This window comes from Bowmanella denitrificans (assembly GCF_039522935.1).
Taxonomy (GTDB): Bacteria; Pseudomonadota; Gammaproteobacteria; order Enterobacterales; family Alteromonadaceae; genus Bowmanella; species Bowmanella denitrificans.
This window is the reverse complement of record NZ_BAAAEI010000033.1, coordinates 1-47,101: the sequence shown is the minus strand read 5'-3', so window position 1 is coordinate 47,101 and position 47,101 is coordinate 1. Positions and strand designations below refer to the sequence as shown.

Genomic DNA, 47,101 nt, shown 5'->3' with positions numbered 1-47,101 from the left:
ATGCGGGGCTGCCACCAGTGAAAGCAGAACAACCTAAACTGGTGTCTGGAAATACTTGACCACTACAACACATCCCGTTTCTTATCTAGGGAGCGCTTTACGTTTTTGTGCGCAACCTGATAGTTGGAAAGTGTTCCATCTAACAGAAACGACTGCCTTCTGGTAAACGCCTTATCGAGCGTTCGTTCAACGGTGAGCGAAACAGCACTCTGAAATAGAAACGAATTGCTGCCATCATATTGATCAAAGTACGCCCGGAGATCATCGGGATCTAACCGAATAATGTGCTCGGCTTGCAGTTCCTCAAGGAACGCTTTTGATGTTTCAGTTTTACCTGCCCCTGGAGAACCAGCCATAAAAACTGAAACCGGATGGGGCTCGGGCAGATAGATATCGGTATCCGTCAACTCATTGGCGATACGAGTACGATGCGTCTTTGCAAAATCAATAGCTGCTCGCTCAAGCTGCTTATCCTGTTCTGTCACCCTGTTACCTTATCTTCCTGAGTCAAAAACCGTTTTCGCCAGACCTTATCCCTACTGTTTAAATAGTAGCATCATCAGTAATGGTAAATTAAAGGGACGTCCCTGAAACCTAAGTCTAGCAAGCCATTGGGGGCAGTTTCAGCAAATCGATGGTATGCCTGTCACTGTGTGGCGGGAATGCGCCGTATAGGGAGCTGATGGGCTGTGGTGATGCTGTCCCTGCTGCTGTATTCAATGCCTACTTACTTTTATTACTCACATGATTTGCGTAAATATTCAGAAGGCCTTCGAGAGGCTGAGGTTCGATGATTTCACGTGTTCTGACCCGTTTATCACAGCAGTCCATTTAGACTAATCCTGCTGCAACGCTTTGCATTAAGCCGTTGAGTGAGGGTGTTTATAATGGCGGGTTTGGTACGGAAGCAGTTCTTTAACCTGTTTCTTAAGGCTCTCGTGCACCCCCCAGCGTAGTGCTAATGCATCTGTGTTGGTTTGCGTTTTTGTTACGGCTTCAACACTTAACATTGGGTGTTGCTGTGCAACCTTTAATTCGAGTTGCGCAACTTTTTCTTTCAATTTTTGCCGCACATCAGGGGTGACACAGTTAAAGGCCATGAGTCTCTCGAGCAGGTAGCCTGCTTTAGCAACTTCATTTTGGCTTCTCAGTTTTGAAAGGTCTGGAACAAAATTCTCGTACCACATGGGCAGGGCAAAGTCTCGTACCGTCTCAAATGGGACAGCCGATAAATCTTTCCTAACCAGTGTTGTGAAAGCTCTTTGCGCCTTACTAGTTGCCATCTTTGTTCACAAATTACACGCCTCTAAAATTCTTATAGCATGAGCAATATTCCGGTTCAAGCTATCCGGAGTGGCGGAGTAGTCCAACGCCTCTTGGGCCAGCACTTTGAATTCTTCCAGGGTAAATTTTCTGCTTTTTTGAACTCGCCAGGGCATGGTGTTTAAAGGATAAATATACCATGGTTTAAGTGGCCAGCTTGCCATTGAATGGGCTGCTCCCGCTAATGCTACTTCGCTAGTTGCTTAAAGCGAGTCAATACCGCTGCCAAGCACGTAAAGATAGATAACCGTTAGATAAAACAGCGAGGCCAGAAATACCGTTCCAAGCAATGATCCAATTGCTGTTCCCTTAGGTTGGCCGCGCCAGCCGCGAAGCAGAATGACGAGTGAGAACAGTGCCAGGATCCAGTGCGAGATAAACCACAGCGTCTCTCCCAGTCCCAAACGGTAGAAATCATCCGAGTTAAGTCTTAGCAGATAATCTATTGCCACTATGGCTAGTAGGCCGCCAATCCATAATTGCAAAGCCTTTCGAATTGAATCTTTAGGAAAGGTCTTCATCTAGTTCACCCTGGGCCTTGGTTTCACGGTACAAACCGGTTCGAAGTAAGTACGGGGAATTTTCCTGGCATGGGCGTAGTCAAGCCCCCTAAAGTTCCCTGTTACCTTACCCGATGAGTATGCTATTACGGATTGCGCCCAGCTATTGCTGTTAAAGCCTAATCCCAAGGTTGGGTATGCAATTTTGTCCAATGACTGGTTAATCATGAAGGCATTGATGCGGAATAACACCAGGTCTGTTGCGACTTTTTCGGGGGTATTGCCAAAGTCAACCGTATGGAATTCTGCATCGAAATCAGACGAATACCATTTCACTTTTTTGCCGCCGAAATGTTCCAATGCAGCTTCGTGATCTGCCTCTTCGAAGAACTTAACGGCAAGGTGTCCTCTGTTATGAGCGCCAACGACCAAACCAAATGTGCCGCCGCCTAAAGACTTGGCCTTTACAGATATAGTTCCTACAGTTCTCTCTTCCAACAAGTGCTGCCCGGTTAATACAATAAACTGATGTGTACCAATTGGAACACCGCTTAGATCTCTTGCACCAACGAATACAGCCATAACACCTCCTTATGTTTGGGAATTGCACGATAAAGTCTAATAGCAATTGGCTATTAACTGTTGCAACAATTCGAAGAGTAGTTGAAGAGCGATACCATGGCAAAGTTGGTTTGATGGGAGTTGGTGACGAAGCTAAAAGGCGTAGCCCACCTGGGCCGTGAGATTATTACCCGCATTCACCGCTGGCGGATGGAGTGGACCTCCCCGGTCCAATCGCCTTTACTTGGAGTTCTGTAAATAACTGTACTTGGAGGAGATTAAAGAATTTTAGGTAACTGAATAGCGAAAAACGCTAGAAAAAAATGGATCGCTCCGATAATGACATATGTTGTCTCAAAATGTCGCTCGGCTTCTATTGTTAATTTGCCTTTTATTGTATTTATTTCTTCTTTTGAAATATGATTTCTTAAACGATTTGACCAGTCGTCAAACAGCTGGTTTTTTTGTTTTAATACGCTTTTTGAATGCCAGATCCTAAAGATGAAGCTGACAATTAAATAAATTGAAATGGCTAGGAATAGCAAAGAGGCATCTTCACTTTTAAAAATTTTTTCTCCGTAGGCAGTTGCCTTTGCAAAGGCTCCAATTGTCAATACAAACCCAATCGATAAGACATCAGTCATAAGACCTTTTGTTAGTTCTATGGCTTTATCTGAAAAAGTCTCAGAATAAACCTTGATATCATCATAAACTTCTTTTAGCTCCTTTCTGTAACTATCATTCCTTTCGGCGATAACATATTTATATTTACTTTTTGATTGCTGAAGAGTATCACTTAAAATTTTTTCAGGAATTTCAAGAATCGATGAATCTCTTTTAATCTCAAGAGATAATCTATCTGCAATTAGTGTTTTTCTTGTTTCAAAATCTTCTTCTGCATAGCACCAATTGACTAGCTCGGTTAATGCTTTTGCCAAATTAACTGTTAAGTTAGCTTTTCCTTCGTCATCAGATAAAGAAACCCTTATTTGTTTAACGCCTTCTAAAACAATTTCTGACATCGAAAAGTAATGAGTTGCCAAACATATATAAAGAGACTGAATGTATGCTCTTATAAAAGGGGTAGCGAGTTCAGAACCAGTGACACCCCAAGAAACTTCATAAGATTTTGGGTGGACAATTAAATTGTCAGAAGTTACAAAGTGAATGGATTTTTTAATGAGTTCGTTCGAAGGTAAGTGTAAAATTTCTTCTTTACTCTCGAAAGGGGAATCTTCTAGAGGAAACTCTAAAGGTATAATTGCCAAGTTAGTTCCCCCAAAAGCGTCCTCCAATCCGAATACTTGAATTCTTGTCTGACGACTGGGAGATAATTCCGTTTCCTTGAAAGGGTGAGAAAGGCCAAGTGTTGAATTGCAAGCCTGGGTAAATTCTTCTTTAGAAAAGAAGATAATCTCATTTTTTAGAGTTTTCTCACTGCTATATCCAAAAAAAATCTAAAAGCTTGCTTTTCTTGACTGTTAAAGAAAAACAAGCCCAATTTCCATTTATTTCTTCTAAGGCTGAACTTTTCTCTTCAGTATCTACTTTTGCATCATCTATATTAAGGATAAATGACTCTTGATATGTTTCAGAGAGAAATAAAAAAAGTAGAGACTCTAATATTTTTTTTGTTTTGGCAGAATTGTTGCCCTGTATAAAAAGGGCATTATTGTTTTCTTTGTGGCTCTGCCCTTCTGAACGCAAATGAGAAATAAGCTCACAGCAATCTTTAATCGTTAGTTTCGACATGATCGGCTAGAATCTCTATTTTCATTTGACCACTTTCTAGTTTTACGCGGTTTACTTTAGCTTCTTTTTCAGAGCCTTCAAAGCTAATTGTAACACCATAGTTCGTCTTTAATGTGGTGACCTCGTCTTTCTTAGCTAGTGAGTTTGAACGAGCAACAAATTGAGCACCTTTCAACTGGTACTCTTCTTTATCCATAAATGAATCAAACGAATTTTTTAATTTCTTGTATTCGGCTTGTGACTTTCTTGCGCAAACTTTATCTCTGATATCGTCTACCATTATAGACTGGCCGTCGCTGGCCTTAATCATAGCAACTACTATCGCCTTTGCTTCTATAGCGTCTACCAGTTCTTCCGTTTTCGCCCATCGGCTTACCGCGCTGGGTAGTCTCCTGCTACACGTAGAACCATTGACTTTAAGTGATACATCCAAAAATTGTCTGAAATATTTACTAATTGCATCCTCAGTATCAATTTTCTGTCCCACTTTGTTTCTTTCAACAGCAATAACATCCCATTCAAAACTGTCGTCTATATCGATAAGTGCGCGTTTTTGTATAGCTTTTTTATCTTCTGATAAGGAATGAACAATTTCATGAAAGCTAACAACTCCTGGTTTCTTCTTGTCCCGAATTTGCTCCAACACTTTTGTGTAATCGATTTTGAGAAGAGCAATAAAATTTTTGGTCTCCGTATTGACCTCCATTGTTATTCTTGAAATAACAATGATGCCATCCAAAGCATTGGTTGGATGAGTGTAGAGAAAATGTTCAGTTAATGTCTTAGAGCTAGATACAAAGTTGTTAGATGGATCTTTCGTGATTTTTGAACACTCAGTAACTACAAAGGAGTTCTTATTATCTCTGAAGGAATATTGAGTTCCTCTAGCTGCTTCAAGAATGATATCCCTAAAAAATTCTCTTTGGTTTTTTGTAAGAATGACTTCGTCTAAGTATTCTGGCCGAGTCTCACCTTTCCAAATTATGTGATAAATGAAGTCATGAATAGTGAATGTTTTTATTGCTGATTCAGTTAGAGATATCAGGCGCTTCTGGGCCATGCCACATTCCTTCGCGAATTGTTGAAGGTAATAACATAAAGCAATGTCACTAGCAGAACAATATGCTGTACATAAATACAGTAATCTAGTGTATATCTGATGTTAGATCAATCAATGGTTTGAAAAATATGTAGGGAAATCTTAAAAAGATATCCAAGCTACATACTTGCTACACAAACGAAGATTTGGAGTGTTTGTTAGTAAAGACTATCGCCTTAAAGCCTTTAAAAATGGTGGCCCCAGCTGGACTTGAACCAGCGACCTACCGATTATGAGTCGGGTGCTCTAACCAACTGAGCTATAGGGCCATTTTGAGAAGCGTTTTACGCCATTGCGGTGTAAAAGCGACGCGCAGTATAAGCAGTTTTGTCTGCGCTGTCATTAGTTTGCAAGGCTTAACAGGCACAAGCGGCGAATATTTGCTCAGGTGCTGGGTCTGCCGACATTCGGGTTGGGATTAGTTGATGTAACCACGGAGGCACAGAGGGCACAGAGAGGTTTGGGGCTTATGAGATGCTTCTCGCGGAGACGCTGTGGCGCGGAGGTGCACGGTGTTGGTTGTTGTCTCTGTTTTTGATGGTGGGTTCGTTTGTGGTTGTCGTTTTGATGCTATCAATATGTGTTTCACTAAGGCTGCGAGGCATCTGAGTCATTCTTCCTCAGCGCCCTTTGCCCTTTGCGTCTCGGCGAGAGTGAATTATTTGGTGTAACCACGGAGACACCGAGGGCAAATTGGCAATCACTAACAGAGCGCCAGGCTCTGTTAGTGATTTGGCAGGATTAAAGCGGCAGGGGCACGGGTTCGCCGTTAAGCAGGCCTTCGCCGTCTTTGAGGGTAAAGGTACTTTGTAAGCCTTCCTGGGTTTCCACCATCAAGCCTTGCTGCATCAGCATATCCAGCATTTGCGGGGCTTGCTGCTGGGCCATTTGCTTGGCCTGAGCCTCATCCAACTGTCCTGCAGCAATGGCCGGTTGCATTTGCTTGAGCATATGCTGCTCAGCGATAAACAGCAGTGCTTCGCGATCAGCATCGATTTTGGCATCCACCGCCACATGCGCCAGCCAGAATTCCTTATACGTCCATTCGCTGCCGTCCATATCTTCAACATTTACCACCTGACTATTGATATAGCCGTTGATTTTACCCTTGGGCAGGGTGACGCTGATTTTCGACAGGTTCAGGGCAGGGTTGTCCTGCAATAGAATTGGCAGGATTTCCTCTACATAATCCAGCATGGCCTCGGGGTCAGCGAAACTGCCGGATTTCGCCATTTGCTGATATTCAATCAGCACATCTTCATTCAGGTTTTGCAGTTGTACTTCCAGCGCCAGCTCGCTGGCCTGATACTCGCCAACATCCACTGCGTCGGCCAGATAGGCTACCAGCATTTCACCTGTGCCCTTCTCTGCGTTACGTTTGGTGGTCATGTTAATTGCCAGCCCTTTCAGTTCAGCCTGTTTGCTGGCGGTGCCGGGAATGGTTAACTGCATTTCGCCCACGCCCACATGTGCCTGGCTGTCATAGAAACCGCCTTCCATCATGGTGGCCATATCCACATCGGCGTCCATTTGAATACGCAGGTCTTTAACGGTTAAACGTCTTTCATCACCCTTATTACCACTTAAACTGGCAGCGTGTCCGGCGTATTGAATATGGCTTTGGCCAATCTCACCACTGCCCTGATAGCCACTGAATGTAAAGGTGGTGCCAGGTTGTGGCGCTGCGCTGAAGGCCGGGATCTGGTCGGTAAAGCGGTGGCCGCCAAACAGGCCAGTCAGGCCGCTTAGCCGATAAAGGGGCAGGTCGTCGGTCCAGGTCAGGTTTTTGCGCAGCGCCTCGCCGCTAATATCAGCCTGCCAACTGGCCAGGCCCAACAGGCCCTGGGACGACAACAGCACCGGGCCATGTTGAATATCAAGCTGAATATTCAGCGGCGGAAATTCGGGCAGCTCCTGGGCTGAAGTCGGGTCCAGTTCAGCCATATCAAAGTGCACATCAATTTGTGCTTGAGTGCTGAACCAGCCTTGCTGCCACTGCTTAATACTGGCCTGATAACCGGCCTGTTCATTCAGTTTGGCCACTTGTTCCTGTACCTGCTGATGCACATTCTGGCCGATAAATTTGGGCGCGATCAGGGCACCGGCCACCACCACGGCAACGGCGCCGAGCATGAGTCCTTTTTTCACAAAGATTCCTTGTGTGAGATAAATAGCGGACGCGCAAGCTACTAGATTCCGCGTCGCTTATCCAGCCCAATCATGCCACTGAAAGCCAAAAGCAGCAGTATGCCCAGTGCGCCGCCGCCAGAGCCACCACTGTTATTGCTGGCAGGTGGCGGGGCAGGAGCCACCACCTGAATATCAAGACTGTCTGAGCCACTGGCACCAAAGGGGTCGGTGACGGTCAGGGTCAGGGTGATCAGTGCGGCCTCGCCGGGGGCCACAAAACGGGTGATTGTGCCGTCGCTGGTCAGCTCAACCTGTGGTCCTGCGGTTTGTTGCCAGACGAGATGCAGGTCGGCCTGGTCATCCAGGGCGCTGGCCGATTGCACATTTACCACCGCGCGGGTATTGACCTGCATATCGGCGCCAGCATTCACAATTGGGGCGCGATTGCTGTCATCGTCCAGCAGGCTGATGAGTAAGCGGCTGGGTTCGGCCAGGCGGGTATCTGCCAGGGCGGTTAATACCAGCTCCAGACTTTCCGTGCTTTCGCTCAGATTGTCGTTGACGGGGGTTAGCACTATGCTGCGCGGCGTATTGTCACCGTCTTGCCAGTGCAACGTGCCAGAGGCGGCCACTATATCTTCCCCGGTCTGCGCGCTTTGACTGTTAAGCTGATAGCTAACCGACAGGGCGCCAGCGCTGCCACCGCTTCGCACTACTGCAACACTCACGGGTTGCTGGGTTTCCAGTAAACTCAACTCGGTCTGTGTAAAGGCAATCAGGCCGCTGGGCGCTTTACCACTGATATCAATACGGACCAGGCTTTGCCCCAATGTGGCGCCGTTACGCGGGTCGAATAAACGCACAAAAAAGCTTTCCTGTGGTTCATCATCCAGGCTATCCGCCAGGATTTGCAGATTAAGGTGCTGACTGTCGCTGTTATTGGTATCCCAGCTAAGGCGGCCAGCCAGGGCGGAAAAGTCCTGAGAAGTGGCCGAGCCGGGCAGGGTTTCGTACCCCACCTCTACCCAACCTGGGGCGTTTCGTTGCAGTTGCACCGCTAAGGTCAGGCTTTGCCCTTCCTCGCTTTGCAACTGATCGCTGGCGAAACCGATTTGCGCCAGTGCTGCTTGTTTGCTGTTGTCGCGCAGAATATACAAACCACTGTTTACGTCGCTGACTAAAATCAGGCCGCTGGGCAGAAAGGGGTAGACTCCCCAGGCACCGTTAAAACTGGTTTGATCAGAGGCGGGAAAGGTATCGAAGAATCCCACTTCCTTCGGGCTATTGGCATCGCTGATATCCAGTATGGTCAGGCCGCGTTCGTAATTGGACATATAGTAGCGGTTACCCCGCACAAAGCCGTTGTGATCGGTGGCGCGGGTCGGGCCTGTCCAGGTCGCCGCCAGGCGCGGGTTGCTCAGATCACTGATATCAAACACGCGCAGGGTGGTGTTCAAACCCAGGCGCCGTTCATCCAGTTCATCGTGCACCAGCATATAGCGCTTATCTTCGCTCCACCAACCGGAGTGCACATATTCGGCATTGGCGTAACTGGCCTGGCTCAGCTGGCTGACGACCTTATCGGTATATTGCCAGAGGCGGAACTCGTTTTCGTTAAAATCCAGCATAACCAGGCAGCCTGAAGGGTCAGCCTGACACTGACTGTCGGCGCGCTCGTCATTAATGGTCAGAGACGCGGCATCATGGCTGTAATCGCTGCGACTGGCCGACGGCGAGGCATAATCCAGCGTTAAGTCGGTGGGGTTAGCCAGACTAAAACCGTGCAGCGCGCCGAATCGGTTGCTGGCACCACTGATATGCAGTAGCGGCGTATGTCCGCCAAGGGCGATATTCAGGCTGTAGTCCAGTTGGCTGATATACAGATTATGCGCTGCGCCATGCAGCATCTGACGTTTGACCAGACTGACCTGGGCAGGCAACTGATTTAAGTCAATAATACTCAGCCCTTCACTGGCTCCATCGGCGGTGGCGTAAGCGTAAGCGCGCCATACTCCGGCGCTGCTGTCAAAATACTGGTATACCTTAATATCCCGCCAGATAGTGGACTGGCCGCTGATGCGGCCAACAAGCACAGGGGCACTGGCATCGGCCAGGCTAACCACCGCCACGCCATTAGCCAGCCCGATTAACGCATATTCGATGCCGCTGTTCAGATCCACATGCCCCCAGATATCATTGGCGGAACTGGGATTGCCCAATGCGGTTAATGGCAGATGACCGACAAGATCGACATTGTTGCAGGCATAATTGCCGGCCCGGCCATCCACACAAGATTGAGCGCTTTGCTGACTGTTTAATGATGCCAGGCGCTGCAGCTTTTGTTGCAGGGGCTGGTCGGGTTGCGGGTGCTGGTCCTGAATGGGCACAAAGCCCTGGCTGGATAATTGTTGCAGATAGTCTTTGGGCACCCCGCTGATAAAGGTCAGATGGGTATCGGGGGCCTGGCTCTGGTATAAATCAATTCGATTGTAACCAGCTGTTACAGACACCAGATTGCCCAGCAGCGCCAATAAATCTTCCTGGCTCTGTATCTGATAGCGGCCTTGTGCCACTAATACCCTGTCGCCCTTATTGGCGCGGCTGACGGCATAGGCGATAGTACGGCAAGGGCGCAGGCGATTGTCACACAGGCCCAGATCCTGACCGTTTTCAGCCACAAATCTGGCTTTATCGTGTTCACTATGGCTTAAAGCGCCTTGACTGAACAGCGCACAAACCAGCATCATAGAAAGAATATTCGGCCGCATGCCAAGACCTTGATTAAAACAGCAAAATGACGATTCACCCTGTGGCAAACATAGCAGCATTTCTTCGTAGTATAAAAAATTCAAGCCCGCGCATTATCGGCTTGATGAGCATGCTGCTGGTGTTGTCTGGCTGTGGCTTTTTTACTCCACCGCACCGTTTACAGGTAGAGCTGCGTTTTGACGGTCGCCCATTGCCCTGTGGTACCGCGCTGAGTCTGCAGGGCGCTCCCTGGTATCTGGAACATTCCAAGTTTTATTTAAGCCAGTGGCAGGACCAGGAAGGTAATAGCCTGCACCTGGAAAACAACAAATGGCAAACCGGCGAAACCGTGCTGGTATCCATTGAACAACGTGACTGCTGGCAGGACGGCGAAATGCTTGGTAATCATCGGGTGGTGTTTGACGCAGATGTGGATTTGGCCGACGTGCAGCAACTGCAATTCGTGCTGGGCATACCCTTTGCGCAGAATCATCACAATCCATTGGCTCAGCCGTCACCGCTGAATCTGTCCAGCATGTTCTGGACCTGGCAAAGCGGACACAAGTTTGCCCGCTTTGAACTAAAATCGGTGGCCGACAGCTGGGCCTTTCATCTTGGCAGCACCGGCTGTGCGGCCGACTCGGCCATGCGTGCCCCGGCCGAAGCTTGTGAACAGCCTAATCTGCTGGCGTTTTCCCTGCAGCGCCCTAAAGGTAAAGGGGAAACCCTGGTTTTTCATCTGGACAGATTGATAGAAGGGATTCGCGTCAGCCAGGAAAACAGCTGTACATTCCATCCAAATGAAACCGCCAGCTGTGAGCAGTTGCTGAGCAATCTGCGTCAGTCCGTGATTGAGTGGATCTAAATGCGCCTGGCAGCAACGTGGCTATTGCTGCTGTTGCTGGGATGCAGTCAGCCTGACAAGCCGTATCAGTGGGCATTGCCGCAAGGCTTTCCCGAGCCAATAGTACCAAATGATAATCCTATGTCTGAGGCCAAAGTGGCCCTTGGCCGGGTACTTTTTTACGATCGCAACTTATCCTTCAATAAAACTCAGGCCTGTGCCTCCTGCCATCAGCAAGCTTTTGCTTTTGCCCAACCTGCCAAGGTGGCCACCGGCAGTACCGGGCAGTTGCACAGGCGCAACAGTCTGGCGCTGGTGAATGTGGCATATAACACCACCCTGACCTGGGCTCACCCGGAATTAACCCGAATTGAACAGCAGTTACTGATCCCGTTATTTGCTGAACATCCACTGGAGATGGGGATCAGCGGTCATGATCAGGAAGTGCTGGCGCGTTTTGACAGCGCTGACTATCGCCCGCTGTTTAACGCTGCCTTTGGTGATGAAGTGCCAAGCTACGATGGCATCGTCAAAGCACTGGCCAGTTTTGTGCGCAGTCTGGTGTCTTTTGACAGTGCATTTGACCACTACGCCTACCAGATGCAGGACGATGCGTTGTCTGAGTCTGCCAAGCGCGGCATGGCGCTGTTTTTTTCCGAGCAATTGGAATGCCACCATTGTCATGGCGGCATTAATTTCAGTCAGGCCAGCCGCCATGCCGGGCAGCTTTTACAGATACGCCAGTTTCACAATACCGGCCTGTACAATGAGGACGGTAAAGGGATGTATCCCGCCAGTGATATGGGCTTGTATGAAATCACCGGGCAGGGCGTGGATATGGGCCATTTTCGCGCGCCGACCCTGCGCAATATCGCCCGCTCTGCGCCATATATGCATGATGGCAGTTTGCCAACATTGGAAGCGGTACTGGACTTCTATGCCGCTGGAGGGCGGGGGGCCGGCATCGACAGCCCGGTAAAAAGCGTATTTATGCGGGGATTTACCCTGAGCGTTGAACAAAAGCAGGATTTGCTGGCATTTTTACATAGCTTGACGGATGAAAACTTTCTGACTAAGGAAGAATTCGCGCATCCCTAGCTGTTGAGCTCGCTAAAACCCGGTTTTTTCTCATTAATTTGCCATAATAATGGGGTGCGCGGCGTTACAAACTCTGTTATCTTTTGCTCAAATAAGTATAACGATAAAGTCAGTTGCTACGGGGACGAACATGACTGAAAAGCCTTATCTGCTGAGTGGTCGCAACACCATTATCCACAAGTTGCGTAAGTTTGACTTGCTGATCCTCAATGGTGACGACAACCCACCTGTGCTGGTGACCTATAAAGGCATCAAGGAATATAACGGTAAGATTCCTGACAACAAGCGGGATGCCAAGCTGATGGATATGGAACTGCTGGATGTGACGCTGGGGGATTTCTTCGGTGAGGAAAAGATCCTGTTGTTTATCCAGACCCTGAATGGCAAGGAATACAAGATTGATTACAGCAAGGTGGGTACCGATTTGTTTATTCGTATCCACCAGGACAGCATTATTTAAGCTGTTTCTGCACAAAATGAAAAGGGCCGGATTCGGCCCTTTTTTGTTTTTGCGGTGTAGGATTGGCGTGCTGAACTGTATAGATGCTCTATGTTCGGCCACTACATAATATTGCTGGCAGTGTGATTTTGCCGGTGCTGGGGCGTAAGCCCTTGATATCGGGTTTAGTCAGCATTGTTGGGCTAAAGCCCAACCCACAGTGAGTCGCAATGCATTCCAACAGCAAACTGAGTAGCAGCCGTGGGTCGGAATTCATTCCGACAGCAAAACTAATTTACAGCCATGGATTGGAATTTATTCCAACAGCAAAACTTGTGTAAAAATGTGGAGCAGAGTCAATTCCGACGTTCTGACCCCTACCGAAAAGCCAAGTAAGTTCAGTTGCGTTGAGTGGCTGGTTTTCAGAGCCAGAATGCAGGCGGTTAGCGGCCTGCCAAGCACTGTTGTGGCTTGCACCAGGGTGGTGAAATCTGAAATATTTTCCTCATCAACCGTTATTCAAAGGTAAAATCTTCCCCGATATCTCACTATTCCCGGCTTTTATCCTTCGATACGCGCAATTCGTCACATTGCCACACAAATGCAACCTTTAGCTGGTTACACTGCGCAGGTTGGCGTAGTGAACCAACCTATACATGTTATTCCTAATGCATGTATTGTTTCCCTGATTGGGGGTCCGTTTGGTCCCCCGCTTTCCTCTCGCTGCCGCTTTTATTCAAGCCTAGTGATGTGCCCGCAAGTGATACTTACTGCAAAGTTTTACCAGTGTGTCTTTTTGCAACGGCTTTATCAGATAATGTTTGGCGCCAGCCTTGACTGCCCGTTGTACCATGGATTTTTGCTTATTGCCGGTCAAAACAGCAATCACGGTATCACTGTTGATACAGTGCATATTGGGAAGTTGGTCGGCAATCAACAAGCCATCGGTGTCTGGCAGATTAATATCCATTAAAATCAGTTCAAACTTTTTGGCTTGCAGTAAGGCCAGGGCACGTCGGCCAGTGGGGGCCCACTCAAAACTCAGGCCCATTCCTTCTATAAGCTTTTTGCCCATCATGGCGGCCAGATTATCATCTTCAACCATCAGAATGCGGGATGCTCTGGCTTCCTCGTTGATTTGCAGTGAGGGTGGTTGGGGCTTGGTGTCTGGTTCAGGTTCTGGCTCAGGCTCTTCAGCGACGTCGGTCACTGCTTCTGGCACTGCCAGTTTAAGTAATAAGGCATCAAGCAAATGCAAAGTGCGATGTTGCAGGCGAATCAGATTCGGTCTGAAGCTGTTTTGCTGAAGTTCCTGTAGCAACAAACGTAACAAACGGACGTCTTCATCGCTGACTTGTTCTTTGGACAGATGCGCATCGGCCTGGGCAATTGCCTGGTCAAACTGGTCGAGAAGCGATTCAAATTCTCCGCGTAGTTTTCGCTTTCGCTCCGCCCCTTCCTGCACCACATCAATGCTGATGTCATCCTGTGCTTGTGGTTGCAGCGGCACATCAAGGTTGGCCTTATGCAGATTAATGCCGAGCTTTTCCAGTTGCGCATAGCAAATGGTGATAGGGCGATGTAATTCATACAGGGGGCGGGCAACAATATAATCGTCAATCACCCGGCTTTGGAAATAATTAAACGCCTGCATTTCTTCATGTTTGGCACAGACCACTAAAAAAGCGTGTCTGCAAAGCTCTTCATCCGGTACTTCTAACAGGCATTGATAATAGAGCTTCAATGAACTCTCAAGACTGGGAGTGGCCAGCAGAATCAGTTTATTTACGCCATCTTTAAGTTTGTCTACCAGTTTGGCTTTGGAATTAGTGATTTCATAAATCAATTCGGACTGCTTAAACACCCGGAGGAGCAGCTCGTCGTCCTTTACATTGGTGCTGTACAGCAATAAATGCAGGGCCTTAGGTTCTGTCATGTCCAGCTTCCAATTGCTCTAACGCTTCAGCCAGAGCATGCTGCGCAGCTTGGCTGTGCTTAGTGAAACTGACCAGCCAGTCTTGTATCACATCAAGATCCAGTTGCCGGGCACCGGCTAACTGCTCGCCCTGTTCACAACAAAGATGTAATTGTTTGGCGCCATAATACAAACTGCTGCTTTTCAGACTGTGGGTAAGGGTTTTAAGACGTTGCCAGTCACGCTGCTTTACTGCATTGACCACATCCTGATGACGCAGGATCAGGCCGCTGTGAAAGGTACTGAGTAAATCCTGTTCATCTTCTGAGCTAATGTCGCCCACATGCCGGGATAGTTTGGACAGGTCGATGGCCATATTTGCCTCCTTGACGTTCCCTTAGCCGCGCCGGCCACAGGGCCGGGCTTGTTTAAGTGTCAGCCATAATCGGCAAAAATCAACTCCCTATAAGGTGGTAGCCTGCTGGTAAATAATGTCATTTTTGAGGGGGGCCAGCGCGGCCAGAATGCGATTTTCCTGTTGATAGGTCAGGCCAATCAGGCGCATGGCCTGCTGAACATGTTCCACCACCGCATAAAATTCGGCTTCGGTGACATTGCGTTCCTGATGAGATTCCTGCATGGATTTGCCGGAATAAGTACAAGGGCCGCCGATCAGGGCACAGGTTTGCTCGGTTAACATTTTGCGCAGATGGGACTTGGGTACACCGTTAAAATGTGGGCCAAGTTTTGGGTCGTTATAGATGCGATTGATCGCCAGTCCGAACACTTTGTCCAGTGTTTCGCTGCCACCGATTTCATCATAAAGACTGACCGAGGGTTGGCCAGCACAAGCCGTCAGAGCGACGATTAATAAAACTAGTAGGCCTTTTTTCATAAGTTCACCGTCGCAGACAGATACAAACCACTGGCTTTCTCATCAAAGGGCAGACGCCCCAGATCCACATAGGCTGCGGTTAATGACCAGTGTTTGTCAGGGAAGTAGGCAATAAACACATCCATCACGGTTTTTTCTTCTGCCAGGCCTCCGAGACGGTCGCTTTGCGTGCGCCATTCAATGCCTATCGCGGTGGAAGATGAGGGCAGCACTGCCAACGACCCTTCCCATTCCAAGTTATAACTGTCGTCGTTTGCTGACTCAAAACCCAGCAATCCAAAGGTATTGGCTTTGGTCATACGGGCGGTAAGGTTTAGCAGCAGATTATTGCCCATGGCCCCGCCCAGCCAAAGCTTGCTGGCTGACAGATAGATATCAGTGCCTGAATCCTTTGTCGCTCCCAGTAATTTAGGGACGCCGGTGTCGGGTAGCGGGATTGCACCATCAGATAAAGGCAGTGAAGTGGCAAAGTCACGGTTCTTCTTATACTGCACACCGGCAGACACCTGCGGCATCCAGGTATCCTGGGCAAAAATCGCATCACCAAACAACCTGACCTTAAGGCCGACAATGTCCTGCTCGATATCCGTGCCGGGCGCCGTTTGTATCGCACCTGCGGTGAGCAGGTTAAAGACGTTGCCGACCACACCAGACTCTACTTTGAGGTTCTGGCGCTGCACAGACAATTCCACTCTGTCATAAATACCAATAGCGGCACCGAAAGTACGCAACTGATATTCGCCTAAATCCAGTTGCTGTAATGCGGCAGTGCCATTGATTTCTTCTGCACTGCCGTAGCCTGCAATAACCGCCCAGGGTGTAATACCGCCGCCTGCGGTACCTTCAAAACTGGTAATGCCGCCACTGGCCACCAGTGAACTGCCGGTCGCGACCACCTGAGTGCTGGTAGTCAGCACAAACAGTCCCATAATTTGCTTAAAATTCATATTCTTCCCGATTGTGTTTGGCAGCATCCAGTATGGAAGTAAATATCGGCACTGACCAGTTTTTGCAAAAAACGCCGGGTTTTTGTGCAGTTGTGCGAATGGACAAGATTATTCTTTGTTAAATAAAAGGATTGTTGCTATCAATAAGTTAGGTCGGCACGAAAATATGCTTTTCGGCGGACTGTCCCTGGTGGTCAATCGACCTTTTTGTAGAATCAGCAGGTTTCTTATATGTTCTCCGTACTGATTTGTGATGATTCGCAAGTGGCGCGCAAACAAGTCGCCAAGTGCCTGCCGCAGGATTGGGACGTTGCGGTACATTTTGCCCGTCATGGTGAGGAAGCGGTGGCGGCACTGGCAGAAGGCAAAGGACAATTGCTGCTGCTGGATTTGAATATGCCGGTAATGGACGGTTATCAGGTGCTGGAACATATTCAGAGTCATGGCCTGACAACCGCCGTGATCGTTATTTCGGGTGATATTCAGCCCGAGGCCCATGAAAGAGTAAAGAAGCTCGGGGCTTTAGAGTTTATTGAAAAACCTATTAAACCCGATGTGCTTAGCGCCTTATTAAGCAAGCATAAACTGTTTGCCAAACAGGAAGTTGCACCCGCACCACAATTAGACCGACTGGATCCTAACCTTCGCGACTGCTACCAGGAGATCACTAATATCGCTATGGGCCAGGCAGGTGACCATCTGGCCCGTATTCTTAATGTGTTTGTTAAGCTGCCAATCCCTAATGTCAATTTGATTGAAGCCTCTGAACTAACCATGATGTTGCAGGACATCGAAGACAAAGAAACCGTGTCCGGTATCTGTCAGGGCTTTGTGGGGGCTGGAGTATGTGGTGAAGCGCTGTTCATACTCAGTGACTCCAGTTTCAGTGACGTGGCCCAAATACTCAATATTGAAGATGAAGTGGACGACAGAGTTCAGCTCGAACTGTTAATGGATGCGGCCAATATTCTGATTGGTACCTGTTTAAATGGTCTGGCGACCCAACTGGATATGCATTTCAGTCAGGGCCACCCGGTGGTATTGGGGCAGCATCGCAATATCACCGAGTTGATCAATACCAATAGAGCACGCTGGCGGCGTACGCTGGCCATTGAGCTAAGTTACGGGTTGGAAGGCTACAAAGTGCAATGCGACCTGATACTGCTGCTCACTGAGGAGTCGTTAAAAGTGCTTAACCATAAACTTTCGCATTTGCTGGAGGACTGAGCATGAGTAAAGAGCTCCTCAGCGACATGACCGAGTTCCACTGGATGATGGACATGCTACAGACGGTGGATGTGGGATTGGTGGTGCTGGACAGGGCATTTAACATTAAGCTTTGGAATGGCTTTATGGAGTCCCATTCTGGCTTGTTGCCCAGTCAGGTGCGGGAAAAGTGCCTGTTTGATTTGTTTCCGGAAATAGACCAAAAGTGGTTCAGCAATAAATGTCGTCCGGTCTTCGATTTAAAAAACCGCGCGTTTATCATCTGGGAACAGCGGCCTTATGTGTTTAAGTTTTCCAACTATCGGCCATTAACCGGTACCGAAGACAATATGTATCAGAATATCACCTTGTCGCCGCTTACCAGCACAACGGGCAAAGTGGATAACATCTGTATGATGATCTACGACGTCACTGATGTGGCGGCCAGTAAGAAAATGCTGGAATCTGCCCAGGTGACACTTAACGAGTGGCATGAAAGGACCTGACAGGCTTGCCAGTTACCTCGTTTTTTATTGTGCTGGTCTGCTGTGCCTATGCCAATTACCAATGTCGGGGCAGAATATAAGCAGTGGCGACGAATTGGATATTGAATGTGAGATGGTTGTTTGTGCTGTTGGGCTTGATGGCGTTGCCGGTCCAGGCAGCCTTTAAATGCGAAGCCGATCTGCAATACGGCCTGGCGGTCAATGACCGCTATATTCGGGTTATCAACAAGTCACGTACGCTTTACCAGATTAACCAGAGCAAGCAGTTGATTGTGCGCGGCGAGTGGATTGAACTGCCAGCCGAGCAACAGGAAAAGCTGCAGGAGCTGGCCAATGGCCTGCATTATGCTGTGCCAAAGGTGATATTGCTGGCCAGTGAAGGGGTGGATCTGGCCATCGGCGCGGTGGATCACGTTTACGTAGGTTTGGTGGGCAGCGATCATGAAAGCTACGAACGTTTGCAGAAAGCGTTGTGGCGGGTCAAACAAAAGGTTAAAACCAAGTTTATCCGTGCCAGCGACAATTATTATATTGGCCCTCGCAGCCTGGAAAACGTTGATGAGTTAATGGATGCCCAGTTGGAAAGCGAGATTGAGGAAGCCCTGACCACCTCTGTCGGTGGCATTTTATCCGCCATTGGCGGTTTGCCTGCTCAGGGCGATGCCACGCTGGAAAAACGTATGGAAATGTTGTCTGCCAAGCTGGAAAACATGGGCGCTGAGATTGAAAAACACATTGCTCCACAAGCCAATACTCTGCGCCTCAAAGCCGAATGGTTCTGCAACGAAATTAAGCGGTTGGACGGGGTGGAAGAAGAATTACGCCGCAGTATACCCGCATTAGCGCCTTATGATTTGATCGTTACCGGAGATGCTAAACCGCTTAAGTGATCTTCGCCATGGACGATAACATTCCTGTTAGCCGTGACTAAAAACATGATATGTATCATGAATATCGGTTATCTTATGGGCTACTATTATCAGTCGCGCCCTAGATCGTTCAGGAGTGGGAATGTTTCGGGAACTCTATCTTTTTATTGAGAAGACTTTCTTCTTTACCCTTACCAGGAAGATAATCGGTAATCTGACCTTCCTCTACCTGTTTCAGGTGGTGGCCTTGTGGTTGGCATTTTCCGAGTCCGGCTGGGCTAAGTCCTCTGTACTGCATATTGTACTTGGGGTGCTGAGTGTACTGGTTTTTCTGTTTACCTTGTTTTACATGCATTACCTGATTGTGCGCCCAGTGCAGGCCATGGTTAAGAATCTGGATGAAATCAATCATAAGCAGGGCGATCTGTCCGGTCATCTGCCGGCGTTTACCCACGATGAGTTCCGCCAGTTGTCAGATGGCTACAATACTTTTGTGGACAATCTTTCGACGTTGTTGAAAGACATCAGTAATCACGCGCTTGGGGCCAGTACCAAAAACCAGGAGGTATTGCTTAAAGTCAATAACGCTTCAGCTAATGCCCGCCGCCAGGACAAAATCAGCGATGATATTTTTGCCTCCAGTAAACAGGTAAACGAAGAAATTCAGGCGATTGTCAATCGTACCGATGAGGTGGCCGATGCCACCAAGGACAACCTGGGTGCGGCACAATCTTCTATGACCCGCTTAGTGCAACTGTCCAGTGATATCAGTGACATCGACGGTTTGCTTAAGGAATTTGATACCACGGTCGGTGGTATGAAAGACAATGCCGACAATATTCGTAATATTCTGAAAATGGTGCAGGAATTTTCCGATCAGACCAACCTGCTGGCCCTGAACGCCGCCATTGAAGCTGCCAGGGCAGGTGAAGCTGGACGCGGCTTTGCGGTGGTGGCCGATGAAGTGCGTACTCTGTCGGTTAAAGTGAATGAAGCGACCGGCCAAATCAATACCTTTATTAATCAGATGGAAGGCCTGGTGAAAAACACCCAGCAGGAGTCGGTTAAGCTCACCGAAGTGGCAGGCAAGGCACAAGCGGATATCTCTCATACCAATGACCAGTTTGGCCAGATGGTGGAACAACTGGAACAAAATACCCAGCGCCTGGCGGCCATTGGTGAATCCGTGCATGCGTTGCGTCGCACTTATGATGCCGCGCATGAGTCTGTAGCGAATATTTCCACTCTAGGGGCGGAGATCCGCTACGACATGCAGCAGGTGGAAAACGAAATCCAGGAATTAAAAGTGGAAACCGAAACCACCCAGAAGAAACTGCATCGATTCTTGTAAGTCAGCTAAAATATCGCTGAGCTTTGGGGGTGGTAAGGCAGAATATCCATCCCCCTGCCAATCCGGCCAGGGCCTGGGCCAACAAACCTAATTCGCCACGAGCACCGGCAATTAGGGTGATATCCATAATTGGCTGCATGGCAAGATGTATACTCAGCAAGGCCACAAAGCCTGCCAGGGCATAAAGCCAGGCAGGTAAGCGCATATAATGTCGTCTGAGTAGCCCCACTACTACGAAGGCCAATGCTAAACCTATGGCAATGACGACCCCGTAAGTTGGCAATAATCCCCACCAGTCGCTAAGCGTCATCTGGTAACGATCAGAGAAGCTGATAGTAATATTCTGCTGGGCCAATCCGGCCAGTACAAACTGACTATGCATCAGGCTGGCCAATGTAAAACAGACCAACCAGGCCAGAAAAAAGCGAAACATCAAGACCAACCATGCAGGCATGGTACCCCCTATTTTATTGTAATTACGCTTCTTCCCTGTTTTGGTGGGGAGATTTAAACGAAAGTGTCTGCTCTGAAGATAAACCGCCCCTACTAATCCCCGAAATTGGTATTATCTTGAAAAACAAAGAATAAGTATCATATTGATGAGCAATTAACCAGCTCTGTATGTGTTATAAAGTGCTAGTGAGAGCGACAATGACATTTAACCTATACCTGCAAAAAGCCCTGGCTTTGCTTGTCAGTATCTTTGCTTTGCCTGCGCTGGCGGTGGATGAGCCGATGGGAGCCTTTCAAGTAGAGGTGCGGGCAAGCGGCCTGAACTATCCCTGGGCGCTGGCTGAGCTACCGGATGGGCGATTACTGGTTACCGAGAAAACCGGCGCACTGAAACTGATTGACCAACAGGGCCAGGTGACTAAGGTATCAGGCGTGCCTGACGTGTTTGTTAAAGGACAGGGAGGGCTGATGGATTTAGTTCTTCATCCGCAGTATGCCAGTAATGGCTGGCTTTATATCAGCTATGCCCATGGTAATGCCGAGGCCAATCACCTGCGGGTGATGCGAGCCAGACTGCAGGAAGGGCGTTTAACTGAGTCGCAAATACTCTTTACCGCCATGCCAGCCAAGGCCACCCCGGTGCATTATGGTGCGCGTATGGCATTTCTGGGGGACGGCAGTCTGGTCATTGCCAGTGGTGACGGTTTTGATTATCGCGAGCAGGCACAAAATCCTGCCAGCCATCTGGGCAAGCTGATACGGCTTAATGATGACGGCAGTGTTCCGTCAGACAATCCTGTGTTTAGTGACGGTGCGGACGGCCTGTACAGCCTTGGACATCGCAATCCACAGGGACTGGCCTGGGATCCGATTAGAAAGCGCTTATTTGCCAATGAACATGGGCCAGCCGGTGGTGATGAGATAAATCAGATAGTCGCCGGTAAAAATTACGGCTGGCCGGTTATTACTCAGGGTAAAGACTATTCAGGGGCCAACATTAGCCCTTTTAGAGACTACCCTGGTATGCAACATCTGCTGGTGGACTGGACGCCGTCTGTCGCTCCTTCCTCTTTGGTAGTGTATCGGGGGCAAATGTTTCCTGAACTGACGGGTGATTTACTGTCTACCACGCTGGTGTCCCATGACGTCAGACGTGTGGTACTGCAGCAAGGAGTCGTGGTTCGACAGGATGCACTATTCAGCGCCATCGCCGGTCGCCTCAGAGATATTCATATTGGTGCACAAGGCCAGCTATATCTACTGAGCGATGGTGAAAATGGCAAAGTGCTGGAAATCCGCCGCTGATTTTGTCATGTAAATGTCATAAAAGTTTCATCTTGGTACATACTTGGTTTAACGGTAAACCAAGGGTTCACTATGACCAGATGGATTTACATCCTGCTGATAACATTGTGCTTATTCTGGCCGAGAGGTTCAAACGCCGCATCGGAACAGTTTAATTTCTATGCCAAGCTGAATGTCTCTTACCTTAGTGCGGATGAAGGCGAGGGGCGTTTCAGTGACATTAAAAGCAACGCTTCCCGTGTGGGGATAAAAGGTGAAATGGCATTGGATGGGGATCTCAGTGCCTTTTATTTGCTGGAGTGGCAGGTGGATCTGGCCGACCTATCCGGTGACGACAATATCACCTCACGCAATCAATATGTGGGGCTGCGCGGAAACTGGGGCGAGGTGTCGCTGGGCCGCCAGGACACAGTGCTTAAGACCTCACAAGCTAAGATTGACCAGCTTAATGACCTGCAAGGGGATATTAAAAACCTCTGGCGTGGCGAAAACCGCCCTTCTGATACCCTGACCTACCGCAGTCCTAAATGGCAACACTGGCAACTTTCCGGCACCTTTATCGCTGGTGGCGCTGAGCAGGCCTCCACTTATTCCGCCGCGCTTGGCTATGGTGATGCAGAGCTTAAAGCAACACCCCTTTACCTGGCGGTAGCAATGGACAGCAATGTCGCCGGTTATGACATTCAGCGCCTGGCGGCTCACTACAAATGGCAGGACTGGGTGTGGGGAGCCATGGCGCAACACCAGAAAAGACAGAGCGATGGCGACAATCGAAATGGCTGGCTACTGAGCAGCGCCTATACTCTGGGGCAGTGGGCGTTCAAATTGCAGTACCAGACCATGGAAGACGATTGGAGCCTATCTGGTGCACTGGATTATAAGCTGGCCAAGCAAGTTAAGTTATTCACTTTTGTCACCAGGCAGGACAAACAGGCCTTACCGGACATGAACTGGTTGGGTCTGGGTGTAGAGTTGCGCTTTTAAACTCATTTTGGCTATGGCATCTGTCACAAAGCCAGCGTGTTTGGGGCGCGGTGCAGTCAGCAGAACTGTCTACAGATAGCAGGAGTAAGCTGTTATGACCATTAAGAATCGATTATTCAGCAATGCCGCCATCGTGTTGGTAGCTATTGTGCTGATGTTCATTTTATCCCGGTATTCTTCTTCTACGCTCAGTACGCTGGCACAAGCACAGGCCGAGGCCGAGCAACTTAATACTGGTATGCTGATGTTAAGACGCCATGAGAAGGACTTTCTGGCCAGAAAAGATCTGAAATATATCGAACGCTTCGACCTGACCTTGCAGGAGGTGCAGGCGCTGACCCGCTCTTTGCAGCGCTATTACCAGCAGTTTGACCTGCCAGACACAGAATTAATGCAGCTAAAGGATACCTTTGCCGCTTACGGGCAAAATATGCATGAGTTGGTGGAGCAACAAAAAACCATTGGCCTGGATCATGAAGATGGTTTGTATGGCGCCTTACGTAAAGCAGTGCATGGCATTGAGCAGGAACTTAAACGCGCCGACCAATCTGCATTGCTGGTCAATATGTTACAACTACGACGTAATGAGAAGGACTTTATGTTGCGTCGGGACTTGAAGTATTTACAGGACTTTCAGGCCAACCTGGCTAAGTTACGGGATGCTATAGGCCAGAGTAATCTGGACAATGCCAATAAAACAGCACTGCAGGAATTGTCTGTCGTCTATGCACAGGGTTTCGAGCAACTGGTTAAGGCTGAGCAAGCCATAGGGCTGGACGAAAAGTCTGGCATTCGCGGCAAATTGCGTAACACCATTCAAAGCACCGAGGAGGTATTGGATGCGGTTATGCAGCGCACCCGCGATGAGATTGAGCAGGCCATGTCGTTCAACAATCTGCTGGTCAGCCTTTTGACTCTTGTGATCACTGTTTTAGTCGCAACCCTGGCCTGGCTTATCGCCCGCAGTATTATTATCCCTATTCAGACGGTGAGCCACACCGTGCACCGTATCCGTAACGAGAATGACTTTACTCTTCAGCTCAAAGTAGAAGGACGTAATGAGCTGGCCAGCATGGCTGCCGATCTGAACCTGCTGGTAGAAGCTTTTCGCAATGTCGTGGTCGACATTAATCGCTCGGTCAGCATGCTTAACGATGCTTCGACCGAATTGGCACAAAGTGCTGAACAAACCGCTAATGACATGCGCAGCCAATTGCAGGAAACCGATATGGTGGCAACGGCGGTGACGCAAATGAGCCACACTATAGACGAGATTGCCACCAATACCGAAAATACCGCAGGCAAGGCCAGAGACAGCAGCAGTTTTGCCTCAACCGGTGCCAGTGAAGTACAGCAAAGTGTCGTGCAAATCCGTGACCTGGCCAATCAACTGACCGACTCAGCCAGTGCGGTGGCGGAGCTGGAAAAAGAAAGCCAGGTTATCGGTGCGGTATTGGATGTTATTCGTGGGATTGCCGAACAGACCAATTTACTGGCTTTGAATGCCGCCATTGAAGCGGCACGAGCCGGTGAGCAGGGCCGGGGGTTTGCCGTGGTCGCCGATGAGGTACGCAGCCTGGCCACCCGCACACAACAAAGTACAGAAGAGATCACCAAGACGGTCGACAGCCTGCAGCAACGTACCCAGGCGATTGTGCAGTCAGTTGACAGCAGCCATGGCAAAGGACAACAAGCGGCAGAGCGAGCCAGTACGGTGGGGGAGTTGCTAACCCGTATTACCGGTGACTTAAACAGTATTATGGAAATGGCCACTCAAGTGGCAACAGCCATTGAAGAGCAATCCTGTGTCGCAGCCGAGGTAGGGAAAAATGTGGTGCAGATTCGTGATTTGGCTGAACAGGTCAACACTGCCTCTATTCACAACAAAGAAGCCAGCGATATGGTGGCCGAGCAGGCGGCAAATTTGAAGGCGTCGGTTAATCGATTTAAGGTATGAAACGGATGGAAAAGGAGGACACGGCACGCCGTGTCCACAAGAATGCTTAGTTGCAAGCGTCTTTCAGGGCTTTACCGGCTTTGAAAGAAGGCAGTTTGGAGGCTGCGATGTTGATGGTGGCACCAGTCTGAGGGTTACGGCCTGTACGGGCAGCACGCTCAGATACTTTGAAAGTACCGAAACCCAGGATAGCCACTTCGTCACCGCTGGACAGTGCTTCAGTTACTGCACCAGTGAAGGCGTCAATAACACGGCCTGCAGAGGCTTTGGAGATGTCGGCGCGCTCAGCAATTGCATTGATGAGATCAGTTTTATTCATTGGATGCTTCCTTTTGTTTTATGTTGATAGTGGGCTGGAGATAAGCTACTCCATACCCAATTCATTGGCGACGCCTGTGAGGTATAGCTTTGCGACCCAAGGTCAGCATTTTTATACCTCAACTGGCTATCGGCACAGTCTTTAACACCTTTGCCACTCGTACAAAGTGTCACGAGTGGTGCAAATCTGCCGGACAGGTATGACATTTTTCATTAACGGCACATGCCATTAACGCACAACCAGCCGGATCCCGCAACCTTGCAGGTACTCCGCTTGCAGTTCCAAGTCTGCCACTACCAGAGGCGCATTCTGCAACCAGTCGTCGGCAAATTCCAGTATTAACTTATCTTGCTTGGTTTTTGCCCTGATCTGGGGCAAAAAATCATCCAAACGTTTGATATTTAACAGTACGCCGAGTTGCAAGATACAAACCAGTTTTTGTACCTGCTCGACACGGTACTGGGAAAATTCCGGAAAATCCGACGTTTTTATCTTCTTCCGATGAAAACGAACCAGGGTGGCCAACAAATCTTGTTGCTCCTGATTAAAACCCGGTAAATCAGCGTTTTGCAGTATATAACCGGAATGGCGCTGAACGCCACGGGAATTTATCTGTAATCCGACCTCATGCAGCAAGGCTGACCAGCCAAGCAGGCTTTGTAGCTCGGCGCTACGGATTTCCCAGTCATCGGCCAGTTGCTGATACAAGGCCATGGTTGTGGCCAATACCCGCCTGGCCTGCTCGGTGTCGACATCATAACGTACCGCCAGGCTTTCGGCGGTGCGCTCACGTATGTCCTGATGTTCAAGGCGATCTTCCATTTCGTAGATCACCCCTTCACGCAGGGCGGCCGTAGAAAACTCCATTTGCTGGATATCCAGGCTTTCGAAGATGGCGATAAGTATGGCGAGTCCAGCAGCAAAAATGGGCTGGCGGTCATCGCTGAGCTCTTTAAAACCAAGCTTATCCATATGTTCTGCTTTGACGCAGGCATCCTGCAGTTTCTTCAGTTCTTGGCGGGTGACGATGGCGCCTTTTAGCTCGGGATTCACCTCCTGAGCGAGACTGACGATGGTTTTAATGGTGCCAGAAGTACCGATACACACTTCCCAGCCCAATTGCCGATATTTACGGTCAATCATCTCCAGCTCTTGCTTGGCGGCAGTGATGGCGCGGTTAAAGGCCTTACTTTTCAACTCGCCATTTTTAAAATAATGCTGGGTGAAACTGACACAACCCATCTGCAGGCTGCGCATTAACAACGGTTTAAAGCCATTACCAATCACAAATTCGGTACTACCACCACCGATATCAATGACCAGACGCTGGCCGGTATCTTCGGTGGTATGGGCAACGCCCTGATAAATCAGACGCGCTTCTTCGACGCCGGAAATGATTTCCACCGGATAAGGCAATACCTGACGGGCAGCACGAATGAAGTCTCGCGCATTATGTGCTTTACGCAGGGTATGGGTGGCCACTATGCGCACCGAATCGGGGTTAAACCCCCGCAAGCTGTCAGCGAATTGCTGCAAGGTGGCAATGCCCCGGTCGATGGCGGCCTGGTCCAGGTATCCTTCTTTGTCCAGGCCGTCCGCCAGTCTGACCCTTTGTTTGACTTTGTAGAGGATTTGCACACTACCGGCGTTAATCCTGGCAACCACCAGATGAAAGCTGTTTGAGCCCATATCCAGTGCTGCTACATGGGTAACGTTTCTGGCCTCCACGTCGGAAAAGGCATTGGCTAATTGGTTCATGGATTATTATTGTCGACTTCCAGAGCCTTCAGATAATCGTAGATTTCTACCTGGGAACGCAACTTTTTCCTGTTGCCTCGCCGCACATACTTGTTGGTTTGTTCCTGATCTATCACTCTTGCCTTAATGGTGTCTTTAAATTGAATGTGCAGAATATCCAGGACGCGTTTCTTTAATACCGGGTCTAAAATCGGGCAACCTACCTCAATACGGTTATCCATATTGCGGGTCATCCAGTCGGCCGAGGAGATAAACACTTTCTGGTCGCCGGCATTTTCAAATACCATCACCCTGGGGTGTTCAAGGAATCTGTCCACTACGCTGATAATCGAGATATTTTCACTCAGGCCTTTGACACCTGGCACCAATGAACACATACCGCGCACAATGGCGCGAATTTTTACCCCGGCCTGGCTGGCGCGGTAAAGATCATCAATCAGTGGTATATCCACCAGATTGTTCACCTTGAGCAGGATCTGGGCCTTGTGTCCTTCTTTGACATTCTGCACTTCCTGGCGGATTAACAATTGGATTTTCGTGCGGGCGTTTACCGGCGATACCTGCAAATGATGGAACTTGAAGCGACGGTATGGGTATTGAATAAAATCAAACACATCCACAGCTTCCTGGGCCAGCTCCTGATCGCGGGTGAACAGGCTGAAGTCGGTATAAATTTTGGCGGTTTTTTCGTTGAAGTTACCGGTGCCAAAATGGGCATAATGGACGAGCTGCCCATGTTCTTCACGGCTGACAACGCAAAGCTTGGAGTGAATCTTTAAGGTAGGAATACCCAAAATCACCTTTATTCCTGCGTCGGTCATGGTCTTGGACCATTCGATATTGTTTTCTTCATCAAAACGAGCGCGCAGCTCCACCACCACTGTCACCTGTTTGCCGTTGTTTACCGCGTCTATCAGCGAGTTGACGATGCGTGACTTGCTGGCAACCCGGTAGATATTCAGGCGAATATGCTTAACGCTTGGGTCAAAGGCTGCCTGGCGCACAAATTCAGTGAGATGCAGGAACCTGTGGTAAGGGTAGTACAGCAAAATATCGCGTTTGCTGATGGCATCAAACACTGTGTGATGATCGGCAAATTCCCTGGTGTTAATGGCTGGCAGAGGTGGGTTTTCCAGATACTCACGGCCGACATTGGGGAAACCGATAAAATCTTTAAAGTTGCGATAGGCGCCACTGGCAATAAGGCTGTCGTAACTGGAGATCTTGAGCTGTTTTTTCAGAAACTCCAACATATCGGCTGGCATGTCACCGTCGTAGACAAAGCGCACCGGCTCGGCAATCAGGCGCTGTTTCATACTTTCCGACATCTTCTCCACGTAACTTTCATCAATTTCATCGTTGATGCGATATTCGGCGTCACGGGTCATTTTAAAGGAATAAGCTTCCAGTCTGTCGAAATCGATAAAGCCGCGGAATATCTGTTCCAGACACAGGTTGATAATATCGTCGAGCAGGATGATATGTTTTTTCTTACGACTCTTTTCCGGCGGAATCAGCACAAAACGCGACATATATTCGGTGGGCACTTCCAGCAAGGCATACTGAGTTTTTTGCTCTTCCTTACGAATGGCGACAAACAGGTAAGTGGCGGCATCATTAAGCCTGTCGACCAGTTTCACCTTGTTGCTTAGCAGCACCGGTGCCATATAGCGCAGAATTTTGTTCTGGAAATAACTCTTCAGCCACTGGGTCTGGTAGCCGTCCAACTCATCTTTAGCAATCAGAAAGATCTGGTACTTGGCCAGACGCGCCACCACTTCGGCGTGAATGCGCTCGAAGTCATCGGTCATGACCAGCACCCGTTCCTGGATCTTATCCATCAGTTCTTTGGTTTGCTGGGCGGCCTCGGTATTCTGGTCATTCAGGTGAATGTAGATCTGGCGTTTTACATCAGCCACCCTGACCCGGTAAAACTCGTCCATATTGTTAGAGTAAATGCCCAGAAAACGGATACGCTCAACAATGGGGTTACGCTTATCTGCAGCTTCTTGCAAGACCCGCTGGTTAAAGGCCAGCCAGCTCAGTTCCTTTGGATAGTAAATGGTATTGGTGTTCATCTTTTTCGCTACGGCGATGAAAATTCGCAAAATTCTAGCAACAGTGCCAGCCGGTTAATATGAAGCTTTTATGACGATGAGAGGAGGCCGATCAGCACTTTTGTGCTAAAGCGGTAACAGCATCTTGCTCCTCACTCCCAATCTATATCGACTATCAGATCATTGGCTATCTGTTCCAGTGCGTCGCTGAGTGGATCGGTATCGAAGTCTTGTGGGATCTCGATCACCACATTGGCTTTAAACAGATTCCCCCCCCAGTTGGGGGCTGGCTCACAATGGGACTGGAACTTGATAATGTTCAGGTTGAATTGATGCAGCACTCTGGTTAATTCCTGCACAATGCCAGGCTTGTCATTACCCATAATTTCCAGGTTAACCTGCTGCGTCTGGGTTTCTGCTGGGGCATCACCCTGCACCAGACGAATATTCAGCTCTGGCATCGCATCCAGTTTAGTTAATAGTGGTTGCACATTGTCTTTAGGTAACTGTACCTGAACAAAACCGGTAAACAGGCCAGCCATATGGGCAAAGTTACTGGATAGCCAATTTCCCTCCAGTTGTCTGACCGTGCGGGATATTGCCTCCATAATGCCGGGTTTATCTTTACCAATCAGGGTGAAAATTACTGATTCCATCTTATTCTCCTGTGCAACCTAAAGGCGGGACGGCGCATGGTGGGGACCTTTGTGCGCCGGATGAGCAAACTATAATACCAATTCACATAAATAGCAGCTTAATGCTTGGCTCGGCAAGCGGCGCAAATCAGCCAAGGGTCAAACAGTTAGTAATTCGCTCAGGTGGCCTTTACAATGTGGCCAGCTCAGTATTGACCGGTTGTTTTGTGCAAGCAGAATTTCAGACAGCATCACCAGGCCTGGGACGCCGTTTAACCCGGGATCGGCTGGCGGCGCGTATTATTACCTTTGGTGGTTTGACTGTTTTGGTCACCCTGGCCATGCTGATATGGCATTTGTTATACGTGACAGCCCCTCTGGTTCTATCTCCCTCATTGACTCCCAAAGCCGTCTGGCAATTACCGGCTCAAGAGGTACTGTTACTGGAAGACCTTCAGCAGGAACGGGCGCTGATAACCCGGGGCAATGATTGTCAGTTGGCGTTTTTTCAGGTGCAGGCCGAGCAGGGGGCGGAGCTTAGTCCTTTGAAACAATTGCCACTGGACTGCCATACCAAGGTCAAAGCGTTGCACTACCATGGTGGACGTTACCTGACGACGCTGACCAGCGAAGGTATGTTGCGGATGGAACGCCTGACTCGTGTCGGTGAGCAGGTGTTACGTGAACCACAATTGTCGCTGTATCTTCCCGAACTTCCGGAAAAAATACCGGCAAATACCTGGCAGGTTGCCTTGTCAGAAGACTGGTTGGGTATTGCCGTGCCCGGCCAGACACATTGGCAGCTTTACTGGGTTTCCCGTCTGCAGGCCGGACAGGTAATTAAACAAAGTTTGCCTGCCTCAGAGCACTTGTTGTTGCTGCCGTCGTTGACCTTGGCGGTCCAGGCCAATGCTGCTCAACTGACCTTTAGCAGCCCGACTCAAAGTAACAGTCTTACATTATCTGCGCCGGTACAAAAGCTGCTGTCTTTTCCCGGTGACAAAGCGTTTTTGCTGGGTTTTGCCGACGACAGGGTTGAAAAATGGTCAGGTTTCAATGATGCCGGCCAGTTTCGGTTCAGACCAATTTACGCATTAGCTAAACCATTAGAGGTTCAGGCGCTGCAAATGGCGCAGGGTAAGGATTTAGGGGTATTGCTTGGCAAACAGGGTGAGTTGTGGCTGTTCTTAAGCAGTACCGGTGAGGTTCTGGCCAAACACCAGGGCGTGGCAAACAGTAAGGGCATATGGCTGGTTGATGCGCGACTTTACAACTGGAATGAGCATGACGTGCAGCAATGGCGAATTGACAATATCAGTTCCATTGTCAGTTTTGAGAGTCTTTGGCAAAAAGTCTGGTATGAAGGTTATGCCCAGCCGGATTATGTTTGGCAGTCCTCCGCTGCTGAGGACATCAGTCAAGCCAAATACAGTCTTGTCCCTCTGGTGATTGGCAGTTTGAAGGCTGCCTTGTTGGCATTGATTATTGCGATTCCATTGGCGGTCGGTGCCGCAATTTATACCGCTTATTTTGTGCCTGCCAGGTTACGTAATTGGTTGAAGCCCGGCATTGAGCTGCTTGAGGCCGTACCGTCCGTGGTTATAGGCTTTATCGCCGCTATCTGGTTAATTCCCATTGTTGAGGATTATCTGCTGGGTATGCTGCTGTTCCTGGTTTTTTTACCTATCAGCCTGTTGCTGCTGGCGTTGGTGCAAAAGCCGTTATCCCGAGGTATGTCACTGCGCTGGCAATCCGGCTGGGAATTGCTACTGATGATACCGCTGGTGCTTTTTCTGGCTTGGCTGGCATTTGTGCTGGGCGGTGTGGCGCAGGACTGGTTATGGCCACAAGGCTGGTTCCCAGGACAGGACAATCACAGCAGTAAAAACGCGCTGGTGGTGGCTCTGGCGCTGGGCATTGCAATTGTACCCAGTATCTACTCCCTGGCAGAAGACGCCATTTACGAGGTACCAGGGCACCTGCGTCAGGCTTCGTTTGCGCTGGGCGCCACCAGAGCACAAACCTTGCGGCGTGTGGTATTGGTTGCAGCGTATCCTGGTATCTTTTCATCCATTATTCTGGGACTTTCCAGGGCCTTTGGTGAAACCATGATTGTGTTGATGGTCACCGGCAATACGCCGGTAGCAGACTGGGATGTGTTTGCTGGTATGCGGTCTCTTACCGCCAATATCGCCATTGAATTGCCCGAGTCTGAGGTCAACAGTATCCACTATAGGGTGCTGTTTTTTACCGCCCTGCTTTTATTTGTTTTTACCTTTATTATCAATACCCTGGCCGAATTGGTAAGGGGCAGACTACGGAAGCATTATCAAAGTGTTTAAGCGCCGCTTTTTCGCCAGACAAAAAGATGGCCTACCTATAGTCGGCGGGGCTGCGCTGGTGGCGATTATCCTGTTGCTGCTGTGTGGCATGGTCGGGATCATGCTGGTTAAAGGCATGCAACATTTCTGGCCTAATCCGTTGTATCAGGTGAGTTATGTGGATGAGCAAGATCAGCCACAACAGATGTATGCGACCTTATTGTCGCGGGACTTTATCACCACAAGAGGCCAGAAACGTTGGCTGTTCAACCAGGCAAAATTGTATCAGTTCAGTGACCAGCAGCATTTGCTCAGGCAAGAACAGATTATAACCTTGCTGGCATTGCCTGATTTAATTGATGTTCAGCTAAGAAGTGGCAATAGATTGTTTGCCAGGCTGAACGGTTTGACATTTGCAGGTAAGGCGGTGGACATCAATCGTCTGCCCAATGTGCTGCAAGATGTCAGTGCTGAGGTGGCGGCAATTTCAGCCATCGAACAGGGCAGATTAGCCGCCATACACCAGTTACTGGCCGAGTACGACCGACGCGGCGTTGAAGTGGATGCGCCAGCCAGAGTCAAGTTGGAGGATGAATTCGCTGCGCTGATGGCGGAACTTAAAAGCCGTCGCAGCCAAATGACCCAGTTTGAATTGCAACTGCTGTTTGATTCAGGCCAGTCTTATGCACTCCCCCTCTGGGAAGTGGAAAAGTATCAGCAAATCAACCAGCAAACCGCGGTGCAGCGGTTTGCGACCTTTTTGTCCAATATATGGGAGTTTGTCAGCGATACGCCTAAGCGCGCCAACAGCGCTGGTGGGGTCTTTCCTGCCCTGTTTGGCACAGTGGTAATGGTGTTGTTGATGACCTTGATTGTGACGCCTCTTGGGGTCATGGCAGCCATTTATCTGAATGAATATGCACCGGAAAACTCGCTGACTTCGTTGATTCGAATTGGTGTAAACAATCTGGCAGGAGTGCCATCTATTGTTTATGGGGTATTTGGCCTGGGTTTCTTTGTTTATCAGGTCGGTGGCAATATCGATAAACTGTTCTTCAGTGAGCATCTGCCAGCGCCCACATTTGGAGCGCCGGGCATTTTCTGGGCGTCGTTGACCATGGCCATGTTAACCCTGCCGGTGGTGATTGTGGCAACAGAAGAAGGTCTTCGAAGAGTGCCCAATAGCCTGCGGCAAGGCAGCTATGCCCTGGGCGCCACTCAGTTTGAAACGCTGTGGCGTACGGTTATTCCTATGGCCAGCCCAGGCATTATGACCGGCGTGATCCTGGCCATCGCCAGAGGCGCCGGTGAAGTAGCCCCGTTGCTGTTGGTCGGTGCGGTAAAATTTGCGCCAACTCTGCCTTTAGATGGTGAATTTCCTTACTTACATCTGGACCGGCAATTTATGCATCTTGGTGTGTTGATTTATGATGGTGCATTTCACAGCAACAGTATTGGTCACGGTTCTTCAATGATGTTTGCTTCTTGTCTGTTATTGCTGCTGGTGGTTATGACCCTGAATATTGTCGCGGTTATGGTGCGGTCCAGGTTACGCCGCCAATACCAGGCTATGGCAGGACATTGGTGAGGCTGGAGTAATGCATATGTTTGAGTATTTTGATTTGTCCAGGCAAGGCCTGGATCTCGACAGCCTGAGTCAGGAGCAGGTTGCCATTGATGTGCGCGACCTAACCTTAACCTTTGGTAACAAACGGGCTTTGCACCATATCAATATGCAGGTTCCTAAACGTCATGTCACGGCGCTGATTGGCCCGAGTGGCTGTGGCAAGTCGACATTGCTTAGTTGTTTTAACCGGCTGAACGACCTGGTACCCAATTGTGTGGTTGCAGGTGAAGTGCATATTAATGGCCGCAATATTTATCATCGTAAGGAAGAGGTGGCGCTATTGCGTCGACAGGTGGGTATGGTGTTCCAAAAGCCCAACCCTTTTCCCATGTCCATTTATGAAAATCTGGTCTATGGCCTGAAAATTCAGGGCATTAAAGACAGGCGCACCCTGGACAATGCGGTCGAGCAGTCGCTGCGGGATGTCGCGCTTTGGCGCGAGGTCAAGGACAGGTTGTTTGAGTCTGCGCTGACCCTGTCTGGTGGTCAGCAGCAGCGTCTGGTGATTGCCAGGGCCATTGCCCTGCAACCTGAAATATTACTGCTGGATGAACCGACCTCGGCGCTTGATCCGATATCCACCCTGACCATCGAAGAGCTGATTACCCAGCTCAAGGAAAAATACACCGTATTGATCGTTACCCACAACATGCAACAAGCGGCCAGAGTGTCTGATTTCACTGCCTTTTTGCATCAGGGCCATTTGATTGAATACTCGGATACCGACAGATTGTTCACCCGACCCAAAGAACAGCAGACCGAAGAATACATAACCGGGCGTTATGGCTAAAATGACGGATATCAGAGGGATGGGCAATATTCCTGAGAACTTGGCGTTCGTGGACATATAACAGAATTTGCAAACTCGAAACTCGAAACTCGAAACTCGAAACTCGAAACTCGAAACTCGAAACTCGAAACTCGAAACTCGAAACTCGAAACTCGAAACTCGAGGCTCGAAGAGGTAACCATGCAACAAGTAAAACTCAATACCCATATCTCCGGGCGTTTTAATCTGGAGCTGGAAAATCTGCGTAACTCCGTGCTGACCATGGGCGGCGTGGTCGAGCAGCAGCTTTGCGACGCCATCAGTGCATTGCGGGATAACAACCGGGCGCTGGCAGAAAAAGTCATGCTTAATGACCTGATGGTTAACAATATGGAGGTACAGATCGATGAGGAATGTACCCGTATTATTGCCAAGCGCCATCCCGCTGCCAGCGATCTGCGATTGGTGCTGGCGATTAACAAAGCGACAGTGGATATTGAGCGAATCGGTGATGATGTTGAACGAATCGCCAAACTCATTGTGAAAGGCAATTTACCCGTGTCTGAAGACATCAAAAACGGTATGATCGCCACCGGCAATCACGTAATGGAAATGTTGCGCCAGACCCTGAACGCCTTTGCCAGAATGGACGCCGATGCGGCTTTGACCATTCACATTGGTGATCAGGAAATAGATGAACAATACAAGCAGTTGCTAACCCAGGCTGTGGCTGAAATGCAGCAGGATATTGATGCATTGCCGCAATGGCTGGATATACTTTGGGCTATGCGCGCATTAGAACGCGTTGGCGACAGGTGCAAACACGTTTGTGAGTATATAATCTATCTGGTGAAGGGCAAGGACGTGCGGCATATCTCCCGCCAGGCGATGCAGGAGAAAATGCAAGAACTCAGGTAATAATGCCTGATTGTCATAAAACTGAAATATTTCATTCATATTTTGTGGTGTATCATGCGCCACCACCTTGAAGGTAGAAACAGTGCCATTTATGTCAAGTAATTCATTTCTAGAGGTTTTTGCGAAATCGCCGCTGAAACCACTGGAAGAGCATATCAACACAGTTCATGAGTGTAGCCAGGGTTTGTTACCGTTTTTTGAAGCGGTATTTACAAAAGACTGGAAAACTGCCGAAAAACTACAACATGATATTTCCCACCTGGAACGTAAGGCCGATGCCCTTAAGCGAGAGCTGAGAGTCAACTTGCCGGCCGGTATTTTTATGCCCATCCAGCGTCAGGATTTACTCGATCTGCTCAGCCAGCAGGATAAAATTGCCAACCGTGCCCGTGATATCTCCGGATTGATGCTGGGACGTGAGCTGGCCATACATGAATCCCTGCACGACTTGTTCCGTAATTTTGTGATGCGCTCCATTGACGCTACCCGTCAGGCACAAAACGTCACTAATGAGCTGGACGAGCTGCTTGAAACCGGCTTCAAAGGCCGTGAAGTTAAAGTGGTTGAAGATATGATCGATCAACTCGATCAGATTGAAGACGACACAGACAAAATGCAGGTGGTATTACGTCGCGAGCTGTGGAAACTGGAAAGCCAGTTAAACCCGGTAGACGTGATGTTCCTCTACAAGGTCATTGAATGGATCGGCGATTTGGCCGACATCTCACAACGCGTTGGGTCGCGACTCGAATTGATGCTAGCCAGTTAAAGGGCAGTTCTGATGGATATTTTAACTACATACGGCTTTATGCTGATAGTCACGGCTGCGGTCGTGGGTTTTTTAATGGCCTGGGGCATTGGTGCCAATGATGTGGCCAATGCCATGGGGACCTCCGTGGGCTCCAAGGCGCTGACCATTAAGCAGGCTATCATTATCGCCATGGTGTTCGAGTTCGCCGGTGCTTATCTGGCCGGCGGCGAAGTTACCTCAACTATCCGTAAAGGCATAGTAGACAGTGCGTTCTTTGTGGATGCCCCCGAGCTGTTGGTGTACGGCATGATTGCGTCGTTGCTGGCTGCGGGGATCTGGTTGGTGATTGCCTCTTACCTTGGCTGGCCGGTATCTACGACGCATTCTATCGTTGGCGCCATTATCGGTTTCTCTGCTGTTGGGGTGAGCTCACAATCTGTTGAATGGGCCCAGGTGGCAGGTATTGTCGGTAGCTGGATAGTGACGCCTGCTATATCAGGCTTTCTGGCATACATTATTTTTATGAGCGCACAGCGCCTGATCTTTGATACCGATTCACCCTTCGCTAACGCCAAACGCTATGTACCTTACTATATGGCCCTGGCAGGTTTTGTGATGTCGCTGGTGACAATCAAGAAAGGCTTAAAGCACGTAGGGCTGCATATTGGCAATATGGAAGGCTACCTGATTGCCATCGCCATCGCCGCAGTGGTTGGTGTGTGCGGTAAGCTTTATATCAACCGGATTAAGCTGGATCGCGAGGCAGACCGTAAGATGCAGTTCGCCAGTGTGGAAAAAGTGTTTGCTATTTTGATGGTAGTGACCGCGTGCTGTATGGCCTTTGCCCATGGTTCAAATGACGTAGCCAACGCTATTGGTCCGCTGGCAGCCGTGGTCAGTGTGGTGCAAAGTGGCGGCGAAATTGCCGGAAAAGCGAAACTCGCCTGGTGGATCCTGCCACTTGGTGCAGTGGGTATCGTAATGGGACTGGCGATTTTCGGTCACCGCGTTATCCAGACCATTGGTAAAGGTATTACGCATTTGACTCCCAGCCGTGGCTTTGCTGCCGAACTGGCGGCGGCCACAACCGTGGTGGTGGCATCCGGCACCGGTCTGCCGATTTCTACCACGCAAACCCTGGTAGGGGCGGTGCTAGGGGTAGGTATGGCCCGTGGTATTGCGGCACTGAACCTTGGCGTTATCCGTAATATCGTGGTGTCCTGGGTTGTCACGTTACCCATTGGTGCGGCCTTGTCGATTATGTTCTTCTTTATGCTTAAAGGGATCTTTGCTGCTTAATCGCAGTAAAGCTTAAAAACCCGGCCTTGGCCGGGTTTTTACTTTTCGGGCTAATTGCTTTTGGCCAGACTATCGATATAGTCTCGGGGTGTTATTCCATTCCAGGTTTTAAAGGCGCGATTAAAACTGCGGGCATCTGAAAAATGCAGGCGCAGGGCCACCTCCTCTAAGCTCAGATGCCTGGCCAGTAAGGTTTTGGCTTCCTGATTCAATACCTGTTCACGGCATTGCCGGAAACTGCTCTGGCTTTCGGCAAGTTTCCGGCGCAGCGTTGCCACGCTATAGCCAAGTTCGCTGGCAATGGCGTCCTGGCTCTGAATACCTGTTTCCAGCAGACCTCTTACCCGCCTGACCAAATGACCGGCATTGTTCTGACCCAAGTGAAACTGCAACTGATTATAGACATGGCTCAGGGTTAATGGCGCTTGCCATTGCAGAGCGTGATCGGCCATGCCTATCTGATAATGCAATACATAACATGACGCCCCGAATTTCAGCGGCAAATGGCCAAAGGCGGCCTGCAACACGGAATTGTCACCGTTGTCGGCACGGCTTTGTACTTTAACCAGGCTATGGGCCGCACTATGACCGCCTAAAGCACAAACCACACCATGCACATACAGAAGCACGCAGTCCAGGTTAAAGCGGATATGCTCCGGCTGACTTTCATCCAGATAGGGAAACTGGCGGTCATCGATAATATAGAGTATTTCTCTGTCCCGGCGCTCCACCTTGTTATAGGCGCCGCCATGAATGAAATTGTACGACGCCGCCAATTCCTGTAATGCATTTTGCAGGTTGTGGCATTTGCCCAAATGGGACAGAACATGATCATTGGTGCCAGGCAACAACGGCCGCTTTGACATATGCAGGGATTCGTCGCAGACCTCAATGGCGAAGGATTCCAGCAGGCGCAGAAAGTCGACAATGTCCAGAGTATCCTGATTATCCAAGCCTGACTTACGCAACATGTCCTGTAAACACAGGCCCGACTTCGACAGGATTTGGCCCAGTAAGGTCACCGCATTACGACGGATCTTAGGTAAGCTTGCAGCGTTTTTTTCCGGCACGGGAATACGGCACCCCATGGAAGACTGTTGGACGAAATAGAGCATAAAGGTGAGTCCTTATCAATCCTGCCAAAGTACAGTGCCGTTGCCATCAAGGTTAAGGTGCGTTCAGCCAGGCCTTAATTTGGCTGATGCCGGCACCCGACCAGCCCAGTTTTAAATGATTCACCGCAATAGTGGCAGAACCGCCGTGATTGCCCAGGCCGCTGGCATCATTACAGCTGGAAACAAACACCACACCGTCTGATGGTCCGGTATGCTCGTTGTGAATCAGGGCGATATCGGCCTTGTTGCCACACAGATTGTGAACCCTGACGGCCGGATCGGTCCCGGCCGCCCGTACTATATCCACCAACGATTCGGGTAAGAAGGCATCAATACCCTGGCCATGGGTGTAAAACCCCCAGCCGCCTTCATAAGTGGTGTACCAATCCTGCTCACTTACCGGCAAGGCATAAGTATTGTCCCAGCGTTTAAGCATTTGTACCGAGCCGGGAAAATAGCTGGAGGCATAACTCCATTGGTTGCCATTTTGCCAGATGCCGTAACAAAGAATGCTGTCATGGGCGGTCGGGCCATTGATCACGCCACCACAGCCCGGGTAAACGGCAAATGTATGGGTCCAGCCATGGCGAAATGACCAGTCAATACCGTTATTCGGGCCACCCAGCATAATCAGGCGCCTGACATCATTCTGATAGCTGGTACTCCAGGCTTGGGTAACAGAAGAGATATACATACGTGCGTTAAACGCACTTTTTGACCAGGTTACCAGGTCCACCTGACTGGCCCCGGTTTTGTTTTTGATTATATTGATGGCATTGGCGATCTGCTCGGCCCAGATATAGCCATCACCATTTTTATGCGCCAGTGACAAGGCAAACACCTTAAAGTCATCGGCTGCCAGGCTCTGCATCAGTCCGCTGGTCGGGCAATTTTGCTGACCACAACCATAATCACCGGCATCATTGGGGTTGGCCCAGGCCAGATCCGCATCCTGGTTAGCGCCGTGGATCAGCAATACCGGTACGGTTTTGCTGTTGGTACTCCAGCCGGGTGCGTGATACAGCAGAAACACATCAGAAGATGGGCTGGGATCGGCAAAAAAAGTAGCACGTTGACCCGTCTGATCACCGCGTCCGTCAGCGGGAAAGGCTTCCTGACCGATATGGCTACTGGTGTCCCGCCAGCGCTCTACTTTCACCCAGCCGTTATTAATGCCGGAATTGAAGCTGGCTTCCAGGCTGGTTGGCCCTGCATGAACGGGCCCATACAGGCCCATGGTGAATAAGAGCGCGGCAAACGCCTTCAGCAAACGACTTGTTGTTAGCATCATTTTCTCCTGGTGCGGGTTTAAATGGCCAGATCCCGTTTCAACTGTTTAGCCAGCGCGAGTCTGGCTTCCTGTGCTACAGGTAAATCGCCGAATGACAAAAAGGCATGGATAGTGCTCTCAAAGCTTTGAAAACGAAGTAACACATCGGCTTGTTGCAAGCGCCTTGCAAAGCGCTCGCCTTCGTCTTTTAGTGGATCAAATCCCGCAACTAATAATGCGGTGGGGGGCAGATGTGCGAGGTCGTTCAGCAACATGGGCGACACTTCCGGATTGTCGCTGCCAGCATTGCCACCCAGATACCAGTCGCGGGTACCGTCAATGGCGGCATTGGCCAGCAGGTAGTCACCGCCGCCGAACATCAGGCGGGATGGGTATTGTTCATGGGGACTGTGCACATCCAGTACCGGATAAATCAGATATTGGGCAGCCAGTCGTTTAACGCCTTGACTGTGCAGGCGATGACTGGCTGCCAGGGCCAGATTGCCGCCAGCGCTGTCGCCCATAATGGCAATATGCGCAGGCGACGCATTTAAAGTGTCAGCCTGAGTAAAGACCCAGTTCAATGCCTGACTGACATCGTCTAACCCGGCAGGGTAGGGATGCTCCGGGGCCAGACGATAATCCAGACTGACAAACAAACAGCCGCTTTTTTGGCAAAGATCTCTGACTAAAGCGTCGTAGCAATCCAGGTCACCCAAGGCCCAGCCGCCGCCATGAATAAAGAGTACCAGGGGCAGTGGTGCATCGTTGTCCGTCAGGGGCCGGTACAGCCGGGCCGGAATTTTGCCCTGCAGGCCGGGAATGGCCAGGTCGGTTACCCGGCAGTCCTGATTTACCGGCCCCTGCAGGCCAATAAACATGGCTCTGGCGCCGTTTCTGGATACCTCTATACCGCTGTCGCTTTGCTCGGTGTCGGGTACCTGCTGATTAAATTGCGCCAACAGCGCGGTGGTTTCCTTATCCATCATCTTGTTAAAACCTGTATTTAAGGTTAATTCCAAAGGTTCTTGGCGCACCGTAGTAACCCAGCTGTACACCAGGTGAGGCACTAAGATCAAAGCCATGCTGGCGGTAGCGTTTGTCGGTCAGGTTGTTGCCGTACAGACTCAGCTGCCACTGCTCGTCATCGGTAAGATAGGTTACAGACATGTCCAGTAAGGCGTAGCCGGGCTGGGCCAACACCTCGCTGGAACTGACGGTCAGATAGGTTTTACTGCGATAACTGCTGGATAACGACATGGTCAGGCTGCCGCTGTCCAGATCCAGCCAGTAATCCAGTGCGACCCGGCCATTCCATTTAGGTGCATTGACCAGTTCACGTTGATCACTGATTTCTGCACCAAAATCGCCGACCAGCTCGTCGTAGCCGCCCCCCAGGTAACCTGCATTGATATTCAGGGTCAGGGCATCACTCAGCACCGCCGAAAACTCCAGCTCGGCACCATAGATTGTGGCCTTGCCGGCGTTTTCAAACAGCGATAAAAATGCCCCGCTGTCTGGATCAATGGAAAAGCGGCTAAGCTGGAAGTTTTTGTAATCGTTGTAAAAAGCCGCCAGGTTCAGGCGGATATTGTTGTTATTCAGCAGGGATTTTGAGCCAATCTCGTAGCTCCACAGGGTTTCGGGATCAAAAGGCTGGGCAAATGAGGTCAGGCGACCATTAAAACCACCGCTTTTAAAGCCCCGACTGGCGCTGGCATAAAGCATATGGTCGCCGCTGAGCTTGTAATCCACTGTCAGTTTGGGTGAAAAGTTGCTCCAGTCCTGCTCTGCGGTAAACCCGGTAGGGCTATAGCCCACGCCTTTGCCAAAGGCCGCTTCCATGCCTTCGGCACTATCAATACCAGTACCGGCAAATTCTTCGCCACGACTGGTGACCTGCTTTTTCTCTTTGGTGTAGCGCGCGCCCAGCGTCAGCCCAAGTTGTTCGCTAAGTTCCCAGTTCAGGTTGGCGTAAATGGCGCTGCTGGTATTTTTTTGGTCGCGCAGTCCGGCATTGATCACCGGGAAGGGCAGGTAGTTTCCATCGCCAAGTGGCACAAAAAAGTCGGGAGCGACGGCACCGCCAAAGGTGCTGTCGTCTTCTTTAAAATAGTAAAGGCCGGATACCAGTGACAAGCCATCAGCATGATAGAGCCACTGCAGTTCCTGACTGATTTGGTCCTGATCTTCAAAGTTGTAAATGCCAAATGAACTGTCGGGGCTGCCGTCCAGATCCAGATGGGTGCGATAATCCATTTGCCGGTAGGCACTGATGGATTTAAAGGTGCTGTCACCCTGTTGATATTCCAGGGTAAGCGCTGCGCCGCGGGTTTCCAGGCTTTCCAGATCATTGTAATTGACGATCACTTTAAACGGGTCATCGCCCACCGGCAGCAGGCGCCCTTCTTTAATCGAATAAATAGGGGTTTCACGGTGTGGTGTGCGTGAATGCGACGGGGAACCGTCGGAGCCATCCACTACCAGATAGGCAGAGAGGTCGTCGCTGATGTGATACAGCAGGCTGCCCCGCCAGGCCAGCGTATCTTTGTCATAATCATCCCCGCCGTCCCACTGATTGTCCGCATAGCCGTCACGTTTGCTGCTGGCTATGGCGAAGCGGCCAAGCAGTTTGTTGTCCACCAAGGCACCGCTGATGCTGCTTTTAACCCCAAACTGGCCGTAGTTGCCTGCGTTCAGATCCAGATAGCCTTCGGTTATTTCCGAGGGCTTAGCACTGGTAAACTTTACTGCACCGCCGATGGTATTGCGGCCATACAAGGTACCCTGCGGGCCACGCAACACTTCAATCTGCTGAGGGTCAACCACATCCAGAAATGAACCCTGCACCCGGCCCATATACACGTCATCCAGATACACACCCACACCAGGATCGTTAAACGAGATGGAATCAATTTGCCCCACACCACGGATGTAGATCACCGCATTAGAGGCATCCCCCACATGCAGACTCAGGTTAGGTACATGGGATTCCAGATCGCCAAGGTCCAGGACCTGCATTTTCTCCAGTTCGTTGGCGGATAACGCCGTGACGGCAATGGCCACATCCTGCAGATTTTCGCTGCGCCGGGTGGCAGACACCTGGATAACTTCAATACCCTGTTCGGCCCGTTTACTGGCTGGCTCCTGCAATGCCAGTGTCTGAGGCGCCAACAGCATGGCGACAGAAGCAGCCAACAAGGACCGGGTATAAGGGAAGGTGTTCAGATTCATGAGGTTTGGCATGATGTGAAATTATTGTTAATGGTGGGCAAATTGTTGCGTTAGGTGGCTGTAACAACAAGGACAAAAAGCATCAATCTGAGAGGACAAATACGCTCAGGACAAAGCCATACAATACTGCTAGCATTAGCTAATCTGATTAATAAATTGTGTTTTAATAGGTTTTTATAGAGGAGCGTCTGATGAAGTGGCCTAACCTGAAACACCTGAATTATCTGGTGGTCTTGCACGAAGAGCAGCATTTCAACCGGGCTGCACAACGCTGTTTTGTCAGTCAGTCGACCTTGAGTACCGCCATCCAGAATTTGGAAGAGCAACTGGGCTGTCAGTTACTGGAGCGGGATCACAAGACCTTTATTTTCACCGCCCTGGGGCTGGATATGGTGGAGCGCAGCAAGGAACTGCTCAACGGCGCCAGCGAGCTGGTGGAATATGCACAGAGCGCCGGGAATTGGCAGGCTGGTAAATTAAAGCTGGGCATTATTCCCACTATCGCGCCATTTTTGCTGGAAGGCTTGATTGATAAGGTGGGTAAGGCTCTGCCCGACCTTAACTTACAGTTGCAGGAAAACACCACCAGTAATCTGTTACGAGAACTGAACAGTGGCGAACTGGACCTGTTGATTCTGGCCTTACCGATGGAAACACCGGGCTGCAAACAAATGGTGATTGGCCACGATCCTTTTCATTTAGTGGCGCATCCACACATGCTGGAATTGTTGCCGCAACCACTGGATTACAGCGCCTTACCGAAAGACAGTGTGTTTTTGCTGCAGCAGGAACATTGTATGACCGGCCATGCGGTGAGTGCCTGTGGTCTGAAACACAAAGAGCAGGTCAGTGCCTTAGCAGCCAGCAGCCTGTTTACTCTGGTGCAACTGGCCAACAGCAAACTAGGGCTGACATTTTTGCCGGAGCTGGCCCTGAAAAGCGATATTTTGCAGCACAGTGCTTTGGTGTCTTTTCCGGCCGAAGACAAGGCGTATCGGGAAATTGGTCTGGTGTGGCGCAGTGGTACTACCCGGGTTCGGCTGTTCCGTCGTATTGCCGAGCTGCTGCAACCCTTAATGCCCAAAGCCATGTTGTAAGTGGTTGACAAAAAATATTTTCAGATTCACCAAACTATTTTCTGCCCGGCCTCGACATTAAGGGCAGAGAATAACAAAACTGCAGCGCAAGTGGACATGATTGGGGTAGGCCTTGTTCGAACAAAGTGATGAAACGCTAATCCGTAAGGCCTTAAAGGGGAATAACGGTGCCTGGCAGAAGTTGGTTAAACGCTATGACAAGGCCGTGTACAACTATGGCCTGCGCATGACCGGCAATGCCGACGATGCCATGGATCTGCTGCAAGAGGTGTTCTTGTCGGTGTTTCGCAACCTGCAAAGCTTTCGTGGTGAAGGCAGTTTTAAGGCCTGGTTGTTCCGTATCGCCCATCACCGCATGGTGGAGTTTTACCGGCGTAAGCGTGATTACCAGCCGCTGGATGAGGAAAACCCGTTGGTAGACGAATTCGCTTGCGTCAGTCGCCTGACCATCGCAGACGCGCAGTCGCGGGAATTAGTCAGGGCAATGCAGCAGTTATCGCTGGAGCAAAAGGCGGTGGTGGAGTTGAAATTTTTTAGTCAGTTTACCTTTGAAGAGATAGCCGAGCAGTTAGGTGTATCCAGTAATACGGTGAAATCCCGTCTGTACGCGGGGCTCGGCAAGCTCAAAGACGTGATGGAGGTGCACTATGTCTGACAAACATGAATTATTTGCGCTGTGGCTGGAAGGCCGGTTGTCTGCCGAACAGCAACAGATATTTGAACGGCTGTGTGCCGAAGATGACGAATTAGCCCGGCAGGTTAGCCTGGCCAGGCAAGTTGAACAGGCGGCAACGCGCTATGAAGAACAAGCGGTGCCCAACTGGCAGATCCCTGCCATCGGCCCGCAGCCAAGGGCTGAATCGTCCTGGTGGCGGGGCCGGGCCATGCCCTCACTGTCTTTTGCTATGTCGATAGTGGCGCTGGCAATGGTGCTGTTTCGGGTTGAGGTACAAGTGCATGGCGGCAGCCTGACGGTAAGTTTTGCCGGGCAGGGGCGTGAAGATGAAATCCGCCGCCAGGTGGACGCTGAAATTGCTCAGTTCAAAGAGCAGCAACAAGTATTGCTGGCCAATTACAGTCGTGAGATGCGTGAGCAGCAACAGGACGTCAACAGTCAGTTAACCAGCTATCTACTGAGTGCCAGTCGTACCGAACGACGTGAGGATTTTGCCGAATTAATTAAGTTCGTCAATCAACAGCGGGAAGACGATCAACAGTTTTATGCCCGTCAGTTTAACAAGCTTCAGCAACAGGTTTATCTGGCGCCCGAGACTGGGCAGCGCGATAACCTGTCACCGATAAAATGAGGTCAATCATGAAAAAGTCATCCCTATGTTTGCTACTTGCCGGTATTTGCAGCGTGAGTGCCCAGGCCGCCACGCAGCTTGAAGAACTGAGTAAAGAGCTGGAAATTATGAGCAGCATTATGCAAACCAGCTACAAACAAAACCGCGATAGAAAAGGCATCAGTGTGCGTAATCTACAAGCCACTTATCTGGCCGGGCAGGGGGTATTGTTCAGGGTGCAAACGTCTGGCAGCAGCCAGTACCGCTTTTCCTTTAATGGTATTGATCATGTGATTCCGGTACCACCGGTGGCCCCGCATATTGAAATGAATGGCAACGCCATAGTGATAGAGAATGAGGGCCAGGTGATTGAATACGAGTCCATTGGCGATGAGTTGGAAAGGGTGCGTGAACTCTTTGTTGAGTCTGGCGAAAAGCTTAGTGAGCTGCACAGTAAACAGCGTGAACTGAACTGGGAAATACGTGAGGTGGAGCGTCGCAACCGCGACAACGAGTTTGAAAAGCGTCATGCCGAGGGCGAGCGTCGCAAGGAACTGGAAAAAGAAGCCCAGGAGCTGCAAAAAGAACTGGCGCAGATACGCGAGCGCCAGCGCGAAGTGGAAAAGTATGCGCAGCAACTGGAAGAGGAGCGACGCGATGTGGCGAATAAACGGGCCGAAGCAGCGCAGGAGCAAAGTAAAAAATTTCTTGCCGAGTTTGAACACAATACCGCCGATATCCTGTGTAAATACGGCAGTGGCCTGAAGAGCCTGCCTGACGGTGAACATATCACCCTGATGCTGGACAACTATGCCGGCGGCAAGGGCCGCAGCAAAAATCAGGATCGCATCTACGTGTTTGACTATAAAGATGTGCAGGCCTGTGTGGCCGGTAAACTGGATACCCAGAAACTGTTGAGTAAGGCTAATACTTACGAGTTTTAATGCTCTGTTATAGCGCTGCTTGCGCTGTATTATTCTGTTAACGCAGCCCACTATGGTTCATAGTGGGTTGTTTTTTTAGCTGTCACTTTTACACAGTCAAAATTATTTTTCATCTACCGTAAAACATAGAGAATAATTTGAAAGTTATCTGTAATCTTAAATTTTTCAACGTTTACATAAAGGTTGGTCATAGCAAGTGAAAGTTATCTTGAATGCTATTGTATATGCTTTGTTGATATTCAGTGGGAAAACGGCATTCGCTGAAAATGCCTATATGCAGGGCGTGAGCGCACTTTGTTAATTCCATTAGCCAAAGAGTAATTCTGCTCTGAAATTATCATCGAAGCTGGCCCTGACACATTTGCCTCGGATGGAATCTTTGCTTTTGCTGTGTTGCTTCACCATGTTGCGCACTACCCGCCTGAACAACGCCATATTCTGCGCACTTATCGGCTCCTGAATCTGGCATTCATCTTCTTTGAACACCACATCCAACACCCAGTGTTGCTGATTCTCGGTCAGCCAATGCTGGCGTATAGCCTTGGCTATGCTGTCTGCATGGTCTAATGATGTCAGGTAATAGTGGGTGCTGTAGCTGGTCTTTTGCCCCTGGCTACGCTCACGCTCAACCGCCACAATGCGCTTGACGCCCGGCCAGTGCGGCAGGATGTCCTGGGGCAATTGGCTGGCATCGAGAAGAGAAACCTGTCTGACCTCTTCGCGGCCATGCCCTTGGCTGTGCGATGAACAAGTCGAGGCATCCGGCTCCCCCGCCTGGCTAAAACACTGATTGATAGCGGTGTACAGTTTTTGCTGATT

The 47,101-nt window shown here is 49.7% G+C and carries 43 protein-coding genes and 1 tRNA gene; 20 read left to right on the top strand and 24 right to left on the bottom strand.

Annotated elements, in window-relative coordinates:
* Nucleotides 1–62: 62 nt before the first annotated feature.
* The 10 genes from ABD028_RS23160 to ABD028_RS23115 all read right to left on the bottom strand — a co-directional run bounded on the left by ABD028_RS23160 (nucleotide 63) and on the right by ABD028_RS23115 (nucleotide 10,133).
* Entirely contained in the window at nucleotides 63–485 is a 423-nt protein-coding gene (locus ABD028_RS23160) for a zeta toxin family protein (RefSeq protein WP_343847692.1), read from the bottom strand.
* Nucleotides 486–860: 375 nt separating this feature from the next.
* Nucleotides 861–1,283 (bottom strand): hypothetical protein, encoded by a 423-nt coding sequence (locus tag ABD028_RS23155; RefSeq protein ID WP_343847691.1) that lies wholly within the window; start codon nucleotides 1,281–1,283, stop codon nucleotides 861–863.
* Nucleotides 1,284–1,526: 243 nt separating this feature from the next.
* A complete protein-coding gene (locus ABD028_RS23150) occupies nucleotides 1,527–1,844 on the bottom strand; it encodes a hypothetical protein (protein ID WP_343847690.1) in 318 nt (105 codons plus the stop codon).
* Complete coding sequence (locus tag ABD028_RS23145; protein WP_343847689.1) at nucleotides 1,845–2,405, bottom strand: hypothetical protein; 561 nt, start codon at nucleotides 2,403–2,405, stop codon at nucleotides 1,845–1,847.
* A gap of 257 nt (nucleotides 2,406–2,662) precedes the next feature.
* Nucleotides 2,663–3,652, bottom strand: coding sequence for a hypothetical protein (locus ABD028_RS23140; RefSeq protein WP_343847688.1), 990 nt, complete (start codon nucleotides 3,650–3,652; stop codon nucleotides 2,663–2,665).
* A gap of 172 nt (nucleotides 3,653–3,824) precedes the next feature.
* Nucleotides 3,825–4,136, bottom strand: a complete 312-nt coding sequence (locus tag ABD028_RS23135; protein ID WP_343847687.1) for a hypothetical protein — start codon at nucleotides 4,134–4,136, stop codon at nucleotides 3,825–3,827.
* On the bottom strand, nucleotides 4,117–5,196 hold the full coding sequence (locus ABD028_RS23130) for a nucleoid-associated protein (protein ID WP_343847686.1): 1,080 nt from the start codon (nucleotides 5,194–5,196) through the stop codon (nucleotides 4,117–4,119). The genes ABD028_RS23135 and ABD028_RS23130 overlap by 20 nt, the downstream gene beginning before the upstream one ends.
* A gap of 231 nt (nucleotides 5,197–5,427) precedes the next feature.
* A tRNA-Ile gene (locus ABD028_RS23125) sits at nucleotides 5,428–5,504 on the bottom strand.
* A gap of 472 nt (nucleotides 5,505–5,976) precedes the next feature.
* Nucleotides 5,977–7,383, bottom strand: a complete 1,407-nt coding sequence (locus tag ABD028_RS23120; RefSeq protein ID WP_343847685.1) for a YdgA family protein — start codon at nucleotides 7,381–7,383, stop codon at nucleotides 5,977–5,979.
* Between the two features lie 41 nt (nucleotides 7,384–7,424).
* Complete coding sequence (locus ABD028_RS23115) at nucleotides 7,425–10,133, bottom strand: choice-of-anchor B family protein (RefSeq protein WP_343847684.1); 2,709 nt, start codon at nucleotides 10,131–10,133, stop codon at nucleotides 7,425–7,427.
* Between the two features lie 104 nt (nucleotides 10,134–10,237).
* Between ABD028_RS23115 and ABD028_RS23110 the strand changes: the two genes are divergently transcribed.
* The 3 genes from ABD028_RS23110 to ABD028_RS23100 all read left to right on the top strand — a co-directional run bounded on the left by ABD028_RS23110 (nucleotide 10,238) and on the right by ABD028_RS23100 (nucleotide 12,515).
* A complete protein-coding gene (locus ABD028_RS23110; RefSeq protein ID WP_343847683.1) occupies nucleotides 10,238–10,978 on the top strand; it encodes an MbnP family copper-binding protein in 741 nt (246 codons plus the stop codon).
* Nucleotides 10,979–12,055 carry an MbnH family di-heme enzyme gene (locus ABD028_RS23105; RefSeq protein WP_343847682.1) on the top strand — a complete coding sequence of 359 codons (1,077 nt, stop codon included), beginning with the start codon at nucleotides 10,979–10,981 and terminating at the stop codon, nucleotides 12,053–12,055.
* Nucleotides 12,056–12,185: 130 nt separating this feature from the next.
* Nucleotides 12,186–12,515, top strand: a complete 330-nt coding sequence (locus tag ABD028_RS23100) for a hypothetical protein (protein ID WP_102795856.1) — start codon at nucleotides 12,186–12,188, stop codon at nucleotides 12,513–12,515.
* Between the two features lie 721 nt (nucleotides 12,516–13,236).
* Here the strand turns inward: ABD028_RS23100 and ABD028_RS23095 are convergent.
* The 4 genes from ABD028_RS23095 to ABD028_RS23080 form a co-directional block, all read right to left on the bottom strand.
* Complete coding sequence (locus ABD028_RS23095; RefSeq protein WP_343847681.1) at nucleotides 13,237–14,430, bottom strand: response regulator; 1,194 nt, start codon at nucleotides 14,428–14,430, stop codon at nucleotides 13,237–13,239.
* Nucleotides 14,417–14,785: an Hpt domain-containing protein gene (locus ABD028_RS23090; protein ID WP_343847680.1), complete on the bottom strand. Its 369-nt coding sequence runs from the start codon at nucleotides 14,783–14,785 to the stop codon at nucleotides 14,417–14,419. Before ABD028_RS23090 ends, ABD028_RS23095 begins: the two co-directional genes overlap by 14 nt.
* Before the next feature lie 87 nt (nucleotides 14,786–14,872).
* Nucleotides 14,873–15,304, bottom strand: coding sequence for a group I truncated hemoglobin (locus tag ABD028_RS23085; protein ID WP_343847679.1), 432 nt, complete (start codon nucleotides 15,302–15,304; stop codon nucleotides 14,873–14,875).
* On the bottom strand, nucleotides 15,301–16,251 hold the full coding sequence (locus ABD028_RS23080) for a DUF3034 family protein (RefSeq protein WP_343847678.1): 951 nt from the start codon (nucleotides 16,249–16,251) through the stop codon (nucleotides 15,301–15,303). The genes ABD028_RS23085 and ABD028_RS23080 overlap by 4 nt, the downstream gene beginning before the upstream one ends.
* A gap of 231 nt (nucleotides 16,252–16,482) precedes the next feature.
* On the opposite strand from ABD028_RS23080, the gene ABD028_RS23075 reads away from it, so the two are divergent.
* The 4 genes from ABD028_RS23075 (at nucleotide 16,483) to ABD028_RS23060 (ending at nucleotide 20,183) form a co-directional block, all read left to right on the top strand.
* Nucleotides 16,483–17,478 (top strand): response regulator, encoded by a 996-nt coding sequence (locus ABD028_RS23075; protein ID WP_102795851.1) that lies wholly within the window; start codon nucleotides 16,483–16,485, stop codon nucleotides 17,476–17,478.
* A gap of 2 nt (nucleotides 17,479–17,480) precedes the next feature.
* A complete protein-coding gene (locus ABD028_RS23070) occupies nucleotides 17,481–17,963 on the top strand; it encodes a PAS domain-containing protein (RefSeq protein WP_102795850.1) in 483 nt (160 codons plus the stop codon).
* A gap of 107 nt (nucleotides 17,964–18,070) precedes the next feature.
* Complete coding sequence (locus ABD028_RS23065; protein ID WP_343847677.1) at nucleotides 18,071–18,853, top strand: YggN family protein; 783 nt, start codon at nucleotides 18,071–18,073, stop codon at nucleotides 18,851–18,853.
* Between the two features lie 121 nt (nucleotides 18,854–18,974).
* Complete coding sequence (locus ABD028_RS23060; protein ID WP_343847676.1) at nucleotides 18,975–20,183, top strand: methyl-accepting chemotaxis protein; 1,209 nt, start codon at nucleotides 18,975–18,977, stop codon at nucleotides 20,181–20,183.
* Nucleotide 20,184: 1 nt separating this feature from the next.
* On the opposite strand, the gene ABD028_RS23055 is transcribed toward ABD028_RS23060, so the two are convergent.
* The gene (locus ABD028_RS23055; RefSeq protein ID WP_343847675.1) at nucleotides 20,185–20,637 is read right to left on the bottom strand and encodes a hypothetical protein; all 453 of its coding nucleotides are present in this window, start codon (nucleotides 20,635–20,637) and stop codon (nucleotides 20,185–20,187) included.
* A 197-nt stretch (nucleotides 20,638–20,834) separates the two neighbouring features.
* Between ABD028_RS23055 and ABD028_RS23050 the strand changes: the two genes are divergently transcribed.
* The 3 genes from ABD028_RS23050 to ABD028_RS23040 all read left to right on the top strand — a co-directional run bounded on the left by ABD028_RS23050 (nucleotide 20,835) and on the right by ABD028_RS23040 (nucleotide 24,882).
* Entirely contained in the window at nucleotides 20,835–21,941 is a 1,107-nt protein-coding gene (locus ABD028_RS23050; protein WP_343847674.1) for a PQQ-dependent sugar dehydrogenase, read from the top strand.
* 72 nt (nucleotides 21,942–22,013) lie between these two features.
* Nucleotides 22,014–22,925 (top strand): porin, encoded by a 912-nt coding sequence (locus ABD028_RS23045; protein WP_343847673.1) that lies wholly within the window; start codon nucleotides 22,014–22,016, stop codon nucleotides 22,923–22,925.
* 94 nt (nucleotides 22,926–23,019) lie between these two features.
* Nucleotides 23,020–24,882, top strand: coding sequence for a methyl-accepting chemotaxis protein (locus ABD028_RS23040; RefSeq protein ID WP_343847672.1), 1,863 nt, complete (start codon nucleotides 23,020–23,022; stop codon nucleotides 24,880–24,882).
* 46 nt (nucleotides 24,883–24,928) lie between these two features.
* Here the strand turns inward: ABD028_RS23040 and ABD028_RS23035 are convergent, their stop codons facing one another.
* The 4 genes from ABD028_RS23035 to ABD028_RS23020 form a co-directional block, all read right to left on the bottom strand.
* Nucleotides 24,929–25,201, bottom strand: coding sequence for an HU family DNA-binding protein (locus ABD028_RS23035; protein WP_102795844.1), 273 nt, complete (start codon nucleotides 25,199–25,201; stop codon nucleotides 24,929–24,931).
* Between the two features lie 228 nt (nucleotides 25,202–25,429).
* Complete coding sequence (gene ppx, locus ABD028_RS23030; protein ID WP_343847671.1) at nucleotides 25,430–26,959, bottom strand: exopolyphosphatase; 1,530 nt, start codon at nucleotides 26,957–26,959, stop codon at nucleotides 25,430–25,432.
* The gene (ppk1, locus tag ABD028_RS23025; RefSeq protein WP_343847670.1) at nucleotides 26,956–29,037 is read right to left on the bottom strand and encodes a polyphosphate kinase 1; all 2,082 of its coding nucleotides are present in this window, start codon (nucleotides 29,035–29,037) and stop codon (nucleotides 26,956–26,958) included. The genes ppx and ppk1 overlap by 4 nt, the downstream gene beginning before the upstream one ends.
* Nucleotides 29,038–29,168: 131 nt before the next feature.
* Nucleotides 29,169–29,672, bottom strand: coding sequence for a glycine cleavage system transcriptional repressor (locus tag ABD028_RS23020; RefSeq protein WP_102795841.1), 504 nt, complete (start codon nucleotides 29,670–29,672; stop codon nucleotides 29,169–29,171).
* A gap of 101 nt (nucleotides 29,673–29,773) precedes the next feature.
* On the opposite strand from ABD028_RS23020, the gene ABD028_RS23015 reads away from it, so the two are divergent.
* The 6 genes from ABD028_RS23015 (at nucleotide 29,774) to ABD028_RS22990 (ending at nucleotide 37,336) form a co-directional block, all read left to right on the top strand.
* Nucleotides 29,774–31,993 carry an ABC transporter permease subunit gene (locus ABD028_RS23015; RefSeq protein WP_343847669.1) on the top strand — a complete coding sequence of 740 codons (2,220 nt, stop codon included), beginning with the start codon at nucleotides 29,774–29,776 and terminating at the stop codon, nucleotides 31,991–31,993.
* Nucleotides 31,986–33,560 carry a phosphate ABC transporter permease PstA gene (gene pstA / locus ABD028_RS23010; RefSeq protein WP_343847668.1) on the top strand — a complete coding sequence of 525 codons (1,575 nt, stop codon included), beginning with the start codon at nucleotides 31,986–31,988 and terminating at the stop codon, nucleotides 33,558–33,560. Before ABD028_RS23015 ends, pstA begins: the two co-directional genes overlap by 8 nt.
* Before the next feature lie 16 nt (nucleotides 33,561–33,576).
* Entirely contained in the window at nucleotides 33,577–34,389 is an 813-nt protein-coding gene (gene pstB, locus ABD028_RS23005; protein ID WP_146027131.1) for a phosphate ABC transporter ATP-binding protein PstB, read from the top strand.
* A 180-nt stretch (nucleotides 34,390–34,569) separates the two neighbouring features.
* Entirely contained in the window at nucleotides 34,570–35,286 is a 717-nt protein-coding gene (phoU, locus tag ABD028_RS23000; RefSeq protein ID WP_343847667.1) for a phosphate signaling complex protein PhoU, read from the top strand.
* A 91-nt stretch (nucleotides 35,287–35,377) separates the two neighbouring features.
* A complete protein-coding gene (locus ABD028_RS22995; protein ID WP_343847666.1) occupies nucleotides 35,378–36,055 on the top strand; it encodes a TIGR00153 family protein in 678 nt (225 codons plus the stop codon).
* Between the two features lie 12 nt (nucleotides 36,056–36,067).
* Nucleotides 36,068–37,336, top strand: a complete 1,269-nt coding sequence (locus tag ABD028_RS22990) for an inorganic phosphate transporter (RefSeq protein ID WP_172449288.1) — start codon at nucleotides 36,068–36,070, stop codon at nucleotides 37,334–37,336.
* A gap of 50 nt (nucleotides 37,337–37,386) precedes the next feature.
* Here the strand turns inward: ABD028_RS22990 and ABD028_RS22985 are convergent, their stop codons facing one another.
* The 4 genes from ABD028_RS22985 to ABD028_RS22970 form a co-directional block, all read right to left on the bottom strand.
* Complete coding sequence (locus ABD028_RS22985) at nucleotides 37,387–38,451, bottom strand: helix-turn-helix domain-containing protein (RefSeq protein ID WP_343847665.1); 1,065 nt, start codon at nucleotides 38,449–38,451, stop codon at nucleotides 37,387–37,389.
* Between the two features lie 52 nt (nucleotides 38,452–38,503).
* Nucleotides 38,504–39,688 carry an esterase/lipase family protein gene (locus tag ABD028_RS22980; RefSeq protein WP_425542148.1) on the bottom strand — a complete coding sequence of 395 codons (1,185 nt, stop codon included), beginning with the start codon at nucleotides 39,686–39,688 and terminating at the stop codon, nucleotides 38,504–38,506.
* 71 nt (nucleotides 39,689–39,759) lie between these two features.
* A complete protein-coding gene (locus ABD028_RS22975; protein ID WP_343847663.1) occupies nucleotides 39,760–40,710 on the bottom strand; it encodes an alpha/beta hydrolase in 951 nt (316 codons plus the stop codon).
* A gap of 4 nt (nucleotides 40,711–40,714) precedes the next feature.
* The gene (locus ABD028_RS22970; protein ID WP_343847662.1) at nucleotides 40,715–42,955 is read right to left on the bottom strand and encodes a TonB-dependent receptor; all 2,241 of its coding nucleotides are present in this window, start codon (nucleotides 42,953–42,955) and stop codon (nucleotides 40,715–40,717) included.
* Between the two features lie 191 nt (nucleotides 42,956–43,146).
* On the opposite strand from ABD028_RS22970, the gene ABD028_RS22965 reads away from it, so the two are divergent.
* From ABD028_RS22965 to ABD028_RS22950, 4 genes are all read left to right on the top strand, one after another.
* A complete protein-coding gene (locus ABD028_RS22965; RefSeq protein WP_343847661.1) occupies nucleotides 43,147–44,052 on the top strand; it encodes a hydrogen peroxide-inducible genes activator in 906 nt (301 codons plus the stop codon).
* A 112-nt stretch (nucleotides 44,053–44,164) separates the two neighbouring features.
* On the top strand, nucleotides 44,165–44,707 hold the full coding sequence (locus ABD028_RS22960; RefSeq protein ID WP_343847660.1) for an RNA polymerase sigma factor: 543 nt from the start codon (nucleotides 44,165–44,167) through the stop codon (nucleotides 44,705–44,707).
* Nucleotides 44,700–45,359 (top strand): hypothetical protein, encoded by a 660-nt coding sequence (locus ABD028_RS22955; RefSeq protein ID WP_343847659.1) that lies wholly within the window; start codon nucleotides 44,700–44,702, stop codon nucleotides 45,357–45,359. Before ABD028_RS22960 ends, ABD028_RS22955 begins: the two co-directional genes overlap by 8 nt.
* Nucleotides 45,360–45,367: 8 nt before the next feature.
* Nucleotides 45,368–46,282 (top strand): hypothetical protein, encoded by a 915-nt coding sequence (locus tag ABD028_RS22950; protein WP_343847658.1) that lies wholly within the window; start codon nucleotides 45,368–45,370, stop codon nucleotides 46,280–46,282.
* A gap of 306 nt (nucleotides 46,283–46,588) precedes the next feature.
* On the opposite strand, the gene ABD028_RS22945 is transcribed toward ABD028_RS22950, so the two are convergent.
* The coding region (locus ABD028_RS22945; protein ID WP_343847657.1) for an ISAs1 family transposase at nucleotides 46,589–47,101 on the bottom strand (513 nt) is incomplete at its 5' end.

Excerpts from the sequence above, each read along its gene's own strand:
- ABD028_RS23155 (WP_343847691.1), bottom strand. The coding sequence starts at position 1,283 with ATGGCAACTAGTAAGGCGCAAAGAGCTTTCACAACACTGGTTAGGAAA.
- ABD028_RS23150 (WP_343847690.1), bottom strand. The coding sequence starts at position 1,844 with ATGAAGACCTTTCCTAAAGATTCAATTCGAAAGGCTTTGCAATTATGG.
- ABD028_RS23145 (WP_343847689.1), bottom strand. The coding sequence starts at position 2,405 with ATGGCTGTATTCGTTGGTGCAAGAGATCTAAGCGGTGTTCCAATTGGT.
- ABD028_RS23135 (WP_343847687.1), bottom strand. The coding sequence starts at position 4,136 with ATGTCGAAACTAACGATTAAAGATTGCTGTGAGCTTATTTCTCATTTG.
- ABD028_RS23130 (WP_343847686.1), bottom strand. The coding sequence starts at position 5,196 with ATGGCCCAGAAGCGCCTGATATCTCTAACTGAATCAGCAATAAAAACA.
- ABD028_RS23115 (WP_343847684.1), bottom strand. The coding sequence starts at position 10,133 with ATGCGGCCGAATATTCTTTCTATGATGCTGGTTTGTGCGCTGTTCAGT.
- ABD028_RS23110 (WP_343847683.1), top strand. The coding sequence starts at position 10,238 with ATGAGCATGCTGCTGGTGTTGTCTGGCTGTGGCTTTTTTACTCCACCG.
- ABD028_RS23105 (WP_343847682.1), top strand. The coding sequence starts at position 10,979 with ATGCGCCTGGCAGCAACGTGGCTATTGCTGCTGTTGCTGGGATGCAGT.
- ABD028_RS23100 (WP_102795856.1), top strand. The coding sequence starts at position 12,186 with ATGACTGAAAAGCCTTATCTGCTGAGTGGTCGCAACACCATTATCCAC.
- ABD028_RS23095 (WP_343847681.1), bottom strand. The coding sequence starts at position 14,430 with ATGACAGAACCTAAGGCCCTGCATTTATTGCTGTACAGCACCAATGTA.
- ABD028_RS23090 (WP_343847680.1), bottom strand. The coding sequence starts at position 14,785 with ATGGCCATCGACCTGTCCAAACTATCCCGGCATGTGGGCGACATTAGC.
- ABD028_RS23085 (WP_343847679.1), bottom strand. The coding sequence starts at position 15,304 with ATGAAAAAAGGCCTACTAGTTTTATTAATCGTCGCTCTGACGGCTTGT.
- ABD028_RS23080 (WP_343847678.1), bottom strand. The coding sequence starts at position 16,251 with ATGAATTTTAAGCAAATTATGGGACTGTTTGTGCTGACTACCAGCACT.
- ABD028_RS23075 (WP_102795851.1), top strand. The coding sequence starts at position 16,483 with ATGTTCTCCGTACTGATTTGTGATGATTCGCAAGTGGCGCGCAAACAA.
- ABD028_RS23070 (WP_102795850.1), top strand. The coding sequence starts at position 17,481 with ATGAGTAAAGAGCTCCTCAGCGACATGACCGAGTTCCACTGGATGATG.
- ABD028_RS23060 (WP_343847676.1), top strand. The coding sequence starts at position 18,975 with ATGTTTCGGGAACTCTATCTTTTTATTGAGAAGACTTTCTTCTTTACC.
- ABD028_RS23055 (WP_343847675.1), bottom strand. The coding sequence starts at position 20,637 with ATGCCTGCATGGTTGGTCTTGATGTTTCGCTTTTTTCTGGCCTGGTTG.
- ABD028_RS23050 (WP_343847674.1), top strand. The coding sequence starts at position 20,835 with ATGACATTTAACCTATACCTGCAAAAAGCCCTGGCTTTGCTTGTCAGT.
- ABD028_RS23045 (WP_343847673.1), top strand. The coding sequence starts at position 22,014 with ATGACCAGATGGATTTACATCCTGCTGATAACATTGTGCTTATTCTGG.
- ABD028_RS23040 (WP_343847672.1), top strand. The coding sequence starts at position 23,020 with ATGACCATTAAGAATCGATTATTCAGCAATGCCGCCATCGTGTTGGTA.
- ABD028_RS23035 (WP_102795844.1), bottom strand. The coding sequence starts at position 25,201 with ATGAATAAAACTGATCTCATCAATGCAATTGCTGAGCGCGCCGACATC.
- ppx (WP_343847671.1), bottom strand. The coding sequence starts at position 26,959 with ATGAACCAATTAGCCAATGCCTTTTCCGACGTGGAGGCCAGAAACGTT.
- ppk1 (WP_343847670.1), bottom strand. The coding sequence starts at position 29,037 with ATGAACACCAATACCATTTACTATCCAAAGGAACTGAGCTGGCTGGCC.
- ABD028_RS23020 (WP_102795841.1), bottom strand. The coding sequence starts at position 29,672 with ATGGAATCAGTAATTTTCACCCTGATTGGTAAAGATAAACCCGGCATT.
- ABD028_RS23015 (WP_343847669.1), top strand. The coding sequence starts at position 29,774 with ATGCTTGGCTCGGCAAGCGGCGCAAATCAGCCAAGGGTCAAACAGTTA.
- pstB (WP_146027131.1), top strand. The coding sequence starts at position 33,577 with ATGTTTGAGTATTTTGATTTGTCCAGGCAAGGCCTGGATCTCGACAGC.
- phoU (WP_343847667.1), top strand. The coding sequence starts at position 34,570 with ATGCAACAAGTAAAACTCAATACCCATATCTCCGGGCGTTTTAATCTG.
- ABD028_RS22995 (WP_343847666.1), top strand. The coding sequence starts at position 35,378 with ATGTCAAGTAATTCATTTCTAGAGGTTTTTGCGAAATCGCCGCTGAAA.
- ABD028_RS22990 (WP_172449288.1), top strand. The coding sequence starts at position 36,068 with ATGGATATTTTAACTACATACGGCTTTATGCTGATAGTCACGGCTGCG.
- ABD028_RS22985 (WP_343847665.1), bottom strand. The coding sequence starts at position 38,451 with ATGCTCTATTTCGTCCAACAGTCTTCCATGGGGTGCCGTATTCCCGTG.
- ABD028_RS22980 (WP_425542148.1), bottom strand. The coding sequence starts at position 39,688 with ATGGGCCTGTATGGGCCCGTTCATGCAGGGCCAACCAGCCTGGAAGCC.
- ABD028_RS22975 (WP_343847663.1), bottom strand. The coding sequence starts at position 40,710 with ATGATGGATAAGGAAACCACCGCGCTGTTGGCGCAATTTAATCAGCAG.
- ABD028_RS22970 (WP_343847662.1), bottom strand. The coding sequence starts at position 42,955 with ATGAATCTGAACACCTTCCCTTATACCCGGTCCTTGTTGGCTGCTTCT.
- ABD028_RS22965 (WP_343847661.1), top strand. The coding sequence starts at position 43,147 with ATGAAGTGGCCTAACCTGAAACACCTGAATTATCTGGTGGTCTTGCAC.
- ABD028_RS22955 (WP_343847659.1), top strand. The coding sequence starts at position 44,700 with ATGTCTGACAAACATGAATTATTTGCGCTGTGGCTGGAAGGCCGGTTG.
- ABD028_RS22950 (WP_343847658.1), top strand. The coding sequence starts at position 45,368 with ATGAAAAAGTCATCCCTATGTTTGCTACTTGCCGGTATTTGCAGCGTG.